This is a genomic window from Bradyrhizobium sp. CCBAU 25338 (assembly GCF_028128965.1).
In the GTDB taxonomy this organism is placed as follows: Bacteria; Pseudomonadota; Alphaproteobacteria; order Rhizobiales; family Xanthobacteraceae; genus Bradyrhizobium; species Bradyrhizobium liaoningense.
Genome location: NZ_LFKY01000028.1, coordinates 1 through 56787 on the forward strand (window position 1 = coordinate 1; position 56787 = coordinate 56787).

Genomic DNA, 56787 nt, shown 5'->3' on the forward strand with positions numbered 1-56787 from the left:
ATCAGATCGAGCACCTGGCGGTCGAGCTCGGTGTCGGCGCCGTGCATCTCCAGTTCGATCTGCTTGCCGAGCTCGCTCGACAGATCCCGGACGATGCGGGGCAGCTTCTGCCAGGCATTGCCGATCGGCTGCATGCGCGTCTTCATGACGCCTTCCTGCAGCTCGGCGGTGACGTTGGAGAGGCGCTGCAGCGGCACCTTGAACTCGGTGTCCTCGTTGCGCCTTGAGATCTCCAGCAGCTGGTTGCGGGTCAAGACCAGCTCGGAGACCATGGTCATCAGATGCTCCAGCGTATCCACGTTGACGCGGATCGACTGGTTGGCGATGCTGGCTCCCTCGCCGGCGCCCTCATCGGCCATCGACTTCTTCGGCGCGGCCTTCTCCCTGGCGGGTTTGGCTTCCGCGACAGGCGCTTCGGGGGCGGGCTCGGCCTTTGCTTCAGACTTGGCTTCAGCCTTTGCAACGGGCGCGGGCACCGGCGCCTCGATCGCAGTCTCGCGGAAGGCGCGCTCGAGCTCGTCGAGCGAGACTTCGCCCGGACGCAATGGGCGCTCCAGCGTCTGCTCGATCAGCGAGCCCGAGGTCAGCTCCTTGGCGGGTGCAGGCTTTGCCTCGGCAACCGGCGCCTCCGGCGCCAGCGGCGGGGATTCGGCGACGGCAGCCGAACCGGCCGCCATGGCCGCCATGCCCTGCTCGACCATCGCTTCCAGCTTGTCGATGAGGTCGCGGTCGTTACCTTCAGGCTCGGCTTCGGTCGCCTCCAGCCCGGCCAGGATCTCCTTGATGCGGTCGATCGAGGACAGGATCACCGTCACCGCCTGCCCGGTCACCGGCATGCCGTCACGGAATTTGCCCATCAACGTCTCGCCGGCATGCGCCAGCGCTTCCAGCCGCGGCAGCCCGAGGAAGCCGCAGGTGCCCTTGATGGTGTGGACCAGGCGGAAGATGTTATCCAGGATCTTGGCGTTGTTCGGCTCCTGCTCGAACTTCACCAGCTGATTGTCCACGGTGTCCAGGCTCTCGCTGGTCTCCGTCAAAAACTCCCGCAACAGATCATCCATGAAAACAGGCCTTCATACAGGAAGGGCGCGCACGAGGCGTGATGCGCCATTTCGGAATGGGGCCAGCTTCACCGCAAAGCGTTTAATATTGGTTGAGTATGTGCAAAAGAACGGGACCAACAAAGAGATAAGGCGCTCCGGACAAGCCGAGGCGCCTCGTAAAGATTCGATTAAGAAACGGAGCGCGACGCGTACGTTTACGAAGCGGCAACGATGATGGCTTCGCCTTCCGCTTTAAGCGTCACCGTGAGCCCGCAGGCCTGCGCGAGCAGCCGCGTATAGTAAGGCTGGATCGCATGGGCATCCGCGGCGGGGCCACGCTCGCCGCTCAGGAGCTCGGAGATGTTCTGCGGCAAACGCGCATTGTGTCCGGTCGCAGTGATGCGAAAGCTCATCGTCTCGCCCTCGCCGATCGGGTCGATCGTCAGCATGCCGCCGCGCGGGATCGTGTGCTGGGCGACGACCAGCATGTTGAGCAGCAGCTTGACGCGATTCTTCGGCAGCAGGAGCCGCGGCAGATTCCAGGTGATCGAGCACTTGCCGTCCTCGATGTGGCCGCGCGCCATGGTCTGGGCATCGCCGAGATCGATCTGCGCGCCGGAGGAGCCGGCGGCGCCGAAGGCAAGGCGGCAGAACTGGAGCCGGGCCGAGGCGGTCTTGGCGCTCTTGCGAATCAGGTCGAGCGCGAACTCGCGGTCTTCGGGCTTGGGATCGTCGTCGAGCACTTCGAGCCCGTTGACGATGGCACCGACGGGGCTGATGAGATCGTGGCAGACCCGCGAGCACAGGAGCGCTGCGAGTTCGAGCATATCGGGAGCGGTAACGGGCGCGGGCGACGAGGCGTCAGACATATAAAGGGGTCCTGGAGGGTTCCTGGAATTGCACGGCGCAGGATGCCGCGAATCACGCATGCTTGACGGATGCTTAGGGTTCTAACATTCGCCAGCCCGCGGCAGCTAGCTTGCGATCGGTTCGAGGAGGCCATAAAGCGAATCAGTGGACGGGGAACGGAATTGCCGATGAATGAGGCATGCAGGTGATGCGGATCATCGACGGGGCGGCCGCATTCGGCCTGATGGAGCCGCTGACCGCGCTGGTGGTGAAGGCGGGCGAGGCGATCCTTGCCGTCAACCGCGCCGCCATGCGGATCGAGGGCAAGCCGGACGGCTCGCCAGTGACCGAGGCCGACCTTGCCGCCGACCGCATCATCGCCGACGGCCTGGCGCAGCTGGCGGGCGACGTTCCGACGCTGTCGGAAGAGCGGGCCCAGCTCGCCTCCCCGCCGTTTCAGGGCAGCTTCTTCCTGATCGATCCGCTCGACGGTACCAAGGAGTTCGTCGCCGGCCGCGACGAGTTCACCGTCAACCTCGCCCTCGTGACATCGGGCGAGCCGCTGCTCGGTATCGTCAGCGCGCCCGCGCTCGGCCTGCTCTGGCGCGGCATCGTCGGCCGCGGCGCCGAGCGGATGAAGGTCAACGGCGCAACCATCGGGGCGGCCGAGCCGATCCACACCCGCAAACTGCCGACGCGAGGGGAGCCCTGGATCGCGGCGGTGAGCCGCTCGCATGGCGATCCCAAGAGCGAGGCGTTCATCGACAACAGGCCCAATGCCGTCCGAAAGACGATCGGCTCAGCCGTGAAATTCGGCCGGATCGCGGAAGGCAGCGCCGACATCTATCCCCGCTTCGGGCCGACCTCGGAATGGGATGTCGGGGCCGGCTGCGCGGTCGTGACCGCGGCCGGCGGCAGGGTGACCGACGGCAAGGGCGGCGCACTCCGCTTCGGCCGGCGCAGCGACACCGGCTTCATCGTCCCGGAGTTCATCGCCTGGGGCGATCCGCAGGCGGTAGGCTGCTACTGACTGAGCTGTTCCTGAAGCGCCGGCCAGCGCTTGCCCACCTCATAGAGGAAGCGCTCGGGATTGGCGATGAAGGCGTCGCGATTGGTTTCCCGGCTGAACAGATAGAGCCGCTGCGCCACGATCGCGAAGAAATGGGGATTGCCGGCGACGGTGACGCCGCGGGCGATATCGGCAGGATCATAGCCGCCGAATTGCGGTCCGTAGATCTCGGGATGGGCCAGGAAAGAGGCGCGGTTGCCCTCGTTCCGGAAGCGCCAGACAGCGCCCCAGAGATTCGCCTCGAACTCTGCCCTCCCCGGCACGGCCGTGCCTGTGACGAAATAAGCAACGGGATCGAAGCCCTCGATGGCGACGCCGGTGAAGCGGTTGACGACGATCCGCTCGGTGGTGGCGGTCCATGCCGGCGACCCCGAGCAGATGATCCAAATGCCCGCCAACAGGCAGACGCGGAGGCCGATCAAGGCAATTCCGGGGCGCAAAGGGCTATCTTCCTGCCGTTGTGCCGTCATAGTTGCTGCGGATAACATCCGAGTCGAGGGGACATCCGGCGCAACCTAGAGCCGTGCCTGTTGGCGTCAGGTTAAGGAAGCGACCAGATTCGGTACCAGGGGTTCTTTATGACTTTCGCATCACGCCTTGCTGCGCTCGCGCTTGCCGCGATGATCGGCTGGATCGTGCCGGCCTCAGCCCAGCAGGCGCCACCGCCCGACCTGCCGCCGCCGCAGCGGACCCCGACGCCCAGCACCTATGGGCCGGACGAACTCGTCACGGCCGGCCACCGCTTCTTCGGCAACGTCTCGCGCGGGCTCGCCTCGATCATCGAGAAGGCGGTCAGCCAATGGGGCCTGCCCAACGGCTACATCCTGGGCGAGGAAGGCTCCGGCGCTTTCGTCGCCGGCCTGCGCTACGGTGAAGGCACGCTCTACACCAAGAATGCCGGCGACCTCAGAGTCTACTGGCAGGGCCCCTCGCTCGGCTTCGACTGGGGCGGCGACGGCGCCCGCACCATGACGCTGGTCTACAACCTGCCCGCCACCAACGCGATCTACCAGCGCTTCGGCGGCATCGACGGCTCGGCCTACATCATCGGCGGCTTCGGCATGACCGCGCTCACCGCCAACAACATCGTGCTGGTGCCGATCCGCTCCGGCCTCGGCCTGCGGCTGGGCGCCAATATCGGCTATCTCAAATTCACCCCGCGGGCGACCTGGAACCCGTTCTAAGGTCTCTCCCTCCCATCCGCCTACGGATCAAGGTTAACGACAGGCCAGGGCTGGCTTTTTGCCGGCCCCGCATGCATTGTCGTTGGTAAATTTTTCCTTAGCTCTGGGAGTTCTGGCCCATGGTCGAACCGATCATGTACCTGGCGATCGGTTTCCTGCTTTCGATGCTGTGCGGGCTCGCGATCGTGCCGCTGGTGCATAACCGCGCCGTGCGCCTGACCACGCGCCGGCTCGAGGCCGCCACCCCGCTGTCGATGGCCGAGATCCAGGCCGACAAGGACCAGCTCCGCGCCGAATTCGCCATGTCGGCGCGGCGGCTCGAGATGAGCGTCGATCAGCTCAAGAACAAGACCACGAGCCAGCTCGCCGAGCTCGGCAAGAAGAGCGACGCCATCAACCGCATGAAGATCGAGCTCGGCGAGAAGAACGCCACGATCTTCGCGCTGGAGGCGCGCGAGAGGGCGGTGAAGGAGCAGCTGCGCGCCACGGAGGAGGAATTCAACGCCAAGACCGAAGCCTTGCGCGCCGCAGAGATTGCGCTGGCCGACAAGCAGGCCGAGCTCGCCAAGATCAACTCCGAACTGTCCGACCGCTCGATGATGGCGGAGAGCCGCCAGGTCGAGCTCATCGCGGTGCGCGCGCAGATCGAGGAATTGAAGAGCCGCGTCGGCGATGCCGAGAAGGAATTTGCCGCCACGCAGGCGCGCCTGGCGCAGGAGCGGACCGAATCCGAGACCGCCTCGCGCCAGCTCGCCGAGGCCCGCGGCCGCGTCGAGAATCTGAGCCAGCGCGTCACCGAGCTCGATCGCCAGCTCATCGTGCAGGTCAAGGAGGCCGAGATGCTGTCCGGCCGCGTCGCCGACCTCGAGGGACGCCTCGCCACGCAGGGCAAGCTGCTCGCCGAGCGCGACTACGAGAACAACCAGCTGCGCCAGGCCAATGAGAGCAATGAGCGCACCATCAAGGAGCTGCGCGTCGAGATCGCCGCCTTGAGCGGCGGCAAGTCGTCGGCTGCAGTGGAGTCGCTGCGCGCCGAAAAGGCCGCGCTGGAGGAGCAGCTGCGCACCGCACGCGACGAGCGCGCCAAGCTTCAGCGCGACATCAACGCGATCCAGCAGCAGGCGGAGAGCTCCTGGGCGACCGAGCGCATGGAGAACGCGCTTCTGCGCGAGCGCATCAACGACATCGCGGCGGAAGTCGCAAAACTCGCGATGCAGCTCGAAGGCCCCAACTCGCCGATCGAGGCCCTGCTCGCGGCCGAGGCCGGCCAGCCGGCGAAGCCGGCGCCGCGCCCGGCCAACGACGCCAAGACCAACGGCGCTCCCGCGGCCCGCCTGCCCGAAGGCGGCGGAACGCTCGCCGAGCGCATCCGTGCGCTCCAGGCCCACGCCTCCCGCGCCCGCCAGCAGGGCGCGTAACCGGCCAAAATCCGGCTTCCCCTGCGGATTGCGCGACCTGCCGAAGGTTTTCCGCCCCCGCGGCGCCTGAAAACTTGACACCTTCGGCCCGCACTTCTAAATCGCGGGCTCCGATGCACCGGCCGGCCGAAAGTTATGGCCGCCTGCATGATGGTCCCGGGCGCATAGCTCAGCGGGAGAGCGTTCCCTTCACACGGGAGAGGTCCAAGGTTCGATCCCTTGTGCGCCCACCATTCATCTTCCCACCCCCAGCAGTATCGAACGATCCCGGACAGTTGACGGGCTCACTTGGCGGCTTGCCGAGAGCGTTGCATCAAAAAATCGAAAAACAACCCCATGCACAGTAGACGGCATCAGTCGGATCAATGAGTTACGAATTTTCCGAATTCGAATTTGACTTGTCGGGCAAAACAGGGGCAGGATGGCATGATCAGGAGAGAGGGTCACCGGGCGGTCAATCGTACCTGAACGGGTCACTCGCCATATTCGGAGCTAAAGCGCGATGCGATTAGGATGAATCGTCATCGCGCTTTAGTTTGTTGTTTAAGCATGATCTGTTCGGAAAACCGCTGCGCACTTTTCCGGATCATGCTTTAGCGGGCCAATTGCGTCGCCCTGCATCAACGCTCGCGGAAGGCCCGGGCAACCTGGTCCAGGAGGGGCTTGGTGAAATACGACAGGATGCTGCGATCGTAGGTCTTGGCAAAGACTTCCGCCGGCATGCCGGGCACGAGCTTGACGTTGCCGAGTCGCGCCAGCTCCTCGGGCACTATCGAGACACGTACGGTGTAGAAATTCTGACCGGTGCGTTGATCCGGCGTCACGTCGGCGGAGATACGGCTGACCTTCCCCTCGATCTCCGGCGTCGTGCGCTGGTTGAAGGCGGAGAACCGCAGGCTTGCCGATTGACCGACGTAGAGCTGGTCGATGTCGGCCGGCGCAACCTTGGCTTCCACCATCAACAGGTCGGCTTCCGGCACGATCAGCATGACGGGGTCGGCCGGGCTTACCACGCCGCCGACCGTATGGACGTTGAGTTGATGAACCACGCCGGCTTGCGGAGCGCGTATGTCGACCCGCTTCAGTTGATCTTCGGCCGTCACCTTGCGCTCGATGAATTCGCCGATCTTGCCGTCGATCTCGCGCAATTCCTTGGCAACCTCGCTGCTGAGGTCCTGGTCGATCTGCAGGATCTGCAGCTCGATTTCGGTGACCTTGCCCCGGACCTGGGCCGTGGAGGCGATCGACTGCGCCAGCTCGCCCTTGAGACGCGCAGCTTCGCGCTCCAGGAGGGTGAGACGGTTTATCTGGACGAGATTCTTCTCCCAGAGGCCGCGCACTCCGGTCAGCTCGCGCTGAATCAATTCGATCTCTTCCGCCTTGGCCTGCTGCAAAGCAGCATAGCCGCGGATTTCATCCTCGAGCTGCGCGATTCGCTGGCGAAGCTGGGATTTCTGGCCGCGACGCGCGGTGGCGCGCAACTCGAACAGCTTGCGTTCGCTGCCGAGCGCGGCGGCGAACTCCGCAGATGCGTTATCGAGCAGCTCCTGCGGAACGACGAGATGGTCGGCACCGTCTCGCTCGCTGGCAAGACGAGCCTTGCGGGCGCGCATCTCGTCCAATCCCTTCGTGTAGATGGCGAGGCCGGCACGCAGGGCGGTTTCGTCGAGCCGCACCAATGTCTCGCCGGCACGGACATGGTCGCCCTCGCGAACCATCAGCTCGCCAACGATACCGCCGGTGAGATGCTGGACTTTCTTGACATTGGAGTCGACCACCACCGATCCAGCGGCGGTGACCGCTCCCGACAGCTCGGTCGTCGCGGCCCAGCCGCCGATCCCGCCGGTCAACACTGCCGCCAGAATGATTCCGGCAAGCAGATGATGGCGCATGCTGCGATCTTCGCCGTGTATCGCGGCGGTCATGTGGATACGGCCGGTTGAGGGACGACGACCTTGAATGGCGCGGCAGGCGGCCCGGCTTCCCGCCTCGCCAGCAGCGACTGCACTTCTTCCTTGGGCCCGAAGGCCTGCTGCCGGCCATGGAACATCGTCATCACGAAGTCCACGGCAACCAGCGCGCTGGAGCGATGTGCGACGATGACGACGACACCGCCTCGGGCCCGAACGGCGAGAATTGCGCGAGTCAGCGCCTCTTCGCCCTCGATATCCAGGTTGGAATTGGGTTCGTCGAGCACGACCAGGAAGGGATCTCCATACAGCGCCCGCGCGAGCGCCACGCGCTGTCTCTGGCCCGCCGACAATAGTGCGCCCTGTTCGCCGATCTGGGTGTTGTACCCATCGGGCAAGCTGACGATGAGCTGGTGGACGCCGGCGGCATTGGCAGCGGCAAGGATCTGCTCCATCGAGGCATCAGGCGCAAACCGTGCAATGTTCTCGGCGATGGTACCCTCGAACAGTTCGACGTCCTGAGGCAGGTATCCGATATGATTTCCCAGTGCGTCAGGCGACCATTGCTCGAGCGATGCGCCGTCGAGCCGGATAACGCCGCGTGATGGCCGCCATGCGCCGACCAGGGCGCGCACCAACGAGGATTTTCCCGAGCCGCTGGCGCCGACGATGCCGAGCGCGCTGCCTGCCTTCAGATGAAAGCTGACATCTGCAACCAGGAGCTTTTCCGATCCAGGAGCCGTGACGGACAACTTGTCCACGACGAGGAGCCGTTCCGGCGGCCGCAAAGGCAGCTTGTCGGCTGACGCCGGCAACGCCGACATGAGCCCGGTCAGGCGCTGCCAGCTTTGGGCAGCTGCGATGAAGTTCTTCCAGTTGCCGATCGTGACGTCCACGGGCGCAAGTGCGCGACCCGTCAGGATAGAACTGGCAATGATGATCCCGCCGGATGCCTCCTGTCGTATGACGAGATAGGCCCCGACTCCGAGCACGGCCGATTGCAGCATCATGCGCAGTATCCGTCCCGTGACGCCGAAACCTCCCGAGATATCGTTGGCGATCCTTTGCTGCCTGCGATGCGCATCGCCCAGCTTGCGCCACCGCTCCAGAAACCGGGACGACATCGACATTGCGATCAAGACTTCCGCGTTGCGACGACTGGCTTCCGCAAGGCGATTGCGTGCGGCGGCATAGCTCGACGCCTTTCGGACGGATTGCCGCGACAGTCGATCGGTGACCAGCGTCAGCATCACCAGCACGAGTGCACCGCCGAGCGCTGTCATGCCGATCAGCGGATGGAAGGCAAAGCAGATGGCGAGGTAGAACGGCAGCCAAGGCAGATCGAACAGCGCAGGCAGACCGGAGCCCGACATCACCGATCGAACGGTGTCGACGTCGCGAACCGGCTGCATTCCGTCTCCACCGCCGCGTGTCCGAAGCGGAAGGCGAACCACCAGATCGTAGATGCGGTCGCCGATGCGCCAGTCGATCTGGTTCCCGATGCGAACCAGCATACGGCCGCGAACCACTTCCAATGTGCCCTGAAAGACGAACAGCAAGGCCGCAATGATCGTCAGGCCCGCCAGCGTGGATACGCTGCGGCCAGGCAGCACGCGATCATAGACCTCCAGCATGTAGAGGGAGCCGGTCAGGCTGAGGATATTGATCAATCCGCTGAACGCTGCAATGCCCACAAGGGCCGTGCGGCACGATCGAACGGCGGCACGCAGTTCCGATCCTGCATCCGTGGAAGGGCCTGCTTGCGTAGCCAACATCACACGCAATTACTCCGCGGCTTACGATGAGGTGATTGTCCCGAACCGACCGCCCTTCACCGAAGAAGCGATGAAACTGCTCCTAACTGTCGATGATTCATGACAGCCGTTTGACAACAACAGAGGTGCCGGCCGGGGAGCCGACACCTCCGCATTGAGCAATATCCTCGTCGGGCGACTGGCGTCAGACGAGATATTGGTGGATCAGTTGCAGCTGGCCGCCTTCGACGAGCTCCCCTCCCACATTGAGGTGAGACTGGGTGTCGATCAGGTAGACGTTCTCCCCGGCGCTACCGAGGATGTGCGAGACGTCGATGACGCCCGATGCCTCTTCGTCCTGGGTCTGGAAGTTCGCAGCTCCCGTAACGAAGCGGCTCGGATCGTGCTCGGCAAGCTGTGTGAGCGAGTCGGTCGCAGGATCGTATTGCCAGACCTTGCCGAGGTGGGCGTTGTTGCCGACGTCCTCGGACAGAATGAGCTTGCCGTGCGAATCGACGGCAATGTTGTCGAGCATCTTCTGACCTTCGCTGCCGTTGAGGAGCAGCTTGATGGTGCCGCCGAGCTCTGGGTGCGACGCGTCGGTGAAGTCCAGCGCCCAGAGCTGGCTCGGTGCATTGAACGCATTCGTCGACACGAAGTAGAAGCGGTTCGGGTTGAGTGTATCCCACGCGCCGTCCTCCGGCCGCAGAAAGCTCGTCACGCCCGCAGTTTCGCTGTCCGCATCGATTTGCGCACCGGTCTTGCCGCTGACGTCGCCGAGATCAATCATGGTGAAGGCGGACTTCTCGTCGGTACCCAGCGCACTAGTGCTGCTCGGCGCATTGTTCGCGGAACCTTCGAACTCGCTGACGTGAATTCCGAGCAGATGGCCTCCGGTCAGACCGGCCTTTTCGACGACATTTCCGGTCGCCTGCTTGGTGCCGGAATAGAAGTAGACTTGGCCGTTCTGGCCGTCATCCATCATGGCGACGACGGTCTTGTCCCCGGTATGCGCATTGGCGACCACGTTCTCGTAGGCCATGTTGCCGAGCCAAGCCAGCTCGTAGCTGTTACCGTCCTGCGGGCCGCCGACGACGTGAGCGAAGGCCCGTCCCTCGACGCCTCCCTCTTCACCGGTGAGATACAGCCTGCCGTCGAAGCCGAGCCCCGTCTGCGCATTGTAGAACGCGCCCGAATCGGCAAGGTCTGCCGAACAGAACCGGTTGAACGTCACCGGGCTGTTGCCGGCGTTGTGGTCGACATAGGTGCCGCCCTCGTACATCCAGACGTCATGGACAAGGTCCTTGCCCGAGACGACCTGCAGCGTCGTCTTGTCAATGACCCACTCCGACACGAACGAGCCGGTGCCGCCATGCGCCCGGGCAATTCCGGCCGTTCCGGGAAGCTCATGGTTCATCAGGACGGTGAAGGTGCCGTCGCCGTTGTCGAACGCGCCGAGACCGTCGGGAATGCCGGCCATCTTGTAGCCGTTCACGCTGTCGCCGGTCGTCAGCAGCGACTCGGTATAGACGTGCGAATTGCTGCTGAGCAGGTAGGGCGTCTGGGAGCTTGAGGTGCCCGTCACCTCGTTGGAAAGAATGAACTGCTCGGCGTGAAGATCGGAAATGCGGGCATGCTCGATGATCAGCGCGTCGCCATTGCCGAGATTGATCTGCACATGAGGACCGACCTGGCGCGCGGAATTGATGAGCGTCTGAAAGGATGGAATGTCGAAGTCGCGGACGTCGATGCGATCGCCCGCATCAAGCCGCTCGATCGTGTCCACGCCCATGCCCTTGCGGAGCAGGAACTTGTCATTGCCCTCATCGCCGCTCAGATGATCCCGGCCCGCGCCGCCAAGCAGCAGATCCCGGCCGCGGCCGCCATGCAGGTCGTCATTGCCATCGCCGCCGATCAGGGCATCATTGCCGCTTTCGCCGAACAGCGCATCGTTTCCCTTGCCGCCGTCGATCCAGTCATTGCCGCGTCCGCCGAAAACGATGTCATTGCCGAGGCCGGCGGCGATCGTATCATTGCCGCCGAAGCCGAGGATGATGTCGCTGTGGTTCGACCCTGGAATGGCGTCGTCTCCGTTGGTTCCGAACTTGATCTTTTTGAACGGACCGACGTGGCGATGATCGTCGTGGTGATGGTGCGACATGCTTGCTCCCTGGCTGTTGGCTTGGTACTGGCACGAACGTTCCGTTAACCAACGGCTGTGACGTTGACACGACATCGATATGAATGGGCCATGCCTGCGTTTGGCTCGAGTTGATTATTCGGCGACACGTCAGGGCACGGGTTTTGCCCAGGACGATCCCGAGGCCGCACAGGCGCAGTGGCAAGGACGCCGGTCAACTCCGCCCCAAGCTGCCCAAGCACGCAGGCTTCCTCGACGAGGCCGAAACCGAGGATGCTCGGCTCTATGACCTGCCCGCACGCGATCGTCGGCACGGCACACACCGCGAGGACTGGATTGCGTCGCTTCCGCCGTCGCTCTTCGCGCTATGGCGGACGGGCCGCTTACAATGTCGGAGCAAGCCTCAAACAGCCCGCTCCGCCCGCCAGGCCGCGTAGAGACCGACGAGGGTGCCGATGGCGACCAGCCCTGCCGCCAGCAGAAGCTGCAATTGTCCATCATCGGTGGCGCCTACGGACGACACAAGTCTGGTCACGATGACGAACAGCACACCCACGGAGGCCGCTGCTCCCAGGCAAAGATGGGCAAGCTCTCGCGTCAGGTTGCCGCCGAGAAGTCCGAGTGCCGTGAAATACATCGCGCAGGCGTTGGGATGAACGAACAGGGCAATGCGCGCGTAAGGACCGTAGGCGTGGAGGAGGGACTCACATCGACCCAGAGCCGCTTTTGAGGCAACCCGCTGCAAGAACGGTCTGAAAAAACGAGCCTGTCCGTAACTCAGGACGGCGCCGACGATGATCGCGAGCCACGCCATGACGAAGACGAAGGCATCCGCGGGCTTCGGATTGAGCGCCACGGACATCAGGATGAGGGCTGTTCCGGGAAAATAGCCGAAATACGGGAAGACCGACTCCATGAGCACGCAGGCGAACATGAAGACCAGAAACCATGACGAACCGGTCGCACCCTGGACGATGGCGTTCAGGTCGAAGAGGTTCGTCCTGTACAGGACGAGGTACATGCATATGGCTAGTCCAGCCAGCGCGTAAAACGGCAACGCTCCCGCCAGAAACCGTCTCATCCAACCATCGCGCTCTGTTTGGCGGGCACAGCGGAGACCACCGGTCCCAACAGAAGACAACCGAGACGTCTCGCAGGCCGAATTCCGGCACGGCTGCCGGGGCTCTGCTTCCTTCGTGCTTCAGTTACCATGGTCTCCGTTCCGGACAGCTCTAGCGCGATGGACATCAGGTTGAATGGACTCTGCGCCTCAGCTTCCTGCGCATGATATTTCCGGAAAACCGCTTCCCGCTTTGCGCTAACGCAGTCCTTCGGGTCCTGCTTTAGGCGAATGAGATCGCTCCTGTCGAGTGCCGTTTGCTCATGCGATCCTCGCCTCACCCTGAGCGCCGCTACGCAATCGACAGAATCTCGATCTCCTGGCTGCCCGAACCCACGACGTCTCCGACCGCCTTTCCCATCAGCGACCTCGCGACCGGCGAGACGAACGAGATCGAGCCGGCTTTCGGATCGGCTTCGTCCTCGCCGACGATGCGGTAGGTCTGCACGCGGCCATCGGTGCGGCTGAACGTTACCGTGCTACCGAAGGCGACGACGCCAGTCGAGGTCGGATCTGGCATGACCTGCGCGGTGCGTAAGCGTTCGGTGAGATAACGGACGTCGCGCAGGGGCACGGCCGACTGCCGGCGCTTCTCGTTGACGTCATCGATGCGTTGCGCAGCTTCATAGGCCTCGCGCGCCTCGGCAAGCTGCGTCTGCAACGCCTTGTAGCCTGCTTCGGTCACGAGGTTTGGATGCGGCGAGATCGGGCGATCCGGCAACAGCGTCTCGGACGCGGTTTCGGCGCTCTCTTCCTTGGTAAAGGCGACGCTCAATTGAAGATCCTGTCGAGCTGTTTGGGATGGCGACGCCGCGCGCCGCCGATTGCACTGAACTATATCTCAAGTTCGACGAAACGGCGCAGCTTGAAGACTAGGTCCGGCATGGCCTGGCGGAACCGCGTTGCATTCTGAAAACTGGTCGAAAACGGCGCGAAGGTGAGCATGGCGTTCCAGTTCCGGTAGCCATAGACCGTGACCGAGACGCCAGAACTCGGGAAACCCTCCAGCTTGCGCAGCTCGCCGAGCACGAGATCGGCGATCGCCTCGGCCGGCAGCAGGCGCTTGCCGTCCCGCGTGGTTGCGATTTGCGCGGGCGGCTCAACCGGCTTCGTGGCAGCCGGCGCGTCATCGGACGCATTCCCGGCTGTGGCCGGTACCGGATCGGAGCTGAGCGTCTCGCCCGGCTCCAATCCATCCGCCGGCACAGTCGGCGGACCATCGGCGAGCGGTGCAAAACTGTCTGCGCGCCTGTTGCCTCCAAGGATGCCGCTGATCATCGCCACAAGGCCAGCGTCCTTCACCTCGTTATTCATTACTCCCCCCGGGACTTCGGTCTACTCTAGCACTGCTCTCGCAGACCACCACCGGCGATGGCACCGGCGGCACGACGTTGGGTCGCGTCACGCCGCTTGCGATCCGCTACCGCTTGTCGAACGGAATATACTGCTGGTACTGCTTCGGCACTGAGCTGCGATAGCGCGCCGGCACGGTGCCGGTATCGATCGAATGATCGATCTCCTGCTGCCGGGTCATCTTCTTCCTCGCAGGCTTCTTCGACGCGCTCTTCCTGGCGTCGGTCGGCTGGCTGGAGCTGTCGGTGGTTGCGCTTGGCGCTGCCGTCGTCGCCGCAGGCGCAGCGGTTGTCGCGGGAGGCGTAGCGGTTCCGCCGGCGGCCGGAGCACTCTGCGCCAGCGCAAGCGGCGTCTGCATCATGAGCAGCAGCGCGGCCGTCGCAGCCGGCAGATATGAATTCTGCATCAGAACCTCCAAAATGCCTGATCCGAATGAAGGCAAGCCTAGTCCCGCGGGATCGAGGCGTGCAAGTTCGTCGAATAGCTCGGAACCCGCGCGCGAACTGTGGCGGAGATCACATTGCCCGCCACCGGCTGCGGTCACGATGATCTCACCTCGAACGCATCCGGCGTCGCGGACACCAATATAGGCATGACCGTGCATCAGACAGTCCAGCGGGAACGCCAGCACGGCCGTTCCAACCTCGAAGGAGATTGAAATGCGTCGCACCATCCTCACCCTTGCATCGTTCGCGACCTTGATCGCCGCTTCAGTGTCGGCGGTCCCGGCCCAGGCCGCAAACGACAGGTACTGCCTGCAAGGCCGCCACTGGGGTTACCCCGGCAACTGCCAGTTCGCCAGCTATCAGCAATGTGCCGCCACGGCTTCCGGAACGTCGGCCTATTGCGGCATCAACCCGCGCTACGCCTACTCGCAGTCCTATTATTACTGACGAGTTGGCGGCGCGCACACCACGCGCGCGCCGCCACAGCCCCGTCCAGAACAGACTGAACGAAACCAGGCTTGTGTTACCCATGTCGCCGGGTTGAGCTATCGGGCAGACAGGCGCCGGCAAGGATACGGTCGTAAGACAGACACGCGAATAGGGGCGTCTAACGATCCGCCGTCGGCGCGAGAGCAAGCACCAATGTTCGCGACGGTCCCATTCTGTGCATTGCACACGTCTAGCCCGCAACCAGGAACCTTTTGGGGGCGAAGCGGTTGGCGTGCGATGGCGTGACCGGAGTACGGCCGCCACTCACGAAGACCGCATGGACGAGTGCCCTGAGCGGCTGTCCTCTGCAGTGTCGTCCTGCGCCCTTGCAGCTGAAATCGGTGCACGCTCAGCGGACGATGGAACAGGGACAGCAAATGAGGCCTGTAGCGCGACAGCCCTTCAAACCACGCACCACCGAAGAACTGATGGCGCTGCTCAGCGCAGTAGCGACTGCAATTCTGACCGTCATCATCATCTCGATGCTCTATTTCGGCCGGGATATCTTCGTGCCCGTTGCGCTGGCTATTCTCCTCAGCTTCGTGCTGGCGCCGCTGGTCGGGATACTGCAGCGCATCCGTGTCCCGCGGGGATTGTCCGTCGTGAGCGTGGTTGTCGTTGCGTTCATGCTGATCTTCGCGATAGGAAGCCTTCTCGCCGCCCAACTGACGCAACTCGCTGGTGACCTGCCCCGATATCAATCGACGATCAGCGAAAAGATCCAGGCGTTTCGGGATACCAAGGCCGGCAGGGGCACGCTGGAGCGCGCTTCCGACATGCTGAAAGACCTCAGCAAGGAACTTGATAAGCCGAAAGACGCCCCATCCGCGCGTAGCCCCGGCATTATCGCGGGCTCGAATACCTCCGCGCCACCGGTACCGGTCGAAGTGCGCCAGCCCGATCCCGGCGCGTTGGAAAGTCTGCGAACCTTGATTTCTCCGCTCATTCATCCGCTCGCGACCACCGGCATCATCATCATTTTCGTCGTATTCATTCTAATTCAACGCGAGGATCTTCGTAACCGCTTCATTCGGCTGGCGGGCTCGTCGGATCTGCAACGAACGACGGCCGCGCTGGACGATGCAGCGAGCCGCCTCAGCAAGCTGTTTCTGACCCAGCTCATCCTGAACGGCGCATTCGGTGTGGTGATCGGCACCGGCCTTTGGCTCATCGGAATTCCAAGCGCGATTCTCTGGGGCATCCTCGCGGCTGCGCTTCGCTTCGTCCCCTATGTCGGCGCGGTCATCGCGGCCGCATTCCCGGTGGCGCTGGCGGTAGCCATCGATCCCGGCTGGTCGATGCTGCTTTGGACTCTCGCTCTGTTTCTCGTCGTTGAACCGATCGTGGGCCATGTCGTCGAGCCGATGGTTTACGGCCGCAGCACGGGGCTTTCTCCCGTTGCCGTGGTCGCTTCGGCAACGTTCTGGACAGCGCTTTGGGGACCGATCGGGCTCGTCCTCGCGACCCCCCTCACGATTTGCCTGGTGGTGCTCGGGCGGCATGTGGAGCGATTGGAATTTCTCGACGTGATGTTCGGAGACCGACCGGCGCTTTCTCCTCCGGAAATATTCTATCAGCGGATGCTGGCGGGGGATCCCACGGAAGCGGCCGAAAAGGCCGAAGAGTTCTTGAAGGAGCGTTCGCTGGCCTCGTATTATGATGAGGTCGCCCTGAAGGGTTTGCAGCTGGCGCAAGCCGACGCCGATCGCCATGCGCTCGACCAGGAACGTCTTACGAAGATTCGCGACGCCGTCAGCGAATTCGGCGCCGATCTTGCCGATCAGGACGACCGGCCGCCGGCGAGGAGCAGTTCAACCACCGATGCTGAAGCATCGTCCGCGGTGGAAGGCGTCGCAGAGAATGCCGCCAATGAACATTTGCCTTACCTCCGCAGAGAAACTCTTCCGCCGGATTGGCAGGGTGAACACCCCGTCCTGTGCGTGGCCGGACGCACGCTGATCGACGAGGCGGCCGCGATCATGCTGGCTCAGATCTCGACTGAGCACGGGCTCGCTGCGCGGGTCGAAGGGGCAGCATCGCTGTCCACGACGAACGTCTTTCGTCTGGATACGACGGGCGTGGCGATCGTTTGCCTGGTCTATCTCGATGCCCGCGCCGCGGCACACATGCGGTACTCCGTCCGGCGTCTGAGGCGGAAATTGCCAAAGGCAACCATCATCCTGGGTTGCTGGGTCAAGGACATTGATCCGGCGGCCCTGGAATTGCTGCGGGAGGGCGCCAAGGCTGACCTCGTTGCAACGAGCATCGGCGAGGCCGTCAGGCTGTGCATCGAAGCGACGGGGGCAAGGGAACAGGGGCAAGAAACAGAGAAGGATAAATCCACAACGGCTGCAGCGTGAGGCTGCGATCGATGCCGGCCTCGAAAGCTGCCCTTATGTGAGTACGCCTGCTACTGCGCGACCCGAGCCGAGGTCGACCTCGCGCCCCAGCGCGAGAGCGCTGATCAGCGAGACCGCTGACATACACCTCCGACGCCGTGACGTTGCGCCTGTCCAGCAGTACGCCGCCCATTCGCGCGGCTATATCGTCACCGGCCTCTCGCGTGTGGTGCAAAGTTGTTACGATAGGCCGAGAACCCGCGGCGCGGGCGCGATTTCGGATTGCTCCGTTCGCAGCAAATCACCACAATCCGCCTCAAAGTTTCACTCCGATTCGCAGGATATCCAGACAAGCAGGCTGAGGACGTCGTGCACAAGGCAGCATTCATCGCATCCGGCCTCTTCATGCTGGTCGCTCCGGCAGTCGCCGCCGACTTGCCGATCAAGGCTGTCAGGGCTCCCGAGCCACTCAATCTTTGGCAGGTCGAGGTCGGCGCACGGTACTGGTACAGCATCGGCCGCACCGCTTACGACTTGCACACCAGCGGCTCGCGATATTCCCCGGTCATCTCACGGCTCGACTATCACAACATGAGCACGCATTCGGGAGAGGTTTTCTTCCGGATCGACAGCCCCATGAAGTTCTTCGTAAAGGGCTACGGAGGATACGGAGGCATGACCGGCGGCACCATGAACGACGAGGATTTTCCTCCGTTCTTCAACGGGCCGTACACCAAGACGGAGAGCCAGACCCGCGGTTTTCTGGCCTACGCCAACCTCGATATCGGCTATTCCTTTTACGAGTCCCACCCGGTCAATGCGGAGCCGCGCCTTCGTCTGGGTGCCTTCGTCGGCTACCATTACCGCGGCGAACTGGCCGATGCATGGGGCTGTCGACAGACCGTGTCTGGCGGTCAGATCTGCGAAGGTGCCGACGCCCTCGCCGGCAACGTCAAGGTCATCACCGAGCGAGACATCCTGCACAGCGTACGCGCCGGCGCCGTTGCCGATCTCTGGTTTACGCCGGCGCTCAAGCTGACCGTCGATGCCGCCTACACCTATTCCGACGTGAGAGCTTTCGACACGCACTACTTTACCTTCGGCACCGAGCCCTCTCGCGGCTACGGCCATGGCTTCCAGCTCGAGACGGTCCTGTCTTACGCTGTTACGCCCAACGCAAATGTGGGAATTGGCGCCCGGTACTGGCACACCGGAATCAACGACTTCACCGAGCCTGCGAGCGGAGCAGCGGGGCAGGCGCAGACCTATCAGGTCGACCGATACGGCACCTTCATCCAGAGCAGCTTCAAGTTCTGAGCGAGGAAGAGCGGGGCCCCGACCAACAGGGGACCAAGGATTCGTTCTCTTCGCCGGCGCCCTCACGAGGTCCCGGCAAGACCGGCGTCATTCAGCCGCTTGGCGAACCACACCGCCAATGCCCGGTCGGGCCCGCCGCCGAAATAGACGTCCGACAACATGACGCCGGTTCTATCCAGCACCAGCAGCACGCCGATCGTGTAGGCGAACCAGACATTCGGATCGGTGAGCGCCCGAAGCTTGTGCTCGTCATGCTCCAGCGGCGTATGATTGTTCGCCTTCCGGATCTCGACCGCGAGCAGATTGTTCGGGATCTCGCGCTGATGCACGACGACATCGGGGTAGATCGACTTGCCGAGATGGTCGTCGGTCGAGATGATGGTGCCGTGCGGCAGATGCAGCGTGCGCTCGCCGAGCCGGTCGTAGTTGCAATCGACTGACCAGCCCGAAAACTGCTTCTCCAGATGCACGGCGAAGCGGTGGGTGACCGCCCGCTCGCCGATGTCCTTCTCGAACAGGAAACCCTCGTGGGCGTAGAAGTCCTGGAGCGCCGCGATCACCTTGTTCAGCTCGGTCTGCATCGTGCCTCCGGGCTCGCGGCGCTCTGTCTGTTGATGTCCTACATCTGGACTTCGATCAGCCGCGGCCCGGGCTCGGCGACCGCTTCGGCCAGCGCCTTGTTGAACTCCTCGGCATTGGTGACGGCGCGGCCTGGCACGCCCATGCCCTTGGCCAGCGCCACGAAATCGAGCGTCGGGCGGTCGAGCCTGAGCATGTCGTTGGCGCGCTGGCCGGGCTCGCCCGCGCCGACATTGTCGAACTCGCCGCGCAGGATCTGGTAGATGCGGTTGGCGAACACGATGGTGACGATGTCGAGGTTCTCGCGGGCCTGCGTCCACAGCGACTGGATCGTGTACATCGCGCTGCCGTCGCCGACCATGGTGATCACCTTGCGATCCGGGCAGGCGATCGCAGCGCCAATCGACAGCGGCGTGGAGAAGCCGATCGAGCCGCCCATGTTCTGGAGCCAGTCGTGCGGGGCGGCTGCCGCCGTCGGCGGGAAGAAGCCGCGGCCGGTGGTCAGGGATTCGTCGACCATGATCGCGTTCTCGGGGATCGCACAGGCGATCGCCTGCGCGATCGAGGCGAAGGTGAGCGCGCCGGTCGGCTTGACCAGTTCCTGCAAAGCCTGCGGCTTGACGTCCCTGGAGCTGGCCTTCACCGCGCCGGCGAGCGCCTCCAGCGCCGCGACCGAATTCTCGCCCCAGGAGGTCATGCGATGGACCTCGCATCCTTGCGGCTTGAGCATGCTCGGCTTGTTCGGATAGGCGAAGAAGGCCACGGGATCGTCGGACTCGACCAGCACGATGTGACGGAACTTGGCCAGCATCGGCAGCGCCTGATCGATGACGTAGTGGATGCGGTCGATCGAGAAACGGCCGCGGCCGCGCGCCATCTTGGGGCGGAAGGTCGGGCCCATCACGGTACAGCCGGTCTTGCCGGCGATGCGCTCGGCAAGCGCCAGGCCCTGCTCGCTCAGCGCGCTGCCGGTCATCAAGAGCAGCGTGCCCTCGCCGTCGCCATGCAGGATTCTTGCGGCCTGCTCGACCGCCTGCGGTGAATAGCTCGCGCGTTGCTGCTCGGCCGGAACCTCGGCGATGCCGTCGGCCTCGTTCCAGGCGGTGTCGGCGGGCAGGATCAGGGTCGCGATCTGCGGCGGCGCGCTCTTGGCGGCGGCAATCGCCGCGGCACCGTCGGCGGCGACCGATTTGGCATCCGGCGAGGTGCGGACCCAGGACGACATCGGCCGGGCAAGGCCCTCGATATCGGACGTCAGCGGCGCATTGTAGCCGATATGGTAGACGGCGTGCTGGCCGACGATGTTGACGATGCCGGAATTGGCCTTCTTGGCATTGTGCAGATTGGCAAGTCCATTGGCGAGGCCGGGGCCGAGATGCAGCAGCGTCGAGGCCGGCGTTCCCTTCATGCGGAAATAGCCGTCGGCAGCGCCCGTCACCACGCCCTCGAATAGGCCGAGCACGCAGCGCATGCCCGGCACGCGGTCGAGCGCCGCGACAAAATGCATCTCGGAGGTGCCGGGGTTGGTGAAGCAGACGTCCACCCCACCCTTGACCATCGTCCGCACCAGGCTTTCCGCACCGTTCATCCCAAAGCTCCCGCAACCGGCCATGTCCAGATATCCGTCCGATCAATCATTGTTCGCGCGTCCCGTCAAAGCAATAGCCGCAGGCGCCGCCCTGCCCCGCGTGACGATGCGCCGGTTTGGCTAATGGTTTTCGGCAAATTGTGGTTGCCGATTTGGTAACGCCGATCGTCGAGCATGGCGGCCCTCACGGGCCCGTGGCTTGCGGAATCCCCGCAAATATGGCCTGTGACGTTCATTGAATCGATTTCTTTCTGGGGGAGACAATGATCCGGTTTTTTGCCGCGCCGATTGCCGCCATCGCACTGCTGTCGGCCACGGCGGGTGGCGCGTTCGCCGAAGAGTTCGACACGCGCGACATCATGGGCGGCGGCCCGAACTTCTTCCGTTCCGGCGCCAATCCCGTTCCCCGCACCACCGTCATGTACAATGGCAACTACGCCCCCGGCACGATCGTGGTGAACACCAGGGAGCGGCGGCTCTATCTGGTGCTCCAGAACGGCCAGGCGCTCCGCTACGGCATCGGCGTCGGCCGCGACGGCTTCCGCTGGGGCGGGGTGCACAGGATCACCGCCAAGAAGGAATGGCCGGACTGGACGCCGCCGTCGCAGATGCTGGCCCGCCGGCCCGACCTGCCGCGCCACATGAAGGGCGGCGTCGACAATCCGCTCGGGGCTCGCGCGATGTATCTTGGCTCGACGCTGTACCGCATCCACGGCTCCAACGAGCCGGAGACGATCGGCCAGGCGGTCTCCTCGGGCTGCTTCCGCATGACCAATGACGACGTCACCGATCTCTACAGCCGCGTCGCGGTCGGCACCACGGTGGTGGTGCTGAACAACTGAAGCAAGACCGGGGGCTTGAACGCGGCGGAACCCGCAGGGCGCGTGAATTTGCGGACTTGTCTGCGCGGGGCGAATGCGGCAGCGTCGGGCAACGATGAGCGCATTGACTCCGTCCTCGCCTGCCCTTCGCTTCGCCCTATTGGCGCTCGCCGCGTTCATATTGGTGCCTGACACCGCCTCCATGGCCGCCGCGGGCGAATTGCCCGCGGTCTCCTCGCGTCAGCGCGCCGAGAAGAAGAGCTTCACCGACGGCGAGATCGTCGAAGGCTTCCTGAAGACGGCATTCGGCGCCGAATATCATCTCGCCGGCCGCGTCGACCGCATTCGCAAGTTCGACGGGCCGGTGCGCGTGTTCGCCGAGAGCGACCGCGCCGACCGCAAGACGCAGCTCGCAAAGGTCGTGGCCGACATCGGCAGGCGCGTACAGCATCTCGACATCGCCATGATCGACACCAACGAAGCGGCGAATGTGCGGGTGAAGCTGGTGCGCGACCGCGATCTCTTCCGCACCATCTCGAGCTTCTACGGCGCCGAGAAGGCGCGCGAGATCCGCACCTCGCTCGACCCGCAATGCCTGTCCGGCTTTCGCAAGAACGACGATTTCGAGATCGAGCATTCCGACGTCATCCTCACCGTCGACAACGGCGATTTCGTCTTCCTCGACTGCGCCTATGAGGAGCTCCTGCAATCGCTCGGGCCCATCAACGACACTGCGAGCGTGCCGTGGACCATGTTCAACGACAACGTCTCGATGGGCTATTTCGACATCTACGACCAGTACATCCTCAATCTGCTGTACGACCCCCGCATCAAAGCGGGCATGACCGTGGCGGAGGTCAAGGCGGTGCTGCCCGCCGTGCTCAAAGATGTGCGCGCCTGGGTGAAGCGGGTGAATGATTTGAAGGAGTGAGGTCGTTCTTACCCTCCCCTGGAGGGGGAGGGTCGGCTCGCATTGAGCGCAGCGAAATGTGAGACGGGGTGGGGTGATCTATCCTCACGGGGACTGCCCGAGTGGAGAGATCACCCCACCGCGCTTGCGCTGCGCGCGATCGACCCTCCCCCTCCAGGGGAGGGTAAGCACGGCGCCCGCTCCGACCTATTGCACCAGATCAGCCACAGTCGTCGCGGCCTTCAGCCCGGTGCCGGTGAGGACCGCGACCGTGGTCTCCGTCGCCTTGATCGCACCAGCGGCTGCGAGCTTGTCCAGTGCCGCCGCCGCGCTGGCGCTGGGCGGCTCGGCGAACAGGCCCTGGCGCGCGAGACGGCGCAGCGCGGCGACGATCTCGTCCTCGGTGAGGGCGATCGTGCGACCACCGCTCTCGCGCAAGGCGCCGATGATCTCGCGCAGGCGCAGGGGATTCTTGATCGCGGTGCCTTCGGCGATGGTCTTGTGCACCTCGCGCGCGACAGGCGTATCGACGCCGGCCTTGAAGCTCGCATCGATCGGCGAGCAATTCAGCGGCTGCACCGCGAACAGGCGCGGCAGCTTCGATATCTGCCCGGCCTTCAAGAGCTCGCGGAAGCCGAAGGCGCAGCCGAGCAGGCTGCTGCCGGCGCCCACGGGAACGATGACGTTGTCGGGTGCGCGAAAGCCGAGATCCTCCCAGATCTCGTAGGCGAGCGATTTGGTGCCTTCGAGGAAGAACGGCTGCCAATTGTGGCTGGCGTAGAAGGTCTGGCTCGACTGGCGGATGGCCTCGGCTTCCGACTCCTCGCGTGGACCTTCGACGAGTTGCACCTCGGCGCCATAGGCCCTCACCTGCGCGATCTTGGCCGGCGAGGTCGAGGCGGGAGCGAGAATCTTCACACGCATGCCGCCGGCGGCGCCCAGCCCTGCCATCGACGAGCCACCATTGCCCGACGAGTCCTCCAGAATGGCATCGACGCCGATCTGCCGCAGGAAGGACAACATCACGGAAGAGCCGCGGTCCTTGAAGCTGCCGGTCGGGTTGAACCATTCGAGCTTGAACAGCGGGCGCAAATCGCCCCAGCCCTGCTGCACCAGCGGCGTGCAGCCTTCGCCGAGCGTGATCGGGTTCACGATTTCGACCGGCAGCGCCGCCCGGTAGCGCCATAGCGAGCGCGTGCGCGTATCGACATCGTCGCGCGAGATCCCCGCCCCTGGCGTCACCAGCAGCGGCGTGCGCTCGTCCGAGCACCAGCGTGGCTGGTCGAGGGGATAGAGTAGTCCGTTGCAGGGATCGATGTAGCTGGCGGGCATGGGAGTCTCCGGGGCAGAGCCGATCCGGTCGATATGTCTGAATACGACGGTTTTATCCAGTCAGCCGTTGTGAGGGTGTAAACGCGGCCAATTCGTGCAAGATGGACATCTCTTCGCAGCGTGTGCAGGCAGCCATGACCGTTCAATGGACCAAGGGCTACAGTCAGGACGAGCTGGACCGTGCCCAGCAGCGATTTGGCCTGACCTTTCCGCCTGACCTGGTCGCCCTTCTGAGAGAGAAGCGTCCGGTCGAAGGACATGACTGGAATGACGACGCTGCGATCAGGCACGCTCTCGACTTTCCTCTCGAACGGCTGCTCGGCTCCCTCGAGCACAATCCGCACTGGTGGCCGGAATGGGGAGAGAGGCCTTCCGATCTGCAAGCGCGAAAAGAGGTCGTACGAGATGTTGTCTTGCGCGCGCCCAAACTGATCCCCTTGATCGGCCATCGATACCTGCCCGAGGAGCCGCACGAAGCGGGCAACCCGGTATTTTCCGTCTTCGGCTTCGACACGATCTACTACGGGACGGACCTCGATGACTATTTCGAGCGAGAAAATGCTCCATCCGATTTCCGGGTGCCGCTGAGCCAGTTCAAGCACATCCGTTTTTGGTCCGATCTCGTCGCGCGATATGGCTGCAGCCTGGAGGAGCTTCAGCAGGAATTGAACCTCTGACCAAGGCCCCCATCCGGGTTCGCGCATGGCCGATCTCGGCTGTTCGCTGATGGCGTTCGAGATTTTCATCCCGAGGCGGATGCGATCCGCCGCGCGCTGACAGGCTTTCTGGACGACGCGCGGATTGGCTTCAGGCCTGCCTCCGAACCCGCGTTTCGCGCAGTGATCCGGACGCGGCAGGGGTGACCGGCAATCGGTCTCGCTCGGACGCCGTCATTCCCTTCAAAAATACGAATGATTACATAGATATAGGTCCAGATCCGGAACATCAGGACGGACCTGCGATTGCTTGCTTGACCGGCTCCGGCACGATTAACTTGTCTGTCGTCGTCGGCCGCTACAATATGTTGGATTGAGCTTGCGCCGCCGGTTCGGCCTCGCAAGCGAGCCAGGCCCGTCCGAGCGGCGGGCCGTTGGCTTTTTGGGAGCCTGGACATGAGCCGTGCCAACCGTACCGACCACATCCGCCTCACCTCCCATCCGGAGCCGGGCAGGAAGGCCGCCTTTCCGATCCATTGGGGCGCCACTGACGCGCGCGCCCGCGGGCCGATCATCGGCACGGTGTCGCGCACCGGGGATCGTAACGTGATCGGCAGCCATGGCGGGTCCTATGCGATGTACCGCGCGCTCGCCGTCTCCGCCGGCGCGCTCGATCCCATCCGGCGCCCCGACCTCACCAACACCTTTCCCGCCGCGACCATCGGGCCGTTCCCGCAATGGAGCGATCCCACCAAAATCGTCGCGCTCGATCCCTGGGGGCATCTCGTCGCCGAGAACTTCCGCCAGGAGATCGCCGAAGGCGCCGACATCCGCCCGAGCATCGCGGTGACGCGGGCGCGGCTGGACCTGCCGGAAATCCGCGAGGCGCTGGCCGCAAAGCGGCTCCGTGCCGACGGCGAGGTCGTGCATGCCAATGGCAGCGTCTCCGTGGTGAAGATCGCGATCGATCCGGTCTGGTACCTGCCGGGGCTTGCCGCGCGCTTCGGCACCGGCGAGACCGAGCTGCGGCGCACGCTGTTCGAGCAGACCGCGGGCATGTTCCCGGAGCTGGTGACGCGGCCGGACATGAAAGTGTTCCTGCCGCCGATCGGTGGCACCACGGTCTATCTGTTCGGCGACGTCACCAAGCTGCCGGACCATCGCACCAGGATCACCTGCCGCGTGCATGACGAGTGCAACGGCTCCGACGTGTTCGGCTCCGACATCTGCACCTGCCGGCCCTACCTGATCCACGGCATCGAGGAATCCGCGCGCGGCGCCCAGGAGGGCGGGCTCGGGCTCGTCGTCTACAACCGCAAGGAGGGCCGCGCACTCGGCGAGGTCACGAAATTCCTGGTCTACAACGCCCGCAAGCGCCAGGAGGATGGCGATGCGGCCGCCGCCTATTTCGAGCGCACCGAATGCGTCGCCGGCGTCCAGGACGCACGCTTCCAGCAATTGATGCCGGATACCATACACTGGCTCGGCCTCAAACGCATCGACCGCTTCCTCTCGATGAGCGACATGAAACACGACGCGCTGACCTCGCAGGGCATCGACATCGTCGAGCGCGTACCGATCCCGCTGGAGCTGATCCCGGCCGATGCCCATGTCGAGATCGCCGCGAAGAAGGCCGCCGGCTACTACTCGACCGACATCGCGCCGGAGCAGGACGTGAACGGCGTGGTCGGGCGTTCGCTGGAAAAATACTGATCGCGCGATGGCGGACGCATTGGAACTACAGGCACGCTCGCTGCTCACCGCAAAGGCGGTGCGCACGCGGGCGGGGCAGATGCTCGATCTCGGCCTTGCCGGCAAGCTCTCACATTTCACGATCGATCTCGACCGCATGGATGAGGTCGCAGAGGCGGTGCTTGCGGTCACGCGCAAGGCCTATCCGACGCTGGATGTCCCCTTCCACGCGCGCTGGCGGCATTTTGTGCTTGGCGGCGTCGACCGCTGGGCGCGGCTTGCCGATGCTGCGTCCTGGCCTGATCGCGCCGCGCGGGCGCGCGCGGAATTCGATCTTGCGATCATCAGCGTGCTGCTCGATGCCGGCGCGGGCGCTGCATGGCGATACCGCGACGCCGCGACCGGCGAAGCCATCGGCCGCTCCGAAGGGCTTGCGATCGCGAGTCTCGACATGTTCGCGAGCGGCCTCTTCTCGCGCGATGCGCGTGCGTCATTCAGGGCCGATGCGGATGTGCTCGCAATGCTGCCGCCCGCCGCACTCACATCCGCCTTTCAGGCGAGCGACGCCAATCCGCTGCTCGGCCTCGAAGGGCGCACCGATCTGCTGCGACGACTGGGCAAGCTGGTGACACAGCGTGCGGACGTGTTCGGCCTGCACGACACGCCGCGGCCGGGCGGCCTGTTCGATCACATCGCGGCGCAGGCGGATGGCGATGCCATTGCCGCGCCCGCGATCCTCTCCGCGGTGCTGAACCAGCTCGGGCCGATCTGGCCGTCGCGGCTCGAGCTTGCAGGAATCCCGCTCGGCGATTGCTGGCGTCATCCGGCGATCACGGCGGACGACGCAACTGCGGGCCTCGTGCCCTTGCACAAGCTGTCGCAATGGCTGAGCTATTCGCTGATCGAGCCGCTCCAGCGCGCCGGATTCGCGGTCACCGACATCGACGGCCTGACCGGGCTGGCCGAATATCGCAACGGCGGACTGTTCGTCGATCACGAGGTGCTGCGCCTGCGCGACGCCGCCGATGCCGAGCGCGCGCATGCGGTGGATTCGCTGCTCGTCGTGGAGTGGCGCGCGCTGACGGTCGCGTTGCTGGACCGGCTGGCCGGCCTGGTTCGCGCCAAGCTCGGCCGCTCGCCGGAGACATTGCCGCTCGCCAGCGTCCTGGAAGGCGGCACCTGGGCCGCAGGCCGGACCATTGCCTTTTCGCGCCGTCCCGATGGTTCGCCGCCGCTCAAGGTGATCAGCGACGGTACCGTGTTCTAACCCTCTCCCCTTGTGGGAGAGGGTGGCTTCGCGAAAGCGAAGCCGGGTGAGGGGTTGTCTCCGCGGGCATATCTCTCGCTTGAGTTCGTGGAAGCAGACCCCTCATCCGGCGCTTCGCGCCACCTTCTCCCACAAGGGGAGAAGGGAAGAAGAGAGCATCCCATCATGGAAGGCGTCACGATCGTCGATCATCCGCTGGTGCAGCACAAGCTGACGCTGGTGCGGGACAAATCCATCTCGACCAAATCGTTTCGGGAGCTGATCAAGGAGATCGGCATGCTCCTGTGCTACGAGGTGACGCGCGACCTGCCGCTCGCCGACACCGTCATCGAGACGCCGCTGGCGACGATGCACTCGGCCAAGATCGCCGGCAAGAAACTCGTGTTCGTGCCGATGCTGCGCGCCGGCACCACCTTCGTCGACGGCATGATGGATCTGGTGCCGACCGCGCGTGTCGCGCATATCGGGCTCTACCGCGAGCCGCACAGCTTTGCCGCGGTGGAGTATTTCTTTAAATCGCCGTCCGATCTCAGCGAGCGCCTGGCGATCGTGGTGACGCCGGTGGTCGCCACCGCCAACACCGCCGTCGCCGCCATCGACCGGCTGAAGGAGCGCGGCGCCAGGGACATCCGCCTCGCCTGCCTGATCGCCGCGCCGGAAGGCCTCGAGCGGCTGCGCGGATTGCACCCGGACGTGCCGATCTGGACGGCGGCGGTGGACGAAGGTCTGGACGAGAACGGGTTCATCCTGCCGGGCCTCGGCGATGCCGGCGACCGCGCTTACGGGACGCGGTAAGCGCTGCACGCACCTATATTGTTCGAGCATGATCTTTTCGGAAAGCCGCTGCACACTTTTCCGGGTCATGCCTTAGGAACAGCTTCCGTCGCGCGATGTTCTCCTGCATTGCGATGGAGAGCACGATGACCTATCAGGATGACGACCGCAGGGCCGACAGAGCACGCCGCAACAGCCCGGTCGGCTGGGCGGTCGGCGCGATCTTCGTGATCGCCGTGGTCGCGACCGTCTTCTTCTACAATGGGCGCCAGGTGGGGCCACAGACCACGACCTCCGATCCGAATACGGCGCCGAACGTCACCACCGGATCGAATCCACCTGCTGCACCTGCGAAGTGATGCGCTGAGCGCGGGCCGTCATACCTTCCCGCTGCCGCAAATGCCCTTCAGCGCCTGCCACTCCTTGTCGGTCAGCAGCGGCGGGCCGCTGGCGGGACGATCCTCCTTCGTCATGCGCGCGAGGCGGTCCTCGGTCAGCGGGTGGCTGGCGAGGATCGTGGTGAGACCGGAACCGCCCTCCTTGCCGGTGATACGGAACATCAATTCGGCCGCGGGTTTTGGCGAGCGGCCGAGCTTGTGCATGATCTCGATCGCGAAAGTGTCGGCGCCGGTCTCGGCTTCGCGCGAATAGGAGGCCTCGACCAGGCTGCGCGAAGCGAAGATCACGGCCGAGGAGCCGGTGACGTCGCCGAACAACAGGCCGATCAGGAACGAGGTGCCGCCATTGTAGATCAGGCCGCGCATGTTGTCGTAATGCTTGAGATGGCCGAGCTCGTGGGCGAGGATGCCGGCGAGCTCGTCGGGACTCTCGGCCTTGTCGAGCAGGCCCTTCAGCACGAACACCTTGCCGCCGGGCAGCGCGAAGGCATTCGGTACCGAGGTCGGCAGCACGCCCGCCGTCATGGTGTCGTCGAGGCCGGCCGCATCGCGCAGCCGGTTGACGAGCTTGGTGTAGGCGGCCTTGCCCGCGGCATCTTCGCAGACGCTGCGGCCGAAGATCGTTTTCATCTGCACTTCGGCGGCATCGCCGATGCGCCGTTCGACCGGTTTCGGCACCAGCGGTGCGAGACGATCGGCGGCGAGCGGCACGCCGAACAAGACGACGCAGACGATGGAGACGGCGGCGGCCACCGACCAGCCCACGATCTTTGCAGTGCCGCGGCGCGTGGTCCGGTGCTCGTCGAGGTGCAGGCAGCGCGCGGTCACATCTGCCGCCACTGCCGCGTCGCGGATCTCGAGCCGCGCCAGAGGCGAGGCCGATGTGCAGGCCAGACGCAAAACGCCGGCCGGGCCGTCGGCGCGGCGGATATCGGCATAGGCCCAGCGAATGGGTGCTTCGCCGTCCTCGGCGATTTCGAGCGAATCGCCGAGCGTCAGCATCACCCGACGCCTGCGGCTCGAGACGCCGTCGAAGAAGATGGTCGGCTTTGAGGACCCGGCCGGGACCCCGGGGGACACGTCACTCACGGTTCAGAATCCTGCAACATCCAGTCCATCGGCAAACCCTTCGCCGAGCGCGCCGGCGAGTTCGCCGCGCCCCTGCACATTCGCCGCGGCCGCGATGTCGTGCACCTCGACCGTCTCCAGCACCTTCGCCCAGAGATCGCGCTGGAGATAGACGCGCATGACGATGTTGATGGCAAGCGCTACGGCGAAATAGCCGATGACCATCATTGCCACAACCGGGATGCTGTTCGCGCCGTCGCCAGGCTCGAATACCTGATCGACCGGCACGCCGGTGAGCTGGACGACGAGCAAGGTACCACCGACCATGTAAGCACCGAACGCGGCCGAGAGCAGCGTCCACCAGCCGACCACCTTCCAGTACAGGCCGTAGAAGGCGTCATGAGGCAGGTTCGAGGACAGGCTGACGCCGCCGATGCGGATGCCGTCGAGCCACCAGCGCCACTCGCGCGCCTTGAACTCGGCGTAGAAGAACGGTGCGAGCGGAAAGATCACGAGCGCGACCGGGCTGAGCAGCCACAGCCACCAGCCGCGCTTGAAGAAGGTCCAGCCGTCGCCCTCGAAGTCGCCGGAGAGGTCGCCGTAATGGGTGTGCTGCATCTTGTAGCGCTCGAGCGCGGCCTCGCGCCACGGCAGCGCCAGGCCGAGCGTCAGGAACACGAGCAAGCCCCACAGCATGGCGCGGAGCGAATAGGCCCAGCCCGAGCCGTCCATCCAGAACCGCACGCCGCGCCAGACCGTACGCGTCAGGCGGTAGCGCCGCGCGCGAAAGATCGCGAACTGGCCGAAAGCGTAGAAGCCGATGAACAGCGGCAAAGAGGCGAAGCCCTGCCAGCGCTCGAACTCGATACCGATCAGAAAATACGCGAGGTAGATCGGCACCAGGATCGCGAGCGCGACCAGGAAGCCGATCAGAAGCTCCTTGGCCCGCCCGGTATATTCGGCTGCATCGCCGTCGATCGCAGTGTTGGCCCACAGATGGCGGCGAATGTCGGTGACCAGCCAGAACCGGTAGAAACCGAAGGTGACGAGCTCCAGCATGGCACCCCTGGTGACCATTCTACGGAACTCGGAGCGGTCGCCGGAGAAATCGACCCGCGTGGGCGGCAGCGGCGGCGGCAACGGTTCGGAGCCAATGGGGCTCCATTGCATATCGTTCACGTCAGCAACCTCGGGGTGCGGATCTGTCGCGGTCAAACTATAGATCAGAGATTAGTCGATCCCCAAGCTGGGCCGGTTCGATTTACCTCGATTCCAACAGGCTTCTTGCACGATTCTCCACCGCGCGGCGTGCGGGAGGTCACGTTCGCGTGGCGGCGTGACGGCCGTCCGACGCTCTCGTGAAGGTTGGATGTGGCAAAACTCTCCCTTGCTCCGACGCAGACAACCGGCTGTAATTGCAGATCAAATACCGCAGCGCAGAATTCAACGAGAACGCGCGGTTCAGGTCAGGGAGAACGGTCATGCACGGGACCATCGAGAGCGCGACCAAGCTCGACGCACTTCGCGCGCGCGCCACGTCACTGCCGCTGGAGCAGTTCGATCCGGGCGACCCGGAGTTGTTCAGGACGGATACGTTCTGGCCCTATTTCGATCGGCTGCGCCGGGAAGATCCCGTGCACTACTGCAAGGACTCGATGTTCGGGCCGTATTGGTCGGTGACGCGCTACAACGACATCATGGAGATCGAGACCAACCATGCGGTGTTCTCCTCCGCCTCCGCGCTCGGTGGCATCACCATCCGCGACATCGATCCGGATTTGCGCCGCGAGAGCTTCATCTCGATGGACCCGCCGCGCCATGCGGCCCAGCGCAAGACCGTGGCGCCGATGTTCACACCGACGCACCTCGACAATCTCGCGATCAACATCCGCGAGCGTTCGGCCGAGTGCCTGGACAACCTGCCCCGCGGCGAGGTGTTCGACTGGGTCGACCGCGTCTCGATCGAGCTGACGACGCAGATGCTGGCGGTGCTGTTCGACTTCCCCTGGGAGGACCGCCGCAAGCTGACGCGTTGGTCGGACATCGCCACCACCATTCCTGGCCCCGACGGCCTCGTCGCCACCGAGGACGAACGGATGGCCGAGCTGACGGAATGCGCGGCCTATTTCTCCCGCCTCTGGAAGGAGCGCATCGAACAGCCGCCGAAGAGCGACCTGTTGTCGATGATGGCGCATAGTGCCGCCACGCGCGACATGGACGCCAGGAACTTCCTCGGCAATCTCATCCTTTTGATCGTCGGCGGCAACGACACCACCCGCAACACCATGTCGGGCTCGATCTATGCGCTGAGCCAGCACCCGGAGCAGTACCGCAAGCTGCGCGAAAACCCTGATCTGCTCGACAGCTTCGTGCCCGAGGTGATCCGCTGGCAGACGCCGCTCGCGCATATGCGGCGCACGGCGCTCTCCGACTTCGAATTCCGCGGCAAGCGGATCAAGAAGGGTGACAAGGTCGTGATGTGGTACGTCTCGGGCAACCGCGACGAGGAGGTGATCGAAAAGCCCTATGATTTCATCATCGACCGCGCCCGCCCGCGCACACATCTCTCCTTCGGCTTCGGCATCCACCGCTGCGTGGGCCTCAGGCTCGCTGAACTCCAGCTCAAGATTATTTGGGAAGAAATTCTCAAGCGGTTCGACCATATTGATGTGGTCGGCGAGCCCAGGCGGGTCTATTCGAGCTTCGTGAAGGGGCTCGAGACGTTGCCGGTGAAGATTACGGCGTAAATTCGCAGTAAGATGGGTTCGACGTCGCCTACAAGGAAGGTGCGCCCCCTCTCCCGCTTGCGGGAGAGGGTTGGGGAGAGGGTATCTCCACTACGGGATAATCCCCAAGAGGAGAAAACCCTCTCCCGGCGCTACGCGCCGACCTCTCCCGCAAGCGGGAGAGGTTAAGCAGAAGCACTGGAGCACGCTACGATGAACATCCAGACCCCGGTCAAGTCCGACAAAATCGAACGCATGCGCAGGGCGCGCGAGGAGGCCTATGCGACGCCGCTTTCGCAATTCCACCCCGGCGCGCCCAGGCTGTTCCAGGACGACACGCTGTGGCCGTGGTTCGAGCGGCTGCGCAAGGAAGAGCCGGTGCACTACTGCACCAACGCGCCGATCGAGCCGTACTGGTCGGTGGTGAAGTACAACGACATCATGCATGTCGACACCAATCACGGCATCTTCTCTTCGGATTCGAAGCTCGGCGGCATCTCGATCCGCGACGTGCCGGAAGGCTACGACTATCCAAGCTTCATCGCGATGGACCAGCCCCGGCATTCGGCGCAGCGCAAGACGGTGTCGCCGATGTTCACCCCTCAGCATCTGGACGAGCTGGCGAGATTGATCCGCCAGCGCTCGCAGACCGTGCTGGACAATCTTCCGCGCAACGAGACCTTCAACTTCGTCGAGCGCGTCTCGATCGAGCTGACGACGCAGATGCTGGCGACGCTGTTCGACTTTCCCTGGGAGGAGCGGCGCAAGCTGACGCGCTGGTCCGACGTCTCGACCGCGCTGCCCAAGAGCGGCATCGTCGCATCGGCAGAGGAGCGCCGCCGCGAGATGGACGAATGCTACGCCTACATGTCGAAGCTGTGGAACGAACGCGTCAACTCCGCGCCGCGCAACGACCTGCTGTCGCTGATGGCGCACAACGAGGCCACGCGCCACATGGACCCCGACAACCTCATGGGCAACATCATCCTGCTCATCGTCGGCGGCAACGACACCACGCGCAACACCATGACCGGCTCGGTGCTGGCGCTGAACGAGAACCCGGAGCAGTACGACAAGCTCCGCGCCAATCCGGCGCTGATCGATTCCATGGTGCCGGAGGTGATCCGCTGGCAGACGCCGCTGGCACATATGCGGCGCACTGCATTGCAGGACACCGAAATCGGCGGCAAGCACATCAGGAAGGGCGACCGCGTCGTGATGTGGTACGTCTCCGGCAACCGCGACGACGAGATGTTCGAGAAGCCGAACGAGTTCATCATCGACCGCCCGCGCCCGCGCACCCACCTCTCCTTCGGCTTCGGCATCCACCGCTGCGTCGGCATGCGGCTCGCCGAGTTGCAGCTGCGGATCGTCTGGGAGGAGATGCTGAAGCGGTTCGACCGCATCGAGGTGGTCGGCGAGCCGAAACGGATCTATTCCAGCTTCATCAAGGGGTATGAGACGCTGCCGGTGAGGATTCCGGGGTAGGTGGAGTGCCTTGAGCCAAAGCGCCTCTCCAAACTCCGCTGTCATGCCCCGCGAAGGCGGGGCATCCAGTACGCCGCGGCTTCTCGGCTCTAGCCGTGCGGCCTCTGGAATACTGGATTGCCCGCCTTCGCGGGCAATGACACCGAGGGTAGGGCTGGGAGCACACCGCCCCTAACGCTCCGCTATCACACCTCAGTCCGGCTATAAAATTCCGGCATGACAGGTCGCGCCAGATGCGAAGGCAAGGCGGCCCCTGACTGTTCTACGACACGAGCGCATCTAACTCAATTTGATGTCCCACACGCCTTCCTTGCGGCAGGCGGCGACTTCCTCGCGCAGGAGTGCGGTGATGGCGAGCGAGGCCGTCGAGGCCGGGCGATCGATCGGAGAGGCAAAGATGAGCTCGCGCGTCATCGGCTTGGATACGGGCGCTGTTTCAAGCCGCCCGTCCGCGACCTCGCCGTGGACCGAGGACGGCGGCAGCAGCGCGAAGCCGAGGCCCTCCTCGACCAGGCTGGTCAGCACGCGGAAGGAATCCGCCTCGAGCTGGACGTTGAGCTTGATCTTGCGCTGGGCCGCCGCGTGCTCGATCAGCGCACGGAGACCGTGGGAATGACTGGGCAGCACCAGGCGTTGGCGCAGCAGCCAACCGATGTCGATGCTCTTCTTGCGCGCCAGCCCGCAGCCGCGCGGGCCGACCGCAACGATGTTGTCGCGTCCCAGACTCTGGACATTGAGATGCAGATCGGCCGAGCGGCCGTAGAGGATGGCGAGATCCATCTCGCCGCGATGCAGCCATTCGACGAGATGGCCGCTGTAGCTCTCGACGATGCGCAGCGAGATGCCGGGGAATTTTTCGACGCAGCGCCGCGCAAAGCGCGCCGACAGCACGCAGCTCACGGTCGGAACCAGGCCGAGCACGACCTGGCCCGAGGGCGGCCCCTTGGCCGACTGGATGTCGTCGCGGATCTGGTCGATCTGCCGCACGATGCCGGAGGTGCGCGCGAGCAGAAGCCGGCCGGCCTCGGTCAGCACCATGCCGCGGCCGTTGCGGGTGAACAGATCGGTGCGCAGCTCGTGTTCCAGGAGCTTGATCTGCCGGCTGAGCGCCGGCTGCGCCACGCGCAGCGTGTCGGAAGCCTTGGAGAGGCTGCCGAGCTCCGCCACGCAACTGAAGGTCCTGAGCTGCCGGAAATCCATGCTTGCCAATCCTGGAAGGCTACTCCATACGCTATAGCAAATGAGCATAGGGGGCTGGCGTTGTTTTCACAACGCCAGGGGATTGGCCGGCGTTATCTTAACTGCCGCTACGAACAGGAAACGCCATGAGTCAAGAACACCACATCGAAGATCACGCCGACATTCGCGAGGCCGTCGCCAAGCTGTGCGCGCAGTTTCCCGGCGAATATTGGCGCAAGCTCGATCGCGAGATGGCCTATCCCAAGGCGTTCGTCGATGCGCTGACCGAGGCCGGCTATCTCTCGGTGCTGATCCCCGAGGAATATGGCGGCGCAGGCCTGAAGCTTTCTGCGGCCGCCGCGATCCTCGAGGAGATCCAGCGCGCGGGCTGCAACGGCGGCGGCTGCCACGCCCAGATGTACACGATGGGCACGGTGCTGCGGCACGGCAATGCCGAGCAGAAGGCGAAGTACCTGCCGAAGATCGCGAGCGGCGAACTGCGCCTGCAGGCCTTCGGCGTCACCGAGCCGACCAGCGGCACCGACACCTCCTCGCTGAAGACCTTCGCGCGCAAGGACGGCAACGACAGCTACATCGTCAACGGCCAGAAAATCTGGACCAGCCGCGCCGAGCATTCCGATCTGATGATCCTGCTGGCACGCACCACGCCGAAGGATCAGGTCAAGAAGCGCACGGACGGCTTGTCGGTGTTCATCGTCGACATGCGCGAGGCCAAGAACAACGGTCTCGAGATCCGCCCGATCCGCACCATGATGAACCACGCGACCACGGAAGTGTTCTTCACCGACATGAGGGTGCCGGCGGAGAACCTGATCGGCGAGGAAGGCAAGGGCTTTCGCTACATCCTCTCCGGCATGAATGCCGAGCGTATCCTGATCGCGGCCGAATGCGTCGGCGACGCCAAATGGTTCATCGCCAAGGCCACCAACTACGCCAAGGAGCGCAGCGTTTTCGGCCGGCCGATCGGCCAGAACCAGGGCATCCAGTTCCCGATCGCCAAGGCCTACGCCTCGATGCGGGCGGCCGAGCTGATGGTGAAGGAGGCCACGCGCAAATACGAGGCCGGCCTCGACTGCGGCGCCGAGGCCAACATGGCCAAGATGCTGGCGGCGGATGCATCCTGGGAAGCGGCCAATGCCTGCATCCAGACCCATGGCGGCTTCGGCTTCGCCGAGGAATACGACGTCGAGCGCAAGTTCCGCGAGACGCGGCTTTATCAGGTGGCGCCGATCTCGACCAACCTCGTGCTGTCCTTCGTCGCCGAGCATGTGCTCGGCATGCCCCGCTCGTACTGAGGCGGCGAGCATGGGAGCACTTGACGGGATCAGGGTGATTGCGGTCGAGCAGGCGGTCGCGGCGCCGTTCTGCTCCTCACGCCTGGCCGATGCCGGCGCCGAGGTGATCAAGATCGAGCGGCCCGAAGGCGACTTCGCCCGCGGCTATGACGCAGCCGCCAAGGGCCAGAGCAGCTATTTCGTCTGGCTCAACCGCGGCAAGCAGTCGGTGGTGGTCGATCTCACGACCAAGGAAGGCCGCGCCGAGCTGGAGAAGCTGATCGCCAGCGCCGACGTGCTGATCCAGAACCTCAAGCCGGGCTCGATGGACAAGCTCGGCTTCTCGCGCGAGCGGCTGTTGAAGGACTATCCGAAGCTGATCTCGTGCACCATCACCGGCTATGGCGACGAAGGCCCCTATGCGCACCGCAAGGCCTATGACCTGCTGATCCAGGCCGAGAGCGGACTTGCCTCGATCACCGGCAATCCCGACGGCGCTTCGCGCGTCGGCATGTCGATCGTGGATGTGGCGACCGGCGCCACCGCCCATGCGGCGATCCTGGAAGCGCTGATCGCGCGCGGGCGCACCGGCAAGGGCGCCGATATCCGCATCTCCATGTTCGACGTGATGGCGGATTGGTGCACCGTGCCGCTGCTCAACTCCGAAGCCGGCAACCCGCCCAAGCGCATGGGTCTGCGCCATCCCTCGATCGCTCCTTACGGCGTGTTCACCTCGCAGGACGGCAAGGACATCCTGATCTCGATCCAGAGCGAGCGCGAGTGGAAGACGCTCTGCGCGAAGGTGCTGGACCAGCCGGACCTGCCTGCCGATCCGCGCGTCGCCAACATGGTCGAGCGCGTGCGCAACCGCGACTTCACCGACCAGACGGTGGCTGACGCCTTCGGCAGGATGACGCGCGACGAGCTGCTGAAGCGGCTGTCGGATGCCGACATTGCCTTTGCCGAGGTCAACACCATGGCCGACCTCTCCCACCATCCGCATCTGCGCCGGATCGAGGTCGACACGCCGAACGGCCGTGTCAGCTATCCCGCGCCGGCGCCGATCATCGTCGGCGAGACGCGGAGCTATGGCGCCGTGCCCGCGATCGGCGAAAATCCAAAGTCCAGGCAGTGACAGAGCGAGGCGTCATGACCGAAAAGCTCGACATCGATCATTTGCGGCAATGGATCGGCCGCAGCCAGGAGGCCACCGACATCGTCACTGCGCACCTCGTCATGGGTTTGCGTGCGACGCTGTTCCAGGAAGTCGGCGAGCCCAAGACAGGTGACGCCGCGCCGTTCACGGTGCATTGGTGCCTGGCGCAGCCGGTGTTTCCGATGTCGATGTTAGGGCCTGACGGCCACCCGACCCGCGGCGGCTTCCTGCCGCCGGTGCCGCTGCCGCGCCGGATGTGGGCCGGCGGCGAGATCGAATTCCTGCAGCCGCTTCGCGTCGGCGATGAATCGACGCGGACCTCGCGCATCGCCGATGTGCAGGTCAAATCGGGCTCGACCGGCACGCTGTGCTTCGTCTCGGTCGAGCACAGCATTTCCTCGCCGTGCGGCACAGCCATCCGCGAGCGGCAGGACATCGTCTACCGCGAGATGACGAGCAGCGCGCCCGCTGGCGGCAAGGCCCCGCCTCCGCCGCCGAAGGCGCAGCACCGCGAGACCCATGTCTCGGATCCCGTGCTGTTGTTCCGCTACTCCGCGCTGACTTTCAACGGCCACCGCATCCATTACGACCGCGACTACGTCACCAAGGTCGAGGGCTATCCGGGCCTGATCTTCCACGGACCGCTGCAGGCGGCGCTCATCATCGAGATGGCCGCCAAGCTTCGCGGCGGCAAGGCGCCGAAGAAGTTCACCTATCGCGGCCTGCAGCCGCTGTTCGAGGGCACGGAGTTCTCCATCAACGCCAACGAGACCGCTGATGGCATGGAGCTGTGGACCGCGAACGCGGAGGGACAGCCGACGATGAAGGGCACGGCGGTGTGGTGACGCTGTCTCCTCGCATTGCGAGTGCCGCGGCGATGTGGGAAGCTCGACCCTCACCCTGAGGAGCGCGCCCCTTCGCGCGCGTCTCGAAGGGCGAGGCCACCAGCCGGGCCTTCATCCTTCGAGACGCGCGAAGACGCGCTCCTCAGGATAAGGAACTAAGAAGGGGACGGAAACCATGTCCAAGAACGGCAAGACCGGCAGCAAGTCCGTCACCGTGAAGCAGGCAACGCTCGACCTGCTGCGGGCCTTTGGCATCAACAAGGTGTTCGGCAATCCCGGCTCGACCGAGCTGCCGTTCCTGAGCGACTGGCCCGACGACATCGACTACGTGCTGGCGCTGCAGGAGGCCTCCGCGGTCGGCATGGCCGACGGCTTTGCACAGGCGACGCGCAATGCCGGCTTCGTCAATCTGCATTCGGCGGCAGGCGTCGGCAATGCGCTCGGCAATATCTACACTGCGCATCGCAACCAGACGCCGCTCGTGATCACTGCGGGCCAGCAGGCGCGCTCGATCCTGCCGCTGCAGGCGTTCCTCTATGCCGAGCGCGCGTCGGAATTCCCGCGGCCTTACGTCAAATACAGCGTCGAGCCGGCGCGGCCCGAGGACGTGCCGGCCGCGATCGCGCGGGCCTATTACACGGCGATGCAGCCGCCATGCGGGCCGACCTTCGTGTCGATCCCGATCGACGACTGGGCGCATGCGGCTGCTCCCGTGGAGGCACGCAAGGTCAGCCGCGAGATCGGGCCCGAGCTTGACGCGATGAAGGCGCTGGTCGCCGCGCTCGGTTCCGCAAAGCACCCTGCCCTCGTCGTCGGTCCCGGCGTCGATCGCGCCGCCGCGGTCGATCTGATGGTGCGCGTGGCCGAGAAGGCCAAGGCCAGCGTCTGGGTCAGCCCGTTCTCGGCACGATGCTCGTTCCCCGAGCGGCATCCGCAATTTGCGGGATTCCTGCACGCTTCACCCGCGCAATTGTCCGACGCGCTGCGCGAGCACGATGTCGTCGTCGTGATCGGCGCGCCGGTGTTCACGTTCCATGTCGAGGGCCATGCCGCGATCTTCGATGGCGGGACGACGATCTTTCAGATCACCGATGATCCGGATGCCGCCGCCGTGACACCGGTCGGCACCAGCATCATCGCGACGATGAAGCCGGCGCTGACCATGCTGCTCGAGTTGCTGCCGGAGAGCAAGCGCGCGGCGCCGAAGGGCCGCACGCTGCCGCCGGCCCCGCAAGCCGCCGATCCTCTGCCGGTTGAATTCCTGCTGCACTCGCTGTCGCAAGCGATGCCGGACGGGACGTCACTCGTCGAGGAAGTGCCCTCGCACCGGCCGGCGATGCAGAGGTTCATGCCGATGCGCGGCCAGGACAGTTTCTACACGATGTCGAGCGGCGGTCTCGGCTACTCCCTGCCCGCCGCCGTCGGCATGGCGCTCGGCAAGCCGAACAGCCGCACCGTCTGCCTGATCGGCGACGGCTCGGCGATGTATTCGATCCAGGCGCTGTGGACCGCCGCACAGCGAAAACTGCCGCTCACCGTCGTCGTCATCAACAATTCCGGCTACGGCGCGATGCGCTCGTTCAGCCAGGTGATGCAGGTGCGCAACGTGCCCGGGCTGGAGCTGCCGGGAATCGATTTCGTGCAACTTGCCGAAGGCATGGGCTGCCATGCGGTGCGGGTGAGCAAGGCGGCGGAGCTGGGCGAAGCGCTGAAGCGCGGCATGGCGTATGCAGGCACGAGCCTCGTCGAGGTCATCGTGGATTCAGCGGTGCCGGTGTTGTACGGGCAGAAGCATTGACGTGCCGTACCCCGTGGCTACGACGCCAAAAATCCGCCGTCCGCGGCCAGCACATGCCCGACGACATAGGATGAGGCGTCGGACGACAGCCACACCACGGCTTCCGCCACCTCCTCCGGGCTTCCCATCCGCCGCAGCGGCAGGCCGGCGCTGACGGTAGCGACGTCGCCGACGCCGGCACGCAGCATCATGTCCGTGACGACGCGGCCGGGGGCGATAGCGTTGATGCGGATGCCGCGCGGAGCGTTCTCCATCGCCGCCGAGCGCGTCAGCGAGATCGCGGCGGCTTTCGAGGCCGAGTAGAGCGAGAAGCCGGGATTGGGATTGCGCACGCCGCTGACGGAGGCGTTGACGACGATGCTGCCGCGGCCTTGCGCGAGCATCGCCGGCAGTTGGTGGCGCAGGCAGAGAAAGAGCGCGCGGACATTGGTGTCGAACACGCTGTCGTAGGTCTCGGTGCCCTGCTCCTCCAGCGGCGCGCGGCGCTCCTGGAATCCGGCATTGTTGAAGGCAACGTCGAGCCTACCGCGGCGCTCGACCGCCGCGCGCACCAGCCGCGCGACGTCGTCCTCCTTCGTGATATCGGTCTTGACCGGGACGGCTTCCGCACCGAGCTCGCGGCACGCTGAGGCGGCGGCGTCGATCTCGGCTTCGCGCCGGCCGGCGACGAAAATCGCTTCGGCTCCCTCGGCCGCCATCCTGAGCGCCGTGGCGCGGCCGATGCCGCTGCCGCCGCCCGTGACGAGGCAGACCTTGCCCCTCATCCGCATCCCGGTTGGCAAAGCTCCGCTCATCGTCCACTCCAAAACGCTTGCGCGCGGCGTTGCGCCCATATAGTTGTATGGTACAACTATATGGGCAGAGTCAAGCCATGGCCGAGCTTTCGCTGATCGACGACATCCGCGCCGCGTCGCGCCTGATGGTGCGCGAGCTCGGCTTCATGGACGCGACGGTGGCGGCATCGGACTATCCGCCCTCGGCGGTCCACACCATTCTGGAGATCGGCATCCGCGGTCCGATGACGTCAGGCGAGCTCGGTGATTTCCTGCGTCTGGAGAAATCGAGCGTCAGCCGCATGGTGCGCAAGCTGATCGACTGCGGCGAGCTCAGGGAGACGCCTGACGAGCTTGATGCGCGCAGCAAGCTCTTGTCGCTGACGGCGAAGGGCCTCCGCACGCTGGAAGCGCTGCATGCGTTCGGGCGGCAGCAGGTGCGTGGTGCGCTGGCGGCGTTGACGCCGGCCGAACAGCGCATCGTGCGCGAGGGCATGATGCTCTATGCGCGGGCACTGCGGCAGAGCCGGGAGGAGGAGGTGGCGGCTACCTAATCCTAGGTATCGTCTCTGCCTGCGCAGGGACGACGGCGAGTGTTTGGCGCGATTGCGTAGCCCGGATGAGCGCAGCGATATCCGGGATCCTCAACAAAGAAGGCCCCGGATGTCGCTGCGCTCATCCGGGCTACGAGATCTTACCTCCCGAACTCTTCCCGCATCTTCGCCTGGATCTTGGCCATGCCGCCGATCCAGCGGTCGTAGTTCTCGGTCTTCTTGCGCATGTAGCCGAGCACCTGGGGGTGCGGCAGGATCAGGAACGTCTCCTGCTCGAGGCCGGCGAGCACGTCTTTCGCGACTTGCTCCGGCGTCAGGTCGCCGTCGCCGGATTGCGGGCCCTTGGGGATCGAGCGCAGCATGTTGGTGTCGACGCCCTGGGGGCAGAGGATCGAGACCTTGATGTTGTGGGCCTTGTGCGAGATCGCGAGATTTTCGGCAAAGCCCACCGCGGCGTGCTTGGTCGTCGAATAAGCGGGGCTGCCGACCTGCGACAGCAGACCCGCGGCCGAGATGGTGTTGAGAAAATAGCCGCCGCCGCGCGCCCTCATGCGCGGGACGAGATGCCGCGCCGCGTAGACGTGCGCCATGACGTGGATCGCCCAGCTGCGCTGCCAGGGTTCATCCGAGGCGCCGCCGGCATTTTCCGACATCGGATCGAAACCGCCGCCGATGCCGGCATTGGAGCAGAACAGGTCGATCGGCCCGAACTGACGTTCGGTCTCCTCGATGACGTGAGCGATGTCCTTTTCCTGAGCGACGTCGCATTTGAAGGCGGCGCCATCAACCATGGCCGCGACCGCCCTCGCGTTGGCGGCGTCCATGTCCGCGACCACGACCTTGGCTGCGCCCGCATTGTGAAAGGCTTCGCACAGCGCCTTGCCGATGCCGTTTGCGCCGCCCGTGACGACCACGACCTTGCCGGTCACCTGCATGCGACGTCTCCTCTTGTCTTATACCGCGTCGCGGAAACTTGTTCAGCTCAACACGAGGTCGAGCACCGCGGTATAATGGCATGCCGCGCCGGCCAAGACAAAGCCGTGCCAGATCGCATTCTGGAATCGCAGACGCCGCCAGGCGTGGAAGATCACGCCGAAGCTGTAGAGCAGGCCGCCCGCAACGATGAAGCCCAGCACCAGCGCGGGCAACGCCCTGACAACGGCGTCGTAGAGCATCATGCCGCTCCAGCCCATCGCGAGGTAGATGCCGACCGAGACGCGGTCGAACCGGCCGGGATAGAGAAGCTTCAACACGATGCCTGATATCGCCACGCACCAGACCCCGGCGAGCAGCACCAGCGCGAACACGCTGTCCTTCACCTCCAGGATGAACGGCGTGTAAGTCGCGGCGATCAACAGGTAGATCGCGGAATGGTCGAACCGGCGCAGCAGCCATTTGGCCGGCGAGACCGGCCAGAGATTATAGGTCGCCGACAGCACCAGCATCGAGAGCAGGCCGGCGACATAGATCGAGACGCCGACGATGTCGGTCGCATCGGCGTAGAGCGCCGTCAACACCACCAGCACGGTCGCGGCGACGATACCGGCGAAGACGCCGATCGCGTGGATGACACCATCGGCGATCAGCTCGGCGCGGTCGTAATGCCAGCCGACCATGTCGGCTGCGGCGTGTACGGAGCTGGATGCGAACTCTTTCAATTGGAAGACGGTCATGGGCAATCCGCTAACGTGAGGCAATCGTCCTCTTGCATGGGTGTTTCGGGATCGGCGCGTCGTTCAAACGGCTGACTGGCCGACAAAGGCGGTGGAAGTATGGAGCTTGATTTTCCTCACGCAATTGCCACTTTTGTGAACGGCCGCACATTCCTCCCGCCCCGGATCCTCTAACGTTCATATGGCATTCAGTTTCCAGGATATGGTCGAAGAGGCGCGGCTGTCGGCAAGGGCGCTGATCGACTATGGCGAGCACTTCTTCAACCCGACGGTGCGGCTCGGCGTCACCGGGCTGTCACGGGCGGGTAAGACCGTATTCATCACCGCCCTGATCCACGGCCTGACGCGCGGCGGCAGGTTTCCGGTGTTCGAAGCCTATGCCTCCGGCCGGATCGCGCGGGCGCATCTGGCGCCACAGCCGGACGACGCCGTGCCGCGCTTTGCCTATGAGAACCACCTGCGCGCGCTGATCGAGGAACGGCGCTGGCCGAACTCGACGGTCGATATCAGCGAGCTCAGGCTCGTGATCGAGTACCAGCGCCCGAACGGTGCGGACCGCAATTTGACGCTCGACATCGTCGACTATCCCGGCGAATGGCTGCTCGATCTGCCGCTGCTCCAGAAAAGCTATGAGCAATGGTCGGCGGAAAGCCTGGCGCTGTCGCGCGAGGCACCGCGGGCACATCTCGCGGCGGACTGGCACGCGCATCTCGCAACGCTCAAGCCCGAAGCGCGCGAGGACGAGCAGGCGACGCTGACGGCCGCAAAGCTCTTCACCGATTATCTGCGCGCGTGCCGCGAGGAGCGCTTCGCGATGAGCCTGTTGCCGCCAGGCCGCTTCCTGATGCCCGGCAATCTCGCAGGCTCCCCCGCGCTGACCTTTGCGCCGCTCGATCTGCCCGCTGGCGGACAGGCGCCCGACGGCTCGCTCTGGGCGATGATGGTGCGCCGCTTCGAGGCCTACAAGGACGTCGTGGTGCGGCCGTTCTTCCACGATCATTTTGCGCGGCTCGATCGCCAGATCGTGCTGGCGGACGCGCTCGCCGCATTCAACTCCGGGCCCGAGGCGCTGCACGATCTCGAAGCCGCGCTTGCCGGCATTCTCGGCTGCTTCAACATCGGCCGCAGCACCTTGCTCTCCAGCCTGTTTCGGCCGCGCATCGACCGCATCCTGTTTGCTGCGACCAAGGCGGACCATCTGCATCATTCCAGCCACGACCGGCTCGAGGCCGTGCTGCGCCGCGCCGTTGCGGGCGCCGTCGCGCGCGCGGAAAATACCGGTGCGGCGATCGACGTCGTTGCACTCGCCGCCGTCCGCGCCACGCGCGAGGCGCAGGTGTCCCGTGGCCGAGACAAATTGCCGTCGATCCTGGGAACTCCGGCCGCGGGCGAAAGCGCCGGCGGCGAGTTCTTCGACGGCAACACGGAAGTCGCGACCTTTCCGGGGGATCTGCCCGTCGATCCCGAGCCGCTGTTCAACGACACGGATGCATTCCGCGGGCTCTCGACGGAGGCGGCCGAGACAAGCGACTTCCGCTTCCTGCGCTTCCGCCCGCCCAAGCTCGAACGCGAGGGCAACGGCGAGCCAGCACTGCCACACATCCGCCTCGACCGTGCCCTGCAGTTCCTGATCGGAGACAAGCTGTCATGACCGAGCGATCCCAGCAGCGGCGGCCGGCGACGTTCCGGCTCGACGATCCCGGCGTCGTCGTCACCGAGGCCGACGAGACGGGACGGCTCGGTCGCGGCACCATTCAGATCACACCGGAGAGCGATCCATCGACGCTGCCGGTGCCGATTCAGGCCACACTTCCCGCGCGGCGCCGCTTTCCCTGGGGCGCGCTGTTCTGGTCCGGGCTCGCCGGGTTGACGCTGCTCGGAGTCGGGCTCGGCGTCGTCCATCTGATCGAGGATTTGTTCGCGCGCAGCGAGAGCCTCGGCTTCGTCGGGCTTGCCTTCGCGCTCGTCACGGCGCTGGCGCTTGCCGTCGTGATCGGACGCGAGGCGTTTGGACTGGCGCGCCTCGCAACAATCGAGAAGCTGCATCAACGCGCCGCCCACGTGCTCGCCAGTGACGATCGCGCCGAGAGCCGCGTCATCGTGCAGGACCTGCTGAAGATCGCGCACCAGAACCCGCAGCTCGCGCGAGCCCGCGCCACGCTGGAGAGCCATGCCGGCGAGATCATCGACGGCGCCGACATGATCCGGCTCGCCGAGCGCGAACTGATGTCCCCGCTGGATACGGAAGCGCGGCGGCTGGTGTCGTCAGCCGCGCAAAAAGTCTCGATCGTCACAGCGGTCTCGCCCCGCGCGGCGATCGACGTGCTGTTCGTGTTCGTCGCCGCACTGCGCCTGATCCGCCAGCTTGCCTATCTCTATGGCGGCCGCCCTGGCGCGCTCGGCATGATCCGCCTGCTCCGCCACGTCATCGCTCATCTCGCCATCACCGGCGGCATGGCCGCGAGCGACAGCCTAGTGCAGCAGATGCTCGGCCATGGCATCGCGGCGAAGCTATCGCAGCGATTGGGCGAGGGCGTGCTGAATGGATTGCTGACCGCCCGATTGGGCCTTGCCGCCATCGACGTCACGAGGCCGCTGCCGTTCGCGGCACTGCCGCCGCCGAAGCTGTCGGATCTGGCGACGGATCTGCTGCGGAAGAAGGATGGGGAGGAGTAGCGGCTCTTGCTTACCCTCCCCTGGAGGGGGAGGGTCGGCTCATATTGAGCGCAGCGAAATATGAGACGGGGTGGGGTGACAGTCTCTCCGCCTCGAACAGTGCCCGAGCGGAGAGATCACCCCACCCCGCTCGCGCTTCGCGCGATCGACCCTCCCCCTCCAGGGGAGGGTAAGAGAAGGCGGCTAGGCGCGCTCCCGCTTTTCGAATTCTCCCGCCAACACCCGCCACTGGAACAGCGGCGAGTCCTTCGGCGGTGACAGCTCCGGGGTCCAGCCGGTGAGCTTTTCAAGCACATAGGTGTCCATCACGAGGCCGCGCCAGCGGCGTTCGACTTCGCCGAGCTGCTCGCGCCTGGCCGGGATGTTCTGCCACAGCGACGAACGATCGTCCGGCGCGCGCCCGACATAGACGCCGGCCTGTCCCCTGATCTTGTCCATGCCGGGGTCGCGAAAATCCTGGAAGCGGCCGCGCTCGTTGATCTCGATCACGGGCACGCGGTCCCTGAACAGCCAGCGCATCATGGCGTAGGTGCGGTAGTCCGTTGTCGCGATCCAGGTCGCGCCGGTCTCGTCGAGCGCGGCCTGCGCGCGCGCGGCGACCTGCTCGTAGCCGGCCTCGGCGCCGATGGGATCGCTCTTGCCGAGGAAATTCCAGGGCGCGGCGACGTAATAGAGAAACACGATGACGACGAAGGCGATGCCCGAGACGATTGCGGTCCTGGCCCAGAACAGTGACGATTTGAGCATTCGGGCCGACCATCCCTCTTTCGTCATCGTTGCGAGGTTCACCGCGGTGGCCGCGAAGCCGACCGGCCACATGAACATCGGCCATGTATCGCCGACCCGGAGCGTCATCGACTTCGCAAGGAAATATAGAAACGGCACCAGCACGGCGGTCGACAGCAGGATCGCGACCGGCTCGCGCGTGCGATAGCCGCGCCACGCCGTCAGCACCAGGCCCGTCAGGACCACCGGCAGCATGACGAAGCCGACCAGGCCGAATTGCAGGCCGATGTAGTCGCCGATCGTCCGCAGCGAGATGCCGTAATTGGCGGTGGCGCGCACGCCCTGGAAACGGAACGAGGCCCAGTCGTGCTGCGCATTCCAGATCAGCACCGGCGAGAACGCGGCGATCGCAACCAGCACGGCGAGGTAAGGGTAAGGGCTCCGCAGCCAGCGCCAGCGCCAGTCCGGTACCAGCAGAAAGGCGGCAACCGCCGGCGCGAACATGATCGCGGTGAACTTCGACAGCATCGACAGGCCTGCGAACAGGCCCGCCGCGAGCCACCAGCGGCCGTCGCCGCCCTGTGCGAGCCGCACCAACGACCACATCATCGCGACCGCAAACGGGATCATCGCGACATCGGGCGCGACCTTGGCCATCAGCAGGCCGTAATAGAGCGCGGCCTCCGGCATCAGCACCGCGAACATGATCGCGCGCGCATCATGGGTGAGGCGGCGGACGATGTCGGCGAGCAGCAGCTGTGTCACCAGCATGGCGACGATGCCGCCGAAGCGGACGCCGAGCGCGGTGTCGCCGAGGATCGCGGTACTGAGGCGGATCATCCAGGCGATGCCGGGGGGATGATCGAGAAAGCTGAGCGCCGTTTCCTTCGACCAGGTCCAGTAATAGGCTTCGTCCGTGCGCAGCTCGATGGCGGAGGCGTAGACGATGCGCAGCACGGTCATCGCGGCGATGATCGCTGCGGCCATCACGAGCGGCCGGCGCGCGGCGCCGCGGAGGGGCACGGAGATGTCAGGGGCTGTCGTCACGGCCGCGCTTTTCGCCAACCTGAGAGGGGGTGTCAATGCGGGGGCCCCCATTCTCACTGTCGTCCCGGACAAGCGAGCGCCGATCCAAGACCATGGCCCCAGGGAAGTGTTTGGCGGAAACCCGTGGTTACCGGCTCGCGCCCAATCCGATCCTTTCGTTATGGATCCCGGATCGGCGCGCGCCTAAGGGCGCGCTTGTCCGGGGCGAGGGCGGAATATGCGGCGGCTTGCCGGGCATGTGATCGGGCAAGCTGTCCACCGTCGGAATTAAACGCTACGCTGGCTGTTCTCCTTCACGAACTGATACAAGCAAATCATGGCCACCGCTCCCGTACACATGCCCGAACTCGTCCGTGCCACCGGCGTGCGGCAGCTGCGGCTCATCTGCGGCGTCATCCTGTTCGCCTATGTGGTCAGCCATTTCCTCAACCATGCGCTCGGCAACATCTCGGTGGATGCCATGGAGGTCGGGGTCTACTACCATACCCTGTTCTGGCAGTTCCTCCCCGTCGCGATCGTGTTCTACGCGGCTGCGCTCACCCATATGGGCCTCGGCATCTACGCCCTGTATCAACGCCGGCAGTTCCGCTGGCGGACGATCGAGCCGCTCCAGCTGGTGCTGGGCCTAAGCATCCCCGCTCTGGTCATGGGGCACGTGGTCGGGGTGCGGCTCGGCTACACGCTGTACGATCATCAGAAGCTCTATCCGCAGGAGCTCTATCTGTTCTTCGTCGCAGCGCCGGGCCGGCTTTGGCAGATGACGATCCTGCTCCTCATTGCCTGGGTGCACGGCTGCATCGGCATCTTCTTCTGGCTTCGCCTGAAGCCGTTCTTCACGCGCGCGGCGCCCTATCTGCTCGCGGCCGCCGTGCTTATCCCGACGCTGTCGCTGCTCGGCATCTATCAGGGCGGCCGCAGCGTCGCCGTCGAGAGCGAAGATGGAGAATGGCGTACCCAGAACCTCACCCGCCGTCAGGTCGGCACGGTCGCTGAAGGCAATACGCTCGACCGCATCGCGGGCGGCCTCACCATCGGCTATTTCGGATTGCTCGCCCTGGCGCTGGTGGCGCGCGGCGCGCGGGCCTTGCGCGAGCGGCGCGGCGGCATGATCGCGCTGTCCTACGGAAACGGCAAGACGGTGCGCGTGCCAAAAGGCCTCTCCGTGCTGGAAGCGAGCCTGCGCCACAACGTGCCGCATGCCAGCGTCTGCGGCGGCCGCGCTCGCTGCTCGACCTGCCGCATCCGCATCATCGGCGACCATGGCGCCCTGCCCGAGCCGTCGCAGCGCGAGGCCTTCGTGCTCACCCGCGTCGGCACCTCCGATCCATCGATCAGGCTCGCCTGCCAGCTGCGGCCGACCGCCGACCTCTCCTTCTTCCAGCTCTTCACACCGCACACACTCTCCGCGAGTACGCAGACTTCGACGCCCGCCAGCATCGGCCAGGAGCGCTATCTCGTCAGCCTGTTCGTGGACATGCGCGGCTCGACGCAGCTTGCCGAGAAGCGGCTGCCGTTCGACACGGTCTTCATCGTCAACCGCTTCCTCGGTGCAGTCTCGCAGGCCGTCATCGAGAATGGCGGCCTGCCGAACCAGTTCGTCGGCGACGGCATGCTGGCGCTGTTCGGGCTGTCGGCCGAGCCGCGAACCGCGTGCCGGCAGGCGCTGAAGGCCGCCGCCGGAATCGCCACGCATATCGACGAGCTCAACGAGCTCCTGAGCCACGATCTTCGCCAGCCGATCCGCTTCGGCATCGGCATCCACGGCGGCGAGGTCATCATTGGCGACATCGGTTATCGCGATCACATCGTCTTCACGGCGCTGGGCGATGCCGTCAACGTCGCCGCCCGCCTGCAGGACATGACCAAGACCCTGGCCTGCGAGGCGATCGTCTCGGAGGAAATCCTCCGCACTGCGGACCTCGCCGACGACGCCCTGCCGCAGCAGGAGGCCGCAATCCGCGGCCGCGACGAGCCGATGGCGGTGCGGGTGATTGCAGATGCGCGGGAGCTGGCGGCGCTGGTGGATCGAACCGAGCGCGTCGCGGCGTAAGGCAGCCACGGCGGCAGTGCTCTCCCGCTCGCGGGAGAGGGTTGGGGAGAGGGTTGGGGAGAGGGTATCTCCACAACGGGACAATCCCCTAGAGGAGAAAGCCCTCACCCGCGCCTTCGGCGCGACCTCTCCCGCAAGCGGGAGAGGTGCACCGAGACTGCGGTTACAGCCCGGCTCAATTTCACCACGGACGTAACACCGGCCCGCTGCAACGCAGCGGCATGGGCTTGCTGCGAAAGCACCAATTGACATCATCCAAATCGTTGCGACAGATGAACGCAGGATCGCGGTGATGACCGCGATCCAACGAAAAGCTCCGGGAGGAGACCAGAATGTTCGACCGACGCGACCTGCTCAAAGGAGCGGGCCTTGCCGCCGTCGCGGCTACACTGAACTCCACCAAGGCGCTGGCGCTCGACACCGTCACCCTGCCCTTCGCCAATGGCGAACGACCGCTGGTGAAATATCCGCAGAAGCGGCCGATGATCGGCCTGACCAGCCGGCCGCCGCAGCTCGAGACGCCGTTTGCCGTGTTCAACGACGGCCCGATCACGCCCAATAACGCGTTCTTCGTGCGCTATCACCTCTCCGACCTGCCTTACAATCTCGACCCCGACAAGTTCACGCTCGAGGTCAAGGGCAAGGTCGACAAGCCGCTGAAATTGTCGCTGAAGGACATCAGGAAGATGAAGGCGACGGAGATCATCGCCGTCAACCAGTGCTCCGGCAACAGCCGCGGTTTCTTCGAGCCGCGCGTCGCCGGCGGCCAGCTCGCCAACGGCGCGATGGGCTGTGCGCGCTGGCGCGGCGTGCCACTGAAGTCCGTGCTGGCGATGGCCGGCGTTCAGAGTGGAGCCAAGCAGGTGACGTTTGGCGGCATGGACGGACCGGTCAGCGACAAGACGCCCGATTTCGTCAAGGCGCTCGATCTCGATCACGCCACCGACGGCGAGGTGATGCTGGCCTATGGCATGAACGGCGAGGACCTGCCGTTCCTCAACGGCTTCCCGCTGCGCCTGATCGTGCCCGGCCATTTCGGCACCTACTGGGTCAAGCACCTCAACGAGATCACCGTCATCGACAACATCTATGACGGCTTCTGGATGAAGTCGGCCTATCGCATTCCCGATACGCCCAACAACGCGGTCGAGCCGGGCACCGCGCCGAAGGCGACCATCCCGATCAACCGCTTCACCATCCGCTCCTTCATCACCAGCGTGCCCGATGGCGCCAAGCTGAAGGCGGGAGCTGTGACCCTGCGCGGCATCGCCTTCGACGGCGGCAAAGGCATCAAGGAAGTCCAGGTCTCCACCGACGGCGGCAAGACCTGGACCACCGCAAAGCTCGGCAAGAACCTTGGCAAATACGCCTTCCGCGAATGGAAGCTGGCGGTGAAGCTCGCCGCCGGCAACCATGAGCTCAAGGTGCGCGCCACCGGCAATGGCGGCGAGACGCAGCCGGACACGCCGCGCTGGAACCCGGCGGGTTATCTGCGCAACGTCGTCGAAATCGTCCGCGTGACGGTCGCCTGAAGGAGAATGATCATGCAGCGCACCGTTCTCCCCGCCGTCACGCTCGCCCTCGCCGCCATGATAGGTTCGGCCCTTGCCGCGCCGGTCGATTACAAGACTCCCGACGAGGTCGCCGCCTTCAAGCCCGGTCTCAATCTCGAGGTCGTGCAGGGCAATTGCAGCGCCTGCCACTCGTCCGACTACATCGCCACGCAGCCGCCGATGAAGGACAAGAAGGGCTTCTGGCAGGCCGAGGTGACCAAGATGATCAAGGTCTATGGCGCGCCGATTGACGATGCCGATGTCGGCAAGATCGTCGACTATCTGGCTGCGACGTATTGACGGATGAGGAAACGCGTACGGACATTTGACCGCGAAACGGGCAAAACCGGCAAAAACGCCGCGAAGTTGAGCGCAATTCAGCGAAATGCCGATGTGGTTTGAGCTACCAAGCCTGCCACATTCCGCGTATCCTATAGGACCGAACCGGCCGGTTGGCGGGGACTGGCGGTTCGCGATCTCGGAGGAAGACCCGCGGAGAAGTCGTGATGGCTAAAGGTACGGTCAAGTGGTTCAACCCGACGAAGGGTTATGGATTTATCCAGCCTGCGTCGGGGGGCAAGGATGTGTTCGTGCATATCTCGGCAGTGCAGAAAGCCGGTCTGTCCACCCTCAACGAGGGACAGACGGTGGAATACGAAGAGATCGCAAACCGGGGCAAGACCTCCGCAGAAAACCTCAAAGTATAAGCCCGCCAGCTATTGCTGCCTCCTGGGACCAATCCGGGAGCCGGGCCAAGAAAATTTAGAAGACGGCCAGTGCAGTCGACGACAGGCGTTGCGATTGCACGGGGATGGTTATTTTTCCTTGGAAGACCGCTTGTCCACGCCACAGCAATGACAATCGCGACGGCATGTCGTCAGCCTACCGGCAACGGTGCGTCGCGCTTGATCTCCTCCATCACCGCATAGGTCCGCGTCTCGCGCACGCCCGGCATCGACAGCAGAGTCTCGCCGAGAAAGCGTCGATAGGCGGCCATGTCCGCAAGCCGCGCCTTCACAAGATAGTCGAAGCCGCCGGCAACCATGTGACACTCCAGCACCTCGGGCGCGAGCTTCACCGCGCGCGCAAAGCGCTCGAAATTGTCGGGCGTGGTCTTGTCGAGCAGCACCTCGACGAACACCAACAGGCCAAGACCGAGCCGGTGCGGGTTGAGCCGCGCGCCATAGCCTTCGACAAAGCCCTCGCGCTGCAAGCGCTTCAGCCGTTCGCCGATCGACGTCGGCGACAGCCCGATACGCTCGGCGAGCTCGACATTGGCGATGCGCCCATCCTCCTGCAAGATCGAGAGGATTCTGCGGTCGATTCGATCAAGTTCCATATTATATCTATCAAAAGCGATGATGATCTTCATTTTCTAAGGCACTTCGACTAATTTGTCTATCGAACTACGGTAACGTGGGCCTTATCCTGTAAATCAGCCACAGGACACGCCATGCCGAACACCCCGCCTCCCTTCTCCGCTCCTTACGCACCCGACGACACCGAGATCGCCGCGCGCCTCTTGCCGGCGTCGCAGCTGTCCCCGCCGCAGGACGCGCGGATCGACCGCACCGCGACGCGGCTGATCGAGGCGATCCGCAAGCGTGACGACCGGCTCGGCGGGGTCGAGGACATGCTGCGGGAGTTCGCGCTCTCGACCAAAGAGGGGCTCGCGCTGATGGTGCTGGCCGAGGCGCTGCTGCGCGTGCCGGACGCGCGCACCGCCGACCAGTTCATCGAGGACAAGCTCGGCGAAGGCGACTTCATCCACCACGAGACGAAGTCCACCGCGTTCCTGGTCAACGCCTCGGCCTGGGCGCTCGGCCTCTCGGCGCGCGTGATCCAGCCCGGCGAGACGCCCGACGGCACCATCGGCCGACTCGTGAAGCGGCTCGGCGCACCGGCCGTGCGTACCGCGACGCGCCAGGCGATGCGGCTGATGGGCAATCATTTCGTGCTGGGCGAGACCATCGAGCAGGCGCTGGAGCGGGGCCGGCCGCGCTCCGGCCAGAAGACGCGTTATTCCTTCGACATGCTCGGCGAAGGCGCGCGCACCGCGGCGGATGCGAAGCGCTACTTCGACGCCTATGCCAGCGCCATTGAAACGATCGGCAAGGCGGCAGGCAACCATCCCCTGCCCGACCGGCCCGGCATCTCCGTCAAGCTCTCGGCGCTGCATCCGCGCTTCGAGGCGATCAGCCGCGGCCGCGTGATGGCCGAACTGGTGCCGCTGCTGCTGGACCTAGCACAGCGCGCCAAGGCCCATGACCTCAACTTCACCGTCGATGCCGAAGAGGCCGACCGTCTGGAGCTGTCGCTCGACGTGATCGCGGCCACGTTGGCCGATGCCTCGCTTGCCGGTTGGGACGGATTTGGCCTGGCGATCCAGGCCTATCAGAAGCGCGCCGGCGCGGTGATCGATTATGTCGATGCTCTTGCCCGCGCACATGATCGCAAGCTGATGGTGCGGCTGGTCAAGGGGGCCTATTGGGACACGGAGATCAAGCGCGCGCAGGAGCGCGGGCTCGGCGGCTATCCCGTGTTCACGCGCAAGGCGATGACGGATCTGAACTACGTCGCCTGCGCGACGAAGCTGCTGGCCTTGCGGCCCCGCATCTTCCCGCAATTCGCCACCCACAACGCGCTGACGGTCGCGACCGTGCTGGAGCTCACCGCCGGCAGCGGCGGCTTCGAATTCCAGCGCCTGCATGGCATGGGCGAAGCGCTGTACGAGCAGCTGGCAAAAGATCACCCGGACATCGCCTACCGCACCTACGCGCCGGTCGGCAGCCATCGTGATCTGCTCGCCTATCTCGTGCGGCGGCTGCTCGAGAACGGCGCCAACTCCTCCTTCGTGGCGCAGGCCGCCGACTATCGCGTGCCGGTGCCTGCGCTGTTGCAGCGTCCGGCAGATGCCATCGTCCGGCCGCAGGCGGCGGCCCATCCAAAAATCCCGTTGCCTTGCGATCTCTTCGCGCCGGAACGGCGCAATTCGCGCGGCATCGAATTCGGCGAACGTGCCGCGCTCGACCGGTTGCTGACCGACGTCAAGGCCGAGACGGCCCGCCTCGAGCCGATCGCGGATGCCACGCCGGATCAGGCCAATGCGGCGGTCGCCGCGGCACGCGCCAGCTTTGCCGCCTGGAGCCGCACGCCGGCAGGTGTGCGCGCGGCGGCGTTGGAGCAGGCCGCGCATCTGCTGGAGAGCCGCGGCGCCCACTTCATCGCGCTGCTGCAAGCCGAGGGCGGCAAGACGCTCGACGACGCGCTGTCGGAGCTGCGCGAGGCCGCCGACTTCTGCCGCTACTATGCCGCACAGGGCCGCAAGCTGTTCGGGGTCGAGGCTGCCATGCCGGGCCCGACCGGCGAGAGCAATGCGCTCGCCATGCGCGGCCGCGGCGTGTTCGTCGCGATCTCGCCCTGGAATTTTCCGCTGGCGATCTTCCTGGGACAGGTCACGGCAGCGCTGATGGCGGGCAACAGCGTTGTTGCGAAGCCCGCCGAGCAGACGCCGCGCATCGCGCGCGAGGCCGTGGCCCTGCTGCACGAGGCAGACATCCCCAAGAGCGCGCTGCACCTCGTCACCGGCGATGGCCGCATCGGGTCCGTGCTGACCGCGCATGCGGATATCGCGGGTGTCGTCTTCACCGGCTCGACCGAGGTGGCCCGCAGCATCAACCGGACTCTCGCCGCCAAGGACGGGCCGATCGTGCCGCTGATCGCGGAGACCGGCGGCATCAACGCGATGATCGCGGATGCCACCGCGCTGCCCGAGCAGGTCGCCGACGACGTCGTGACCTCGGCCTTCCGTTCAGCCGGCCAACGCTGCTCGGCGCTCCGGCTGCTGTTCGTGCAGGAGGACGTCGCCGACCGCATGATCGAGATGATCGCTGGCGCCGCGCACGAGTTGAAGATCGGCAATCCCTCAGACGTCGCAACCCATGTCGGGCCGGTGATCGACGAGGACGCCAAGCAGCGCCTCGACGTGCACATCGCGCGGATGAAGCACGAGGCGCGGCTGCACTTTGCAGGCCACGCGCCGGACGGCTGCTTCGTCGCGCCGCACATCTTCGAGCTCAGGGAGCCCGGTCAGCTCACCGAGGAGGTGTTTGGCCCGGTCCTCCATGTCGTACGCTATCGCGCCGAGAACCTCGAACGCGTCCTGCAGGCGATCGAGCGCACCGGCTACGGGCTCACCCTCGGCGTCCATTCCCGCATCGACGACACGATCGAGGCGATCATCGATCGCGCCCAGGTCGGCAACATCTACGTCAACCGCAACATGATCGGCGCCGTGGTCGGCGTGCAGCCCTTCGGCGGCAACGGCCTGTCCGGAACCGGTCCCAAGGCCGGCGGCCCGCACTATCTGCCGCGCTTTGCCACCGAGCAGACGGTGACCATCAACACCGCAGCAGCCGGCGGCAATGCTGCCCTGCTTGCGGGAGAGGAGTGAGGCCCTGCACCCGGCGCCGTTGCATCCAGCCGAAACATCGGTCTAATGCTCGATGATGCGCCCGCGCCAATTCCAGCGCGCGGGAAACGACAAGAGCGAGGGAGCAACGCCGCGATGGACAAGGGCATTTTTGCGGGACTGAAGGTTCTGGACTGCGCCAGCTTCATTGCAGCGCCCGCGGCCGCGACCGTGCTGTCGGATTTCGGTGCCGACGTCATCAAGATCGAGCCGCCCGGCGCTGGGGACCCCTACCGCAATCTGCCGAACCTGCCGGGCTATCCGACCGGCGAGCACAATTTCGCCTGGCTGCTGGAAGCCCGTAACAAGAAGAGCATCGCGCTCGACCTCTCCAAGTCGGAGGCGCAGGCGGTGCTGTACAAGCTGGTGGCGGAGGCCGACGTCTTCATCACCAACATGCCGCCGCCGGTGCGCGCCAAGCTCGGCATCACCTACGACCATCTCGCCCATCTCAACGACCGGCTGATCTATGCGTCCTTCACCGGCTATGGCGAGAAGGGTGAGGAGGCCAACAAGCCCGGCTTCGACAGCAACGCCTATTGGGCCCGGTCGGGCCTGATGGACCTCGTCCGCGCCGACACCGACACCACCCCGGCGCGTTCGGTCGCCGGCATGGGCGACCATCCCTGCGCCATGGCGTTCTACGGCGCCATCGTCACTGCGCTCTACCAGCGCGAGAAGACCGGCAAGGGCTCGCACGTCGCCTCAAATTTGATGGCGAACGGCGTATGGGCGGCGAGCGTTCTGGCGCAGGCAAAGCTCTGCGGCTCCAAGTTCGGCGAGCGGCGGCCACGCGAGCGCGCGCTGAACGCGGTCGCCAACCATTATCAGTGCAAGGACGGCCGCTGGCTGATCCTGTCGCTGCTCAACGAGGAGAAGCAGTTTCCGACGCTGGCCCGCTGCCTCGGACGCGAGGATTTGATCAACGATCCCCGCTTCGCCACCAAGGCCGACCGTCACGCCCGCTCGGTCGAACTGATCAAGATTCTGGACGACACTTTCGCGACCAGGAATCTCGCCGAATGGCGGGAGATCCTCGACGGCAACGGCCTCGTGTTCGGCGTCGTTGCCATTCTCGACGACATCCCGACCGACAAGCAGATGCTCGACAACGAGGTGCTGGTGCCGTTCGAGAACGACACCATGCTCACCATCAACAGCCCGATCTGGATCGACGGCGCGAAGAAGGTGCAACCGCGCAAGCCGCCCGCCGTCGGCGAGCACAGCGACGAAATTTTACGTGGCGCGGGATATGACGAGG

49 protein-coding genes, 1 tRNA gene and 1 pseudogene (1 of these 51 only partly in view) are annotated in these 56787 nt (G+C 64.9%); 29 read left to right on the forward strand and 22 right to left on the reverse strand.

The window, feature by feature from the left end:
• Positions 1-1061, reverse strand: a 1061-nt coding sequence (locus ACM42_RS09590) for an Hpt domain-containing protein (protein ID WP_271527689.1), incomplete at its 3' end; no start/stop codon positions are given.
• A 197-nt stretch (positions 1062-1258) separates the two neighbouring features.
• Positions 1259-1912 carry a histidine phosphotransferase ChpT gene (gene chpT, locus ACM42_RS09595; protein WP_271527690.1) on the reverse strand — a complete coding sequence of 218 codons (654 nt, stop codon included), beginning with the start codon at positions 1910-1912 and terminating at the stop codon, positions 1259-1261.
• Positions 1913-2091: 179 nt separating this feature from the next.
• Here chpT and ACM42_RS09600 point away from each other — a divergent pair, with 179 nt between their 5' ends.
• Complete coding sequence (locus ACM42_RS09600; RefSeq protein ID WP_271527691.1) at positions 2092-2922, forward strand: 3'(2'),5'-bisphosphate nucleotidase CysQ family protein; 831 nt, start codon at positions 2092-2094, stop codon at positions 2920-2922.
• Here ACM42_RS09600 and ACM42_RS09605 read toward each other — a convergent pair.
• Positions 2916-3401, reverse strand: a complete 486-nt coding sequence (locus ACM42_RS09605) for a YHS domain-containing (seleno)protein (RefSeq protein WP_271527692.1) — start codon at positions 3399-3401, stop codon at positions 2916-2918. The genes ACM42_RS09600 and ACM42_RS09605 overlap by 7 nt on opposite strands.
• 138 nt (positions 3402-3539) lie before the next feature.
• On the opposite strand from ACM42_RS09605, the gene ACM42_RS09610 reads away from it, so the two are divergent.
• The 3 genes from ACM42_RS09610 (at position 3540) to ACM42_RS09620 (ending at position 5796) form a co-directional block, all read left to right on the forward strand.
• Positions 3540-4145 carry a DUF1134 domain-containing protein gene (locus ACM42_RS09610; RefSeq protein ID WP_271527693.1) on the forward strand — a complete coding sequence of 202 codons (606 nt, stop codon included), beginning with the start codon at positions 3540-3542 and terminating at the stop codon, positions 4143-4145.
• 119 nt (positions 4146-4264) lie between these two features.
• Positions 4265-5563 carry a hypothetical protein gene (locus ACM42_RS09615; RefSeq protein WP_271527694.1) on the forward strand — a complete coding sequence of 433 codons (1299 nt, stop codon included), beginning with the start codon at positions 4265-4267 and terminating at the stop codon, positions 5561-5563.
• A gap of 158 nt (positions 5564-5721) precedes the next feature.
• A tRNA-Val gene (locus tag ACM42_RS09620) sits at positions 5722-5796 on the forward strand.
• Positions 5797-6183: 387 nt separating this feature from the next.
• Here the strand turns inward: ACM42_RS09620 and ACM42_RS09625 are convergent.
• The 8 genes and pseudogenes from ACM42_RS09625 to ACM42_RS09660 all read right to left on the reverse strand — a co-directional run bounded on the left by ACM42_RS09625 (position 6184) and on the right by ACM42_RS09660 (position 14246).
• Positions 6184-7488, reverse strand: a complete 1305-nt coding sequence (locus tag ACM42_RS09625; protein WP_271527695.1) for an HlyD family type I secretion periplasmic adaptor subunit — start codon at positions 7486-7488, stop codon at positions 6184-6186.
• Positions 7485-9248, reverse strand: coding sequence for a type I secretion system permease/ATPase (locus ACM42_RS09630; protein ID WP_271527696.1), 1764 nt, complete (start codon positions 9246-9248; stop codon positions 7485-7487). The genes ACM42_RS09625 and ACM42_RS09630 overlap by 4 nt, the downstream gene beginning before the upstream one ends.
• 184 nt (positions 9249-9432) lie before the next feature.
• Positions 9433-10905 (reverse strand): alkaline phosphatase PhoX, encoded by a 1473-nt coding sequence (locus ACM42_RS09635; protein WP_271527782.1) that lies wholly within the window; start codon positions 10903-10905, stop codon positions 9433-9435.
• 183 nt (positions 10906-11088) lie between these two features.
• Positions 11089-11463: pseudogene (locus tag ACM42_RS09640) on the reverse strand (calcium-binding protein); the annotation flags it as partial.
• A gap of 307 nt (positions 11464-11770) precedes the next feature.
• Positions 11771-12448 carry a hypothetical protein gene (locus tag ACM42_RS09645; RefSeq protein WP_271527697.1) on the reverse strand — a complete coding sequence of 226 codons (678 nt, stop codon included), beginning with the start codon at positions 12446-12448 and terminating at the stop codon, positions 11771-11773.
• 331 nt (positions 12449-12779) lie between these two features.
• A complete protein-coding gene (greA, locus tag ACM42_RS09650) occupies positions 12780-13262 on the reverse strand; it encodes a transcription elongation factor GreA (protein ID WP_271527698.1) in 483 nt (160 codons plus the stop codon).
• 59 nt (positions 13263-13321) lie between these two features.
• Positions 13322-13801 carry a hypothetical protein gene (locus ACM42_RS09655; protein ID WP_271527699.1) on the reverse strand — a complete coding sequence of 160 codons (480 nt, stop codon included), beginning with the start codon at positions 13799-13801 and terminating at the stop codon, positions 13322-13324.
• 106 nt (positions 13802-13907) lie between these two features.
• Positions 13908-14246 carry a hypothetical protein gene (locus ACM42_RS09660; RefSeq protein ID WP_271527700.1) on the reverse strand — a complete coding sequence of 113 codons (339 nt, stop codon included), beginning with the start codon at positions 14244-14246 and terminating at the stop codon, positions 13908-13910.
• A 253-nt stretch (positions 14247-14499) separates the two neighbouring features.
• On the opposite strand from ACM42_RS09660, the gene ACM42_RS09665 reads away from it, so the two are divergent.
• The 3 genes from ACM42_RS09665 to ACM42_RS09675 all read left to right on the forward strand — a co-directional run bounded on the left by ACM42_RS09665 (position 14500) and on the right by ACM42_RS09675 (position 18431).
• Complete coding sequence (locus tag ACM42_RS09665; RefSeq protein WP_271527701.1) at positions 14500-14733, forward strand: DUF3551 domain-containing protein; 234 nt, start codon at positions 14500-14502, stop codon at positions 14731-14733.
• Positions 14734-15203: 470 nt separating this feature from the next.
• A complete protein-coding gene (locus ACM42_RS09670) occupies positions 15204-17135 on the forward strand; it encodes an AI-2E family transporter (protein ID WP_028182142.1) in 1932 nt (643 codons plus the stop codon).
• A gap of 348 nt (positions 17136-17483) precedes the next feature.
• Entirely contained in the window at positions 17484-18431 is a 948-nt protein-coding gene (locus tag ACM42_RS09675) for a hypothetical protein (protein ID WP_271527702.1), read from the forward strand.
• Positions 18432-18493: 62 nt separating this feature from the next.
• Here the strand turns inward: ACM42_RS09675 and ACM42_RS09680 are convergent, their stop codons facing one another.
• Positions 18494-19012, reverse strand: coding sequence for a hypothetical protein (locus ACM42_RS09680; RefSeq protein WP_271527703.1), 519 nt, complete (start codon positions 19010-19012; stop codon positions 18494-18496).
• Between the two features lie 38 nt (positions 19013-19050).
• Entirely contained in the window at positions 19051-20598 is a 1548-nt protein-coding gene (locus ACM42_RS09685; RefSeq protein ID WP_271527704.1) for an acetolactate synthase large subunit, read from the reverse strand.
• 263 nt (positions 20599-20861) lie between these two features.
• On the opposite strand from ACM42_RS09685, the gene ACM42_RS09690 reads away from it, so the two are divergent.
• Positions 20862-21440 carry a L,D-transpeptidase gene (locus ACM42_RS09690; RefSeq protein WP_271527705.1) on the forward strand — a complete coding sequence of 193 codons (579 nt, stop codon included), beginning with the start codon at positions 20862-20864 and terminating at the stop codon, positions 21438-21440.
• A 94-nt stretch (positions 21441-21534) separates the two neighbouring features.
• Entirely contained in the window at positions 21535-22350 is an 816-nt protein-coding gene (locus ACM42_RS09695) for a DUF2927 domain-containing protein (protein WP_271527706.1), read from the forward strand.
• 186 nt (positions 22351-22536) lie between these two features.
• Here the strand turns inward: ACM42_RS09695 and ACM42_RS09700 are convergent, their stop codons facing one another.
• Positions 22537-23661 (reverse strand): threonine synthase, encoded by a 1125-nt coding sequence (locus tag ACM42_RS09700; RefSeq protein WP_271527707.1) that lies wholly within the window; start codon positions 23659-23661, stop codon positions 22537-22539.
• A 134-nt stretch (positions 23662-23795) separates the two neighbouring features.
• On the opposite strand from ACM42_RS09700, the gene ACM42_RS09705 reads away from it, so the two are divergent.
• From ACM42_RS09705 to ACM42_RS09725, 5 genes are all read left to right on the forward strand, one after another.
• Positions 23796-24338 (forward strand): hypothetical protein, encoded by a 543-nt coding sequence (locus ACM42_RS09705; protein ID WP_271527708.1) that lies wholly within the window; start codon positions 23796-23798, stop codon positions 24336-24338.
• A 435-nt stretch (positions 24339-24773) separates the two neighbouring features.
• Positions 24774-26030 carry a GTP cyclohydrolase II gene (locus ACM42_RS09710; protein ID WP_271527709.1) on the forward strand — a complete coding sequence of 419 codons (1257 nt, stop codon included), beginning with the start codon at positions 24774-24776 and terminating at the stop codon, positions 26028-26030.
• A 7-nt stretch (positions 26031-26037) separates the two neighbouring features.
• Positions 26038-27276 carry a URC4/urg3 family protein gene (locus tag ACM42_RS09715; RefSeq protein WP_271527710.1) on the forward strand — a complete coding sequence of 413 codons (1239 nt, stop codon included), beginning with the start codon at positions 26038-26040 and terminating at the stop codon, positions 27274-27276.
• 165 nt (positions 27277-27441) lie between these two features.
• Positions 27442-28071, forward strand: coding sequence for a uracil phosphoribosyltransferase (upp, locus tag ACM42_RS09720; RefSeq protein WP_028179165.1), 630 nt, complete (start codon positions 27442-27444; stop codon positions 28069-28071).
• Between the two features lie 125 nt (positions 28072-28196).
• Positions 28197-28409: a hypothetical protein gene (locus ACM42_RS09725; protein WP_271527711.1), complete on the forward strand. Its 213-nt coding sequence runs from the start codon at positions 28197-28199 to the stop codon at positions 28407-28409.
• An 18-nt stretch (positions 28410-28427) separates the two neighbouring features.
• Here the strand turns inward: ACM42_RS09725 and ACM42_RS09730 are convergent, their stop codons facing one another.
• Together ACM42_RS09730 and ACM42_RS09735 are read right to left on the reverse strand one after the other, a co-directional pair.
• Complete coding sequence (locus tag ACM42_RS09730; protein WP_271527712.1) at positions 28428-29537, reverse strand: M48 family metallopeptidase; 1110 nt, start codon at positions 29535-29537, stop codon at positions 28428-28430.
• A 3-nt stretch (positions 29538-29540) separates the two neighbouring features.
• Entirely contained in the window at positions 29541-30686 is a 1146-nt protein-coding gene (locus tag ACM42_RS09735; RefSeq protein WP_271527783.1) for a YjgN family protein, read from the reverse strand.
• A gap of 311 nt (positions 30687-30997) precedes the next feature.
• Between ACM42_RS09735 and ACM42_RS09740 the strand changes: the two genes are divergently transcribed.
• Together ACM42_RS09740 and ACM42_RS09745 are read left to right on the forward strand one after the other, a co-directional pair.
• Positions 30998-32263 (forward strand): cytochrome P450, encoded by a 1266-nt coding sequence (locus ACM42_RS09740; RefSeq protein ID WP_271527713.1) that lies wholly within the window; start codon positions 30998-31000, stop codon positions 32261-32263.
• Positions 32264-32455: 192 nt separating this feature from the next.
• On the forward strand, positions 32456-33730 hold the full coding sequence (locus tag ACM42_RS09745; protein WP_271527714.1) for a cytochrome P450: 1275 nt from the start codon (positions 32456-32458) through the stop codon (positions 33728-33730).
• A gap of 279 nt (positions 33731-34009) precedes the next feature.
• Here ACM42_RS09745 and ACM42_RS09750 read toward each other — a convergent pair whose 3' ends face one another.
• The gene (locus tag ACM42_RS09750) at positions 34010-34930 is read right to left on the reverse strand and encodes a LysR substrate-binding domain-containing protein (protein WP_271527715.1); all 921 of its coding nucleotides are present in this window, start codon (positions 34928-34930) and stop codon (positions 34010-34012) included.
• Between the two features lie 125 nt (positions 34931-35055).
• On the opposite strand from ACM42_RS09750, the gene ACM42_RS09755 reads away from it, so the two are divergent.
• The 4 genes from ACM42_RS09755 to mdlC all read left to right on the forward strand — a co-directional run bounded on the left by ACM42_RS09755 (position 35056) and on the right by mdlC (position 40003).
• On the forward strand, positions 35056-36225 hold the full coding sequence (locus ACM42_RS09755) for an acyl-CoA dehydrogenase family protein (RefSeq protein WP_271527716.1): 1170 nt from the start codon (positions 35056-35058) through the stop codon (positions 36223-36225).
• Positions 36226-36235: 10 nt separating this feature from the next.
• Positions 36236-37339 carry a CaiB/BaiF CoA transferase family protein gene (locus ACM42_RS09760; protein ID WP_271527717.1) on the forward strand — a complete coding sequence of 368 codons (1104 nt, stop codon included), beginning with the start codon at positions 36236-36238 and terminating at the stop codon, positions 37337-37339.
• A gap of 14 nt (positions 37340-37353) precedes the next feature.
• Complete coding sequence (locus ACM42_RS09765) at positions 37354-38205, forward strand: FAS1-like dehydratase domain-containing protein (protein ID WP_271527718.1); 852 nt, start codon at positions 37354-37356, stop codon at positions 38203-38205.
• A gap of 175 nt (positions 38206-38380) precedes the next feature.
• Positions 38381-40003, forward strand: coding sequence for a benzoylformate decarboxylase (mdlC, locus tag ACM42_RS09770; protein ID WP_271527720.1), 1623 nt, complete (start codon positions 38381-38383; stop codon positions 40001-40003).
• Between the two features lie 17 nt (positions 40004-40020).
• On the opposite strand, the gene ACM42_RS09775 is transcribed toward mdlC, so the two are convergent.
• A complete protein-coding gene (locus tag ACM42_RS09775; protein ID WP_271527721.1) occupies positions 40021-40797 on the reverse strand; it encodes an SDR family NAD(P)-dependent oxidoreductase in 777 nt (258 codons plus the stop codon).
• A 77-nt stretch (positions 40798-40874) separates the two neighbouring features.
• Here ACM42_RS09775 and ACM42_RS09780 point away from each other — a divergent pair, with 77 nt between their 5' ends.
• Positions 40875-41330: a MarR family winged helix-turn-helix transcriptional regulator gene (locus ACM42_RS09780; protein WP_271527722.1), complete on the forward strand. Its 456-nt coding sequence runs from the start codon at positions 40875-40877 to the stop codon at positions 41328-41330.
• 140 nt (positions 41331-41470) lie between these two features.
• Here ACM42_RS09780 and ACM42_RS09785 read toward each other — a convergent pair whose 3' ends face one another.
• Positions 41471-42265: an SDR family oxidoreductase gene (locus tag ACM42_RS09785; protein ID WP_271527723.1), complete on the reverse strand. Its 795-nt coding sequence runs from the start codon at positions 42263-42265 to the stop codon at positions 41471-41473.
• 42 nt (positions 42266-42307) lie between these two features.
• A complete protein-coding gene (trhA, locus tag ACM42_RS09790; RefSeq protein WP_271527724.1) occupies positions 42308-43003 on the reverse strand; it encodes a PAQR family membrane homeostasis protein TrhA in 696 nt (231 codons plus the stop codon).
• A 181-nt stretch (positions 43004-43184) separates the two neighbouring features.
• On the opposite strand from trhA, the gene ACM42_RS09795 reads away from it, so the two are divergent.
• Positions 43185-44654, forward strand: a complete 1470-nt coding sequence (locus tag ACM42_RS09795) for a YcjX family protein (RefSeq protein ID WP_271527725.1) — start codon at positions 43185-43187, stop codon at positions 44652-44654.
• Positions 44651-45679 (forward strand): YcjF family protein, encoded by a 1029-nt coding sequence (locus ACM42_RS09800; protein WP_271527726.1) that lies wholly within the window; start codon positions 44651-44653, stop codon positions 45677-45679. The genes ACM42_RS09795 and ACM42_RS09800 overlap by 4 nt, the downstream gene beginning before the upstream one ends.
• Positions 45680-45862: 183 nt before the next feature.
• Here ACM42_RS09800 and ACM42_RS09805 read toward each other — a convergent pair whose 3' ends face one another.
• Positions 45863-47392 (reverse strand): glycosyltransferase family 39 protein, encoded by a 1530-nt coding sequence (locus ACM42_RS09805; RefSeq protein ID WP_271527784.1) that lies wholly within the window; start codon positions 47390-47392, stop codon positions 45863-45865.
• Positions 47393-47768: 376 nt separating this feature from the next.
• Between ACM42_RS09805 and ACM42_RS09810 the strand changes: the two genes are divergently transcribed.
• The 4 genes from ACM42_RS09810 (at position 47769) to ACM42_RS09825 (ending at position 51762) form a co-directional block, all read left to right on the forward strand.
• Positions 47769-49502: an adenylate/guanylate cyclase domain-containing protein gene (locus ACM42_RS09810; RefSeq protein WP_271527727.1), complete on the forward strand. Its 1734-nt coding sequence runs from the start codon at positions 47769-47771 to the stop codon at positions 49500-49502.
• Positions 49503-49834: 332 nt separating this feature from the next.
• Complete coding sequence (gene sorA / locus ACM42_RS09815) at positions 49835-51034, forward strand: SorA family sulfite dehydrogenase catalytic subunit (protein WP_271527728.1); 1200 nt, start codon at positions 49835-49837, stop codon at positions 51032-51034.
• A gap of 12 nt (positions 51035-51046) precedes the next feature.
• On the forward strand, positions 51047-51355 hold the full coding sequence (sorB, locus tag ACM42_RS09820) for a SorB family sulfite dehydrogenase c-type cytochrome subunit (protein ID WP_271527729.1): 309 nt from the start codon (positions 51047-51049) through the stop codon (positions 51353-51355).
• A gap of 206 nt (positions 51356-51561) precedes the next feature.
• Positions 51562-51762 (forward strand): cold-shock protein, encoded by a 201-nt coding sequence (locus ACM42_RS09825; protein ID WP_008563500.1) that lies wholly within the window; start codon positions 51562-51564, stop codon positions 51760-51762.
• A 170-nt stretch (positions 51763-51932) separates the two neighbouring features.
• Here ACM42_RS09825 and ACM42_RS09830 read toward each other — a convergent pair whose 3' ends face one another.
• Complete coding sequence (locus tag ACM42_RS09830; protein WP_028182007.1) at positions 51933-52394, reverse strand: Lrp/AsnC ligand binding domain-containing protein; 462 nt, start codon at positions 52392-52394, stop codon at positions 51933-51935.
• 114 nt (positions 52395-52508) lie between these two features.
• Between ACM42_RS09830 and putA the strand changes: the two genes are divergently transcribed.
• Positions 52509-55508 carry a bifunctional proline dehydrogenase/L-glutamate gamma-semialdehyde dehydrogenase PutA gene (gene putA / locus ACM42_RS09835; protein WP_271527730.1) on the forward strand — a complete coding sequence of 1000 codons (3000 nt, stop codon included), beginning with the start codon at positions 52509-52511 and terminating at the stop codon, positions 55506-55508.
• A 114-nt stretch (positions 55509-55622) separates the two neighbouring features.
• A protein-coding gene (locus ACM42_RS09840) for a CaiB/BaiF CoA transferase family protein (RefSeq protein ID WP_271527731.1) crosses the window boundary here: on the forward strand, positions 55623-56787 show its 5' portion. Its footprint extends 41 nt past the window's final position; 1165 of the gene's 1206 nt are visible here — the first part of the coding sequence; it begins with the start codon at positions 55623-55625; its stop codon lies off the right edge, out of view.

What these genes read in the sequence shown, in the direction of transcription:
- upp (WP_028179165.1), top strand. Translation starts at nt 27,442, where the DNA reads ATGGAAGGCGTCACGATCGTCGATCATCCGCTGGTGCAGCACAAGCTG.
- ACM42_RS09645 (WP_271527697.1), bottom strand. Translation starts at nt 12,448, where the DNA reads ATGAGACGGTTTCTGGCGGGAGCGTTGCCGTTTTACGCGCTGGCTGGA.
- ACM42_RS09785 (WP_271527723.1), bottom strand. Translation starts at nt 42,265, where the DNA reads ATGCAGGTGACCGGCAAGGTCGTGGTCGTCACGGGCGGCGCAAACGGC.
- ACM42_RS09750 (WP_271527715.1), bottom strand. Translation starts at nt 34,930, where the DNA reads ATGGATTTCCGGCAGCTCAGGACCTTCAGTTGCGTGGCGGAGCTCGGC.
- sorA (WP_271527728.1), top strand. Translation starts at nt 49,835, where the DNA reads ATGTTCGACCGACGCGACCTGCTCAAAGGAGCGGGCCTTGCCGCCGTC.
- ACM42_RS09725 (WP_271527711.1), top strand. Translation starts at nt 28,197, where the DNA reads ATGACCTATCAGGATGACGACCGCAGGGCCGACAGAGCACGCCGCAAC.
- ACM42_RS09740 (WP_271527713.1), top strand. Translation starts at nt 30,998, where the DNA reads ATGCACGGGACCATCGAGAGCGCGACCAAGCTCGACGCACTTCGCGCG.
- trhA (WP_271527724.1), bottom strand. Translation starts at nt 43,003, where the DNA reads ATGACCGTCTTCCAATTGAAAGAGTTCGCATCCAGCTCCGTACACGCC.
- ACM42_RS09705 (WP_271527708.1), top strand. Translation starts at nt 23,796, where the DNA reads ATGACCGTTCAATGGACCAAGGGCTACAGTCAGGACGAGCTGGACCGT.
- ACM42_RS09795 (WP_271527725.1), top strand. Translation starts at nt 43,185, where the DNA reads ATGGCATTCAGTTTCCAGGATATGGTCGAAGAGGCGCGGCTGTCGGCA.
- ACM42_RS09665 (WP_271527701.1), top strand. Translation starts at nt 14,500, where the DNA reads ATGCGTCGCACCATCCTCACCCTTGCATCGTTCGCGACCTTGATCGCC.
- ACM42_RS09715 (WP_271527710.1), top strand. Translation starts at nt 26,038, where the DNA reads ATGGCGGACGCATTGGAACTACAGGCACGCTCGCTGCTCACCGCAAAG.
- ACM42_RS09810 (WP_271527727.1), top strand. Translation starts at nt 47,769, where the DNA reads ATGGCCACCGCTCCCGTACACATGCCCGAACTCGTCCGTGCCACCGGC.
- ACM42_RS09745 (WP_271527714.1), top strand. Translation starts at nt 32,456, where the DNA reads ATGAACATCCAGACCCCGGTCAAGTCCGACAAAATCGAACGCATGCGC.
- ACM42_RS09660 (WP_271527700.1), bottom strand. Translation starts at nt 14,246, where the DNA reads ATGCAGAATTCATATCTGCCGGCTGCGACGGCCGCGCTGCTGCTCATG.
- ACM42_RS09610 (WP_271527693.1), top strand. Translation starts at nt 3,540, where the DNA reads ATGACTTTCGCATCACGCCTTGCTGCGCTCGCGCTTGCCGCGATGATC.
- ACM42_RS09690 (WP_271527705.1), top strand. Translation starts at nt 20,862, where the DNA reads ATGATCCGGTTTTTTGCCGCGCCGATTGCCGCCATCGCACTGCTGTCG.
- ACM42_RS09685 (WP_271527704.1), bottom strand. Translation starts at nt 20,598, where the DNA reads ATGAACGGTGCGGAAAGCCTGGTGCGGACGATGGTCAAGGGTGGGGTG.
- ACM42_RS09615 (WP_271527694.1), top strand. Translation starts at nt 4,265, where the DNA reads ATGGTCGAACCGATCATGTACCTGGCGATCGGTTTCCTGCTTTCGATG.
- ACM42_RS09630 (WP_271527696.1), bottom strand. Translation starts at nt 9,248, where the DNA reads ATGTTGGCTACGCAAGCAGGCCCTTCCACGGATGCAGGATCGGAACTG.
- ACM42_RS09825 (WP_008563500.1), top strand. Translation starts at nt 51,562, where the DNA reads ATGGCTAAAGGTACGGTCAAGTGGTTCAACCCGACGAAGGGTTATGGA.
- ACM42_RS09780 (WP_271527722.1), top strand. Translation starts at nt 40,875, where the DNA reads ATGGCCGAGCTTTCGCTGATCGACGACATCCGCGCCGCGTCGCGCCTG.
- putA (WP_271527730.1), top strand. Translation starts at nt 52,509, where the DNA reads ATGCCGAACACCCCGCCTCCCTTCTCCGCTCCTTACGCACCCGACGAC.
- ACM42_RS09670 (WP_028182142.1), top strand. Translation starts at nt 15,204, where the DNA reads ATGGCGCTGCTCAGCGCAGTAGCGACTGCAATTCTGACCGTCATCATC.
- ACM42_RS09830 (WP_028182007.1), bottom strand. Translation starts at nt 52,394, where the DNA reads ATGGAACTTGATCGAATCGACCGCAGAATCCTCTCGATCTTGCAGGAG.
- ACM42_RS09805 (WP_271527784.1), bottom strand. Translation starts at nt 47,392, where the DNA reads ATGGCCGCAGCGATCATCGCCGCGATGACCGTGCTGCGCATCGTCTAC.
- ACM42_RS09695 (WP_271527706.1), top strand. Translation starts at nt 21,535, where the DNA reads ATGAGCGCATTGACTCCGTCCTCGCCTGCCCTTCGCTTCGCCCTATTG.
- ACM42_RS09600 (WP_271527691.1), top strand. Translation starts at nt 2,092, where the DNA reads ATGCAGGTGATGCGGATCATCGACGGGGCGGCCGCATTCGGCCTGATG.
- sorB (WP_271527729.1), top strand. Translation starts at nt 51,047, where the DNA reads ATGCAGCGCACCGTTCTCCCCGCCGTCACGCTCGCCCTCGCCGCCATG.
- ACM42_RS09710 (WP_271527709.1), top strand. Translation starts at nt 24,774, where the DNA reads ATGAGCCGTGCCAACCGTACCGACCACATCCGCCTCACCTCCCATCCG.
- ACM42_RS09680 (WP_271527703.1), bottom strand. Translation starts at nt 19,012, where the DNA reads ATGCAGACCGAGCTGAACAAGGTGATCGCGGCGCTCCAGGACTTCTAC.
- ACM42_RS09655 (WP_271527699.1), bottom strand. Translation starts at nt 13,801, where the DNA reads ATGAATAACGAGGTGAAGGACGCTGGCCTTGTGGCGATGATCAGCGGC.
- ACM42_RS09625 (WP_271527695.1), bottom strand. Translation starts at nt 7,488, where the DNA reads ATGACCGCCGCGATACACGGCGAAGATCGCAGCATGCGCCATCATCTG.
- ACM42_RS09755 (WP_271527716.1), top strand. Translation starts at nt 35,056, where the DNA reads ATGAGTCAAGAACACCACATCGAAGATCACGCCGACATTCGCGAGGCC.
- ACM42_RS09800 (WP_271527726.1), top strand. Translation starts at nt 44,651, where the DNA reads ATGACCGAGCGATCCCAGCAGCGGCGGCCGGCGACGTTCCGGCTCGAC.
- ACM42_RS09760 (WP_271527717.1), top strand. Translation starts at nt 36,236, where the DNA reads ATGGGAGCACTTGACGGGATCAGGGTGATTGCGGTCGAGCAGGCGGTC.
- chpT (WP_271527690.1), bottom strand. Translation starts at nt 1,912, where the DNA reads ATGTCTGACGCCTCGTCGCCCGCGCCCGTTACCGCTCCCGATATGCTC.
- ACM42_RS09765 (WP_271527718.1), top strand. Translation starts at nt 37,354, where the DNA reads ATGACCGAAAAGCTCGACATCGATCATTTGCGGCAATGGATCGGCCGC.
- mdlC (WP_271527720.1), top strand. Translation starts at nt 38,381, where the DNA reads ATGTCCAAGAACGGCAAGACCGGCAGCAAGTCCGTCACCGTGAAGCAG.
- ACM42_RS09775 (WP_271527721.1), bottom strand. Translation starts at nt 40,797, where the DNA reads ATGAGCGGAGCTTTGCCAACCGGGATGCGGATGAGGGGCAAGGTCTGC.
- ACM42_RS09735 (WP_271527783.1), bottom strand. Translation starts at nt 30,686, where the DNA reads ATGCAATGGAGCCCCATTGGCTCCGAACCGTTGCCGCCGCCGCTGCCG.
- ACM42_RS09700 (WP_271527707.1), bottom strand. Translation starts at nt 23,661, where the DNA reads ATGCCCGCCAGCTACATCGATCCCTGCAACGGACTACTCTATCCCCTC.